The sequence below is a fragment of the Lyngbya sp. CCY1209 genome (assembly GCF_035615495.1).
In the GTDB taxonomy this organism is placed as follows: domain Bacteria; phylum Cyanobacteriota; class Cyanobacteriia; order Cyanobacteriales; family Microcoleaceae; genus Limnospira.
This window is the reverse complement of the sequence record NZ_JAJENU010000647.1, coordinates 1-57,671: the sequence shown is the minus strand read 5'-3', so window position 1 is coordinate 57,671 and position 57,671 is coordinate 1. Positions and strand designations below refer to the sequence as shown.

48 protein-coding genes (1 of these 48 running past the window's edge) are annotated in these 57,671 nt (G+C 53.7%); 24 read left to right on the top strand and 24 right to left on the bottom strand.

What is annotated here, in order from left to right; genetic code table 11:
- Together glmU and LKE08_RS26460 are read right to left on the bottom strand one after the other, a co-directional pair.
- Positions 1-296, bottom strand: partial view of a bifunctional UDP-N-acetylglucosamine diphosphorylase/glucosamine-1-phosphate N-acetyltransferase GlmU gene (gene glmU / locus LKE08_RS26465; RefSeq protein WP_324707287.1) — the start only. It extends 1,063 nt beyond the left edge of the window; 296 of the gene's 1,359 nt are visible here — the first part of the coding sequence; the start codon lies at positions 294-296; the stop codon falls past the left edge of the window.
- Positions 297-437: 141 nt separating this feature from the next.
- On the bottom strand, positions 438-1,322 hold the full coding sequence (locus tag LKE08_RS26460; protein ID WP_324707286.1) for an MnmC family methyltransferase: 885 nt from the start codon (positions 1,320-1,322) through the stop codon (positions 438-440).
- Between the two features lie 280 nt (positions 1,323-1,602).
- Here LKE08_RS26460 and LKE08_RS26455 point away from each other — a divergent pair, with 280 nt between their 5' ends.
- Complete coding sequence (locus LKE08_RS26455) at positions 1,603-2,838, top strand: hypothetical protein (RefSeq protein WP_324707285.1); 1,236 nt, start codon at positions 1,603-1,605, stop codon at positions 2,836-2,838.
- Positions 2,839-2,845: 7 nt separating this feature from the next.
- On the opposite strand, the gene LKE08_RS26450 is transcribed toward LKE08_RS26455, so the two are convergent.
- The 3 genes from LKE08_RS26450 to LKE08_RS26440 all read right to left on the bottom strand — a co-directional run bounded on the left by LKE08_RS26450 (position 2,846) and on the right by LKE08_RS26440 (position 5,784).
- A complete protein-coding gene (locus tag LKE08_RS26450) occupies positions 2,846-3,364 on the bottom strand; it encodes an ARC6/PARC6 family protein (RefSeq protein WP_324707284.1) in 519 nt (172 codons plus the stop codon).
- Between the two features lie 179 nt (positions 3,365-3,543).
- The gene (locus tag LKE08_RS26445) at positions 3,544-4,269 is read right to left on the bottom strand and encodes a Uma2 family endonuclease (protein WP_324707283.1); all 726 of its coding nucleotides are present in this window, start codon (positions 4,267-4,269) and stop codon (positions 3,544-3,546) included.
- A 189-nt stretch (positions 4,270-4,458) separates the two neighbouring features.
- Entirely contained in the window at positions 4,459-5,784 is a 1,326-nt protein-coding gene (locus tag LKE08_RS26440; RefSeq protein WP_324707282.1) for an adenylate/guanylate cyclase domain-containing protein, read from the bottom strand.
- A 92-nt stretch (positions 5,785-5,876) separates the two neighbouring features.
- Between LKE08_RS26440 and LKE08_RS26435 the strand changes: the two genes are divergently transcribed.
- The gene (locus LKE08_RS26435) at positions 5,877-7,220 is read left to right on the top strand and encodes a 16S rRNA (cytosine(967)-C(5))-methyltransferase (RefSeq protein WP_324707281.1); all 1,344 of its coding nucleotides are present in this window, start codon (positions 5,877-5,879) and stop codon (positions 7,218-7,220) included.
- Between the two features lie 84 nt (positions 7,221-7,304).
- On the opposite strand, the gene LKE08_RS26430 is transcribed toward LKE08_RS26435, so the two are convergent.
- The 8 genes from LKE08_RS26430 to pilM all read right to left on the bottom strand — a co-directional run bounded on the left by LKE08_RS26430 (position 7,305) and on the right by pilM (position 16,950).
- Positions 7,305-7,811, bottom strand: a complete 507-nt coding sequence (locus LKE08_RS26430) for a pentapeptide repeat-containing protein (protein WP_324707280.1) — start codon at positions 7,809-7,811, stop codon at positions 7,305-7,307.
- A 21-nt stretch (positions 7,812-7,832) separates the two neighbouring features.
- Entirely contained in the window at positions 7,833-9,311 is a 1,479-nt protein-coding gene (locus tag LKE08_RS26425) for an NAD(P)/FAD-dependent oxidoreductase (RefSeq protein ID WP_324707304.1), read from the bottom strand.
- A gap of 63 nt (positions 9,312-9,374) precedes the next feature.
- The gene (gene cobD / locus LKE08_RS26420; protein WP_324707279.1) at positions 9,375-10,442 is read right to left on the bottom strand and encodes a threonine-phosphate decarboxylase CobD; all 1,068 of its coding nucleotides are present in this window, start codon (positions 10,440-10,442) and stop codon (positions 9,375-9,377) included.
- A 62-nt stretch (positions 10,443-10,504) separates the two neighbouring features.
- Positions 10,505-10,780 carry an HU family DNA-binding protein gene (locus LKE08_RS26415; RefSeq protein WP_324707278.1) on the bottom strand — a complete coding sequence of 92 codons (276 nt, stop codon included), beginning with the start codon at positions 10,778-10,780 and terminating at the stop codon, positions 10,505-10,507.
- A gap of 570 nt (positions 10,781-11,350) precedes the next feature.
- Positions 11,351-13,717 carry a secretin N-terminal domain-containing protein gene (locus LKE08_RS26410; protein WP_324707277.1) on the bottom strand — a complete coding sequence of 789 codons (2,367 nt, stop codon included), beginning with the start codon at positions 13,715-13,717 and terminating at the stop codon, positions 11,351-11,353.
- A gap of 417 nt (positions 13,718-14,134) precedes the next feature.
- The gene (locus LKE08_RS26405; RefSeq protein ID WP_324707276.1) at positions 14,135-14,932 is read right to left on the bottom strand and encodes a pilus assembly protein PilO; all 798 of its coding nucleotides are present in this window, start codon (positions 14,930-14,932) and stop codon (positions 14,135-14,137) included.
- A 55-nt stretch (positions 14,933-14,987) separates the two neighbouring features.
- On the bottom strand, positions 14,988-15,797 hold the full coding sequence (locus LKE08_RS26400) for a PilN domain-containing protein (RefSeq protein WP_324707275.1): 810 nt from the start codon (positions 15,795-15,797) through the stop codon (positions 14,988-14,990).
- A gap of 58 nt (positions 15,798-15,855) precedes the next feature.
- Entirely contained in the window at positions 15,856-16,950 is a 1,095-nt protein-coding gene (pilM, locus tag LKE08_RS26395) for a type IV pilus assembly protein PilM (RefSeq protein WP_324707274.1), read from the bottom strand.
- 246 nt (positions 16,951-17,196) lie between these two features.
- Here pilM and LKE08_RS26390 point away from each other — a divergent pair, with 246 nt between their 5' ends.
- The gene (locus tag LKE08_RS26390; RefSeq protein ID WP_324707273.1) at positions 17,197-17,664 is read left to right on the top strand and encodes a tetratricopeptide repeat protein; all 468 of its coding nucleotides are present in this window, start codon (positions 17,197-17,199) and stop codon (positions 17,662-17,664) included.
- 105 nt (positions 17,665-17,769) lie between these two features.
- Here LKE08_RS26390 and LKE08_RS26385 read toward each other — a convergent pair whose 3' ends face one another.
- Together LKE08_RS26385 and LKE08_RS26380 are read right to left on the bottom strand one after the other, a co-directional pair.
- The gene (locus LKE08_RS26385) at positions 17,770-18,489 is read right to left on the bottom strand and encodes a GUN4 domain-containing protein (RefSeq protein ID WP_324707272.1); all 720 of its coding nucleotides are present in this window, start codon (positions 18,487-18,489) and stop codon (positions 17,770-17,772) included.
- A 104-nt stretch (positions 18,490-18,593) separates the two neighbouring features.
- Positions 18,594-19,091: an adenylyltransferase/cytidyltransferase family protein gene (locus LKE08_RS26380; RefSeq protein WP_324707271.1), complete on the bottom strand. Its 498-nt coding sequence runs from the start codon at positions 19,089-19,091 to the stop codon at positions 18,594-18,596.
- Positions 19,092-19,179: 88 nt separating this feature from the next.
- Here LKE08_RS26380 and LKE08_RS26375 point away from each other — a divergent pair, with 88 nt between their 5' ends.
- The 6 genes from LKE08_RS26375 (at position 19,180) to plsY (ending at position 25,903) form a co-directional block, all read left to right on the top strand.
- Entirely contained in the window at positions 19,180-19,308 is a 129-nt protein-coding gene (locus LKE08_RS26375) for a hypothetical protein (RefSeq protein WP_324707270.1), read from the top strand.
- A gap of 196 nt (positions 19,309-19,504) precedes the next feature.
- Entirely contained in the window at positions 19,505-20,350 is an 846-nt protein-coding gene (locus tag LKE08_RS26370) for an HpsJ family protein (RefSeq protein WP_324707269.1), read from the top strand.
- Positions 20,351-20,551: 201 nt separating this feature from the next.
- A complete protein-coding gene (locus tag LKE08_RS26365) occupies positions 20,552-21,445 on the top strand; it encodes a glycosyltransferase family 2 protein (protein ID WP_324707268.1) in 894 nt (297 codons plus the stop codon).
- Between the two features lie 267 nt (positions 21,446-21,712).
- A complete protein-coding gene (gene dxs / locus LKE08_RS26360; RefSeq protein WP_324707267.1) occupies positions 21,713-23,620 on the top strand; it encodes a 1-deoxy-D-xylulose-5-phosphate synthase in 1,908 nt (635 codons plus the stop codon).
- Between the two features lie 297 nt (positions 23,621-23,917).
- Entirely contained in the window at positions 23,918-24,928 is a 1,011-nt protein-coding gene (locus tag LKE08_RS26355) for a DUF3086 domain-containing protein (protein ID WP_375341468.1), read from the top strand.
- Positions 24,929-25,225: 297 nt separating this feature from the next.
- Complete coding sequence (gene plsY, locus LKE08_RS26350; RefSeq protein ID WP_324707266.1) at positions 25,226-25,903, top strand: glycerol-3-phosphate 1-O-acyltransferase PlsY; 678 nt, start codon at positions 25,226-25,228, stop codon at positions 25,901-25,903.
- Positions 25,904-26,496: 593 nt separating this feature from the next.
- Here the strand turns inward: plsY and LKE08_RS26345 are convergent.
- The 7 genes from LKE08_RS26345 to der form a co-directional block, all read right to left on the bottom strand.
- The gene (locus LKE08_RS26345) at positions 26,497-26,646 is read right to left on the bottom strand and encodes a hypothetical protein (RefSeq protein ID WP_324707265.1); all 150 of its coding nucleotides are present in this window, start codon (positions 26,644-26,646) and stop codon (positions 26,497-26,499) included.
- A gap of 310 nt (positions 26,647-26,956) precedes the next feature.
- Positions 26,957-27,760, bottom strand: a complete 804-nt coding sequence (gene proC, locus LKE08_RS26340) for a pyrroline-5-carboxylate reductase (RefSeq protein ID WP_324707264.1) — start codon at positions 27,758-27,760, stop codon at positions 26,957-26,959.
- 254 nt (positions 27,761-28,014) lie between these two features.
- Positions 28,015-28,635 (bottom strand): cell division protein SepF, encoded by a 621-nt coding sequence (locus LKE08_RS26335; RefSeq protein WP_324707263.1) that lies wholly within the window; start codon positions 28,633-28,635, stop codon positions 28,015-28,017.
- Positions 28,636-28,757: 122 nt separating this feature from the next.
- Positions 28,758-29,429: a YggS family pyridoxal phosphate-dependent enzyme gene (locus LKE08_RS26330; RefSeq protein WP_324707262.1), complete on the bottom strand. Its 672-nt coding sequence runs from the start codon at positions 29,427-29,429 to the stop codon at positions 28,758-28,760.
- Positions 29,430-29,578: 149 nt separating this feature from the next.
- Positions 29,579-29,848 carry a transcriptional coactivator PipX gene (gene pipX / locus LKE08_RS26325; RefSeq protein WP_324707261.1) on the bottom strand — a complete coding sequence of 90 codons (270 nt, stop codon included), beginning with the start codon at positions 29,846-29,848 and terminating at the stop codon, positions 29,579-29,581.
- 225 nt (positions 29,849-30,073) lie between these two features.
- Positions 30,074-30,988 carry an energy-coupling factor transporter transmembrane protein EcfT gene (locus tag LKE08_RS26320; RefSeq protein ID WP_324707260.1) on the bottom strand — a complete coding sequence of 305 codons (915 nt, stop codon included), beginning with the start codon at positions 30,986-30,988 and terminating at the stop codon, positions 30,074-30,076.
- A gap of 30 nt (positions 30,989-31,018) precedes the next feature.
- Positions 31,019-32,380, bottom strand: a complete 1,362-nt coding sequence (der, locus tag LKE08_RS26315) for a ribosome biogenesis GTPase Der (protein ID WP_324707259.1) — start codon at positions 32,378-32,380, stop codon at positions 31,019-31,021.
- A 162-nt stretch (positions 32,381-32,542) separates the two neighbouring features.
- Here der and LKE08_RS26310 point away from each other — a divergent pair, with 162 nt between their 5' ends.
- The 7 genes from LKE08_RS26310 to LKE08_RS26280 all read left to right on the top strand — a co-directional run bounded on the left by LKE08_RS26310 (position 32,543) and on the right by LKE08_RS26280 (position 38,293).
- Positions 32,543-33,772 (top strand): NupC/NupG family nucleoside CNT transporter, encoded by a 1,230-nt coding sequence (locus tag LKE08_RS26310; protein WP_324707258.1) that lies wholly within the window; start codon positions 32,543-32,545, stop codon positions 33,770-33,772.
- 137 nt (positions 33,773-33,909) lie between these two features.
- The gene (locus tag LKE08_RS26305; protein ID WP_324707257.1) at positions 33,910-34,272 is read left to right on the top strand and encodes a single-stranded DNA-binding protein; all 363 of its coding nucleotides are present in this window, start codon (positions 33,910-33,912) and stop codon (positions 34,270-34,272) included.
- A 58-nt stretch (positions 34,273-34,330) separates the two neighbouring features.
- On the top strand, positions 34,331-34,867 hold the full coding sequence (locus LKE08_RS26300) for a tetratricopeptide repeat protein (protein ID WP_324707256.1): 537 nt from the start codon (positions 34,331-34,333) through the stop codon (positions 34,865-34,867).
- A gap of 55 nt (positions 34,868-34,922) precedes the next feature.
- The gene (locus LKE08_RS26295; protein WP_324707255.1) at positions 34,923-35,870 is read left to right on the top strand and encodes a response regulator; all 948 of its coding nucleotides are present in this window, start codon (positions 34,923-34,925) and stop codon (positions 35,868-35,870) included.
- Between the two features lie 2 nt (positions 35,871-35,872).
- A complete protein-coding gene (gene ubiE / locus LKE08_RS26290; protein ID WP_324707254.1) occupies positions 35,873-36,607 on the top strand; it encodes a bifunctional demethylmenaquinone methyltransferase/2-methoxy-6-polyprenyl-1,4-benzoquinol methylase UbiE in 735 nt (244 codons plus the stop codon).
- Between the two features lie 37 nt (positions 36,608-36,644).
- Entirely contained in the window at positions 36,645-37,877 is a 1,233-nt protein-coding gene (locus tag LKE08_RS26285; protein WP_324707253.1) for a DUF445 family protein, read from the top strand.
- Between the two features lie 134 nt (positions 37,878-38,011).
- Positions 38,012-38,293, top strand: a complete 282-nt coding sequence (locus LKE08_RS26280) for a DUF3493 domain-containing protein (protein WP_324707252.1) — start codon at positions 38,012-38,014, stop codon at positions 38,291-38,293.
- 376 nt (positions 38,294-38,669) lie between these two features.
- Here the strand turns inward: LKE08_RS26280 and LKE08_RS26275 are convergent, their stop codons facing one another.
- Positions 38,670-40,355, bottom strand: coding sequence for a DUF1565 domain-containing protein (locus LKE08_RS26275; protein ID WP_324707251.1), 1,686 nt, complete (start codon positions 40,353-40,355; stop codon positions 38,670-38,672).
- Between the two features lie 3 nt (positions 40,356-40,358).
- Here LKE08_RS26275 and LKE08_RS26270 point away from each other — a divergent pair, with 3 nt between their 5' ends.
- The 8 genes from LKE08_RS26270 to LKE08_RS26235 all read left to right on the top strand — a co-directional run bounded on the left by LKE08_RS26270 (position 40,359) and on the right by LKE08_RS26235 (position 55,652).
- Positions 40,359-40,565 (top strand): hypothetical protein, encoded by a 207-nt coding sequence (locus LKE08_RS26270; protein ID WP_324707250.1) that lies wholly within the window; start codon positions 40,359-40,361, stop codon positions 40,563-40,565.
- Between the two features lie 39 nt (positions 40,566-40,604).
- The gene (locus LKE08_RS26265) at positions 40,605-40,775 is read left to right on the top strand and encodes a hypothetical protein (RefSeq protein WP_324707249.1); all 171 of its coding nucleotides are present in this window, start codon (positions 40,605-40,607) and stop codon (positions 40,773-40,775) included.
- A gap of 397 nt (positions 40,776-41,172) precedes the next feature.
- Positions 41,173-42,096, top strand: coding sequence for a calcium-binding protein (locus LKE08_RS26260; protein ID WP_324707248.1), 924 nt, complete (start codon positions 41,173-41,175; stop codon positions 42,094-42,096).
- A gap of 577 nt (positions 42,097-42,673) precedes the next feature.
- A complete protein-coding gene (locus LKE08_RS26255) occupies positions 42,674-43,708 on the top strand; it encodes a calcium-binding protein (RefSeq protein ID WP_324707247.1) in 1,035 nt (344 codons plus the stop codon).
- Between the two features lie 489 nt (positions 43,709-44,197).
- Complete coding sequence (locus LKE08_RS26250; protein WP_324707246.1) at positions 44,198-49,216, top strand: tetratricopeptide repeat protein; 5,019 nt, start codon at positions 44,198-44,200, stop codon at positions 49,214-49,216.
- Positions 49,217-49,328: 112 nt separating this feature from the next.
- Positions 49,329-53,864, top strand: a complete 4,536-nt coding sequence (locus LKE08_RS26245; protein WP_324707245.1) for a tetratricopeptide repeat protein — start codon at positions 49,329-49,331, stop codon at positions 53,862-53,864.
- 89 nt (positions 53,865-53,953) lie between these two features.
- A complete protein-coding gene (locus LKE08_RS26240) occupies positions 53,954-54,808 on the top strand; it encodes a putative capsular polysaccharide synthesis family protein (protein ID WP_324707244.1) in 855 nt (284 codons plus the stop codon).
- Positions 54,809-54,860: 52 nt separating this feature from the next.
- Complete coding sequence (locus LKE08_RS26235; RefSeq protein WP_324707243.1) at positions 54,861-55,652, top strand: class I SAM-dependent methyltransferase; 792 nt, start codon at positions 54,861-54,863, stop codon at positions 55,650-55,652.
- A 96-nt stretch (positions 55,653-55,748) separates the two neighbouring features.
- Here the strand turns inward: LKE08_RS26235 and LKE08_RS26230 are convergent, their stop codons facing one another.
- Positions 55,749-57,518, bottom strand: coding sequence for a glycosyltransferase (locus tag LKE08_RS26230; RefSeq protein WP_324707242.1), 1,770 nt, complete (start codon positions 57,516-57,518; stop codon positions 55,749-55,751).
- Between the last annotated feature and the right edge of the window lie 153 nt (positions 57,519-57,671).

The window sequence follows — 57,671 nt, the reverse complement described above, 5'->3', positions numbered from 1 at the left end:
TCCCCTGTAAAATCCTCGAGGTGGGGCAGAAGTTGCTGGATGGCGTGGCCGGTCCCCAACTGTTCCTTCTGTTCGACAAATTCGAGATCTTCCCCCGGATAGGTTTCCGTGAGGGAGTTGCGGACGCGATGGCCTTCGTAACCCACGATCACCAGCCGCCTCGACGGCCGCAAACCCCGGGCACTTTCCAAAACCCATTGGACGAGCGATCGCCCCCCTAATTCGTGTAAAACTTTGGGCAGGTCGGATTTCATGCGCGTTCCCCGCCCCGCCGCTAGAATTGCTACTGCTACCATCAAACGTTTTCGGTGTCAGTGTTCAAGTACAGATGCGAGCGATCGCACCCGTGGATTATTTCCAAAAAACCTACTAATTATATTACTCGTTCGGGTTCACTTACACAAAATTATGAATTGATAATTGTCAATTGTCAATTGTCAATTGTCAATTATTCCCCATCGCTTCCAACGGTTTTTCCATTGGGTGGTCGGCTCCAGGGCGGAGGTGGACTGTTCCTGCCGCCGCCGCTCTACAATGGATTCGGCGCGATCGCACAAATTCGGGTCGCGGTAGGGGACGGCGGCGCGGGTTTGCAGGTGTTCCCGTTCCCTCTGGGTCAGGGGGAGCAGGTCCGTCCCACCGAAATTGGCGACGGTCCCGGGGGTGCGACGGCCTCTCGGTTCGGTGGATGCGATCGCCAGTCCCCCTGCCAGGAGGGCGCTTCGGACTGCCGCCGCACAGGAATAGGTCGCCAAGCGTCCGTCGGGTGCGAGGCATTTGGCCGCCAGTCCCAAAAATTCTACCGTCCACAGTTGCGGACAGGCGGGGGGCGAAAAGGGGTCGAGACAGATGGCGTCCGCCCGGAAATTGGAATCATAAACCCGTGGCAATGTTTCCCTGGCGTCGCCGATTAATAATTGGGCATTGAAAAGGTCGATATCAAGGCGAAATTCATCCGCCAGGGTCGCCAAATATTTGGGAATGGGAAAGGGATACTCGTTTAATAACCCTTGGGCGATCGCACTTCGGGGTACTCGCGGGTCGGATTCCAACGCCACGACTTCCACCCGACAATTCGGGTTGACCTCCCAGATGGCGGATAATGCGGCGGCGGTATTGTATCCCAAACCGTAACAGATATCCAATAATTTGATCTGATTTTTTTGGGCTTTTTGGCGCAGTTGCAGGGGCTTAACAAATTTATATTCTGCCTCCTGCTTGGCTCCATAGTGGCTGTGAAAGGCCTCTCCAAATTCGGGAGAAAAAAAGGTGAATGAACCGTCTGCCGTGGGTTCGGGGGAAAAAGAATCGGGTTCGGTCATCGCTCGATTGGGGACGGGTCGTCCGGTTGGCGGGAGGTTTGATGTCGGTGTCGATCTGGAAATTAGAACAGGATCAGCCCAATTTACTCCATTGCTTTAATTATACTCCACTTCGGCCGAGTTGGAAAATTTTAATCTAATTTTCGGGTTTGAATCGGGAATGGATAAACCCGGGCGATCGCCCGGATGTTATACTGCAATTGATTGGCGGTATGACGAGTTGAAATTGCTCAATATTTTTTCATAAAGAATTGTAAATTTTGATGCAAGTGTTCTGGCTATGTCTGGCGGTAACAAGATATTAACAAAAATCGGGCGGTTTTGGGCCGGTTTGTTGGCAACGGCGATCGCCATCTTACTGTTCCAGTCCGCCGTTTTACCCAATGCGGCGCCCCCTTTTAGACGGGGCGACCAACTCGGAGAATTGTGGGGCAATTTGGAACCGCTTGAAATTGTCGAGGAAACCCTCGCGATCGACCTCCGACCTTTGGAAGTCGGCAAAGAAGCCAAAATTACGGCGACCTATTCGATTCAAAATAGAGGTCCATCCGAGTCCGTCGAATTGTTATTTATCGCCCCCAACGCCTTCAGCGATCGCACCTCCGAAACCGTTGCCACGGTGACACTCGATGACGCCCCCATTTCTTATCAAATGGTCAGAGAGTTTCCTGTGCCGGAAGAATGGCAAGTTCCATCGCAAGTTCCGGCGGCTTTTCCTTTCCCAGATCGACCCGATCAAATGTTAAGTTATAACAGCTATGACTTCCGGGGAGAGACGGGATTCAAATTTGTCGCCGAATTTCCGGAAGCACCCAGCCGGCTACAGGTTGCCTACGATATGATCCCGAGTACCCACCAGAGCGGGCGATTTTATTGGGACTATCAAATCGTTTATATTTTGGCTCCCGCGAAGGCTTGGAAAGACTTTGGAACGTTGAATGTGACGGTCAATTATCCCCCCGACTGGCACATTTCCACCACCCTGCCGATGACGGAAACAGAACCCGGTCTGTTGACCGCACAATTTGATGGAATTCCGGCGAATTATTTGGCGGTGACTTCCGTCCCTCCCGACCCTCCAGAAAAACTCGGATATATCCAACAATTGAGTGCAATTATCGGTCAGTTTGGCATCCCGATCGCGATTATAATGAGCTTATATTTTGCGTGGAGAAGTGGAGTTTTTGTGGCCCGTCTTCGTGTTCCGATTGTACTCGGAGGTTTAGTTGTCGTCTCGGCCAGTGTATTCTTTTTTGTATTAATGCCGGGAATGATAACGGACATCAGTGTTGGCTTAAAAAAAAGTTTGATAGCCCACAATAATCTCGGGGAAGCGGTCAATAATTCCTATTATAGGAACTCATTCAAATCAAATGATCGGTCTTTATATTTGTATTTTCGACGCTGGGATAACGATCCCAAAATCCTGTTGAATTTGATGGCATTCAACACGATCGCCAGCTTGGCAATTTTCATTTTCACCTATTGCCGAACTCCGCATCTGAAAAAAGGGTGATTCTATCTCACTCCAAAATCTGAGAATCGGCGATTTTCCAGAGGTTATCTCGGAATCGGAGTTGGTAGCGAACTTGCTGGGTGTTGAAGGTACTTTCGATAACTTTCCCGCCTTGATAAAAGGTGACATCTTCTGTAATTGTTACTTCAATTGTGGCGCGATCGCCCGATTCTGCAAACCGTTCCACGGACTCCAGTTTTTGCACACCGTACTCGTAATATCCATCATTTTCGAGTAAATAGTCGATCGCCTCCAGGGTGTCTGCATACAAACGACTCGTCGTCAGTGCCGCCAGGGTATCGCGATCAAACGGCGGGGCAAAAATACGACTTTTTGCCCTCAACCAATCATCAATTAAATCCGCCGCCCGTCCCAGGCTGAGGGAGGCGTTATTCTGGGCGATCGCATTCGGGGTTTGGTGAAGATTGACGGCGATTTCGGGAGACGCAGAAACCGGCGTTGCCACCATTCCCACCAGCAGGATGACAGCCAAACTCTTCGCGGGTTCCATTGGGCGATCGTTCATAAAAGTCTCGGGGACGTTGAACAAAAAATCAAGCAAGTGGACACACTTCCCCCTCCGAATTAAATTCTACAGTTCGCCGGCTGCCATGTCAACCCCCATCCCCATCAAAAATTTTTTTTTAAAGAATTAAAAATAACTTCTGAGCCCTCCCCTTGCCAAGGGGAGGGTTGGGTGGGGTTCTAATCACCATTCAAACTTTGTCCGAGTTCTCGCAAACGGGCTTCGAGTTCGCGAACCCGTTGTTCGGCGGTTTCCGCCCGTTGTCGTTCGGTTTCCATTTGTTGTTCGGCGGTTTCCGCCCGTTGTCGTTCGGTTTCCGCCCGTTGTCGTTCGGTTTCCGCCTTTTTAGCCAACTCCGTTGGCGTCAGAAAACGTTCGCCGTCGGGGCGGTAAATTGTAAATTCTCCCTCTTGCAATTCAAAGCGAATTCCCAGCCGGGGACTGGTCCAGTTTTCCGGCTGTTCGATGACATCCAACCTGCCATCGGGACTCCGCAGCCAGCCGTTAAAGTCCGGGCGATCGGGATTGAAGATATAATATTCTTCCACCCCATAATGATCGTAGAATTTCAGCTTTTTCGCCATTTCTTTGAGCGTATTTCCGGGAGATAAAATTTCAAAGACAACCTGGGGGGTGATGCCCTCTTCCTCCCATTGTTTGTAAGAACCGCGATCGCCTTTTTGCCGTCCGAAAGCAACCATCACATCGGGAGCTTGGCGGAGCTTGTTATTTCCTTCTTCTGGATACCAGAGCAAATCGCCAGCGATGAAGACATTGGGATCGTCATTGAAGATAATTTCTAGATTTTCTTTGATGACGACAATCCACCGAAATTGTTGAGTATTGTCTGACATTGGTTTTCCGTCACTGTCGGGGTAGATAACGGTTTCTTTGAGTTGAATCATAGCCGGATTTCCTCCGTAAAAACGGGACGAATGACATCCATAAAAATGACAAAAATTCGGGATCACTCCTCAATTTTATTGTAGATCATTTATTTGGTTTTGTCCAGGGAAAACCGAGGAAAATAGGGGGTTAATTTCAGTCCTATCAAACGAGTCTTAACCGGTTTAAATCGGTGCGTCGAAAAGGGTTTATCGCTTCCCTTTGAGCAGATAAGTCGTCATCTCTCCTTTGCCTTTGATTGTAATCGCGCCGCGCCTTTCAAACCGATAGCTATCTTTGAGGACTTCGTAGGTGTCTTCGGTGACTTGAATTTCGTCGGCGATGCCGTGGGATTCCATGCGGGAGGCGATATTTACGGTATCTCCCCAGAGGTCGTAAATGAACTTTTTCAACCCGATCACCCCGGCGATGACGGGGCCGGTGGCGATGCCGATGCGGATCTTAAAATCCTGGTTAGTTTTGATGTTAAAATCTCGGAGGGCGTGCTGCATATCCAAAGCCATATCCGCGATCGCCTCGGCGTAATCATCCTGGGGCAAGGGCAACCCGGAAACGACCATGTAGGCGTCGCCGATGGTCTTAATCTTCTCCAAATTGTGGCGGTCTGCCAGGGCGTCAAATTCGGAAAAAATGCCGTTGAGCAAATGCACCAACTGGCTGGGGTCGAACTTTCCGGCCAGTTCGGTAAATCCGACAATATCGGCGAACAATACCCCCGAATGGGTGAAGCTGTCGGCGATGGTGGTGCGGTCTTGTTTGAGGCGTTCGGCGATGGGGTGGGGTAAAATATTTAACAGCAGGGTTTCCGATCGCTCCTGTTCAATTTTAACCTGTTCGTAGGCCCGTTCCAAGGCGCGGCGGGATTGAAATTCGGACCGCGCCAACCGGTCGTAAAGATAAACGGATAAATTGCAAATCACACAAATCCAGAAAAAGTACAGCACCAGAAAATCCTGGGTCATCCAATCCGCCGGGAATCGCACGTCTAAATTGAAAATAATTCGACTGCCAAAATAGTAGACCAAAACCCCCAGTTGAGAAATCAGGTGTAGCGGCCACAGCACCGGGACGAGGGTGGCTTGGGAAAAGAACGTCAGGGGCCATTCGACGATCGCGGGTTGGGAAATTCCCAGCAATGTCCCGCGAATTTGGGGACTCAGCGTCACCAGCCAAGATAGCAGCAGAAAAATCAATTCCGGACGGCGGCGGCCGATCGCACTTCGCAGCAGGACGACACCAACAATGAGTCCCACTTCCACCACAATTTGGGTGATCAACCACTCAATCCGAAACTGTTGGGGGTAAAATAACAAGTTGTTAAGCTGTGAGATCGAAAAGGTCGAATAGGCGATCAGAGCCAGCCACAGGCCCAACCCCAGGCGTCGGTGCATGAAATGATGTCGCCAGGTTGGATAGTCGGCTGCCTCGATGATGTCGGGACTCCGAAACAGCGGTTTCAGCCGGCGATCGAGCCATGCACCCCAGCCGCTCTCATCCGGGAAATTTTGATTCATGATGGTCTCAACCCAAATCCTCAGAATTTAGCGGTCAAATCAACGTTTAACTATTGTCTCAGTTTTGAACACAAATCGGGTAAACTGTTATTGTGATAGATAATCCTCGCCAACTGGCTTTTTTAACTCTCCGCGATATCCAGCAGCGGGGGGCATTTGCGGATCTCGCCTTGGATGGCAAATTGCGTCGGGCGAAATTGAGCGATCGCGATCGCCGACTGGCGACGGAATTGGTCTACGGCTGCACCCGCCGAATGCGGACCCTGGACGCGCTGATCGATCGCCTCGCCAAAAAACCGGCTCGCCTGCAGCCGCCGGATGTGAGAATTATTTTACATTTGGGACTGTATCAACTCGGTTTTCTCGAACAGATTCCCCCCTCGGCGGCGGTGAATACGACGGTGGAATTGACCAAATATAACAAATTGTCGGGTTTGCGGGGATTTGTGAATGGGGTGTTGCGGCAATATTTGCGATCGGTGGAGGGTGGGAAATCGCCGGAGTCGATTTTGAAATTGCCGGACAATCCGGCGCGGCTGGGAATTGTACACAGTTTCCCGGATTGGATCGTGAAATTTTGGGTGAAGCAGTTGGGAATCGAAGAGGCGGAACAACTCTGCCAATGGTTCAACCGATCGCCGCATTTAGATTTGCGAATTAACCCTATCAAAACTGCTTTGGAAGAAGTGAAAACCGCATTTCAAGACGCGGGAATTGCCGTCAATTCCATTCCAAAATTACCCCAAGGGTTGCGGCTGTCTTCCGGCAGTGGCGCGATCCGAAATTTGCCGGGATACGCGGACGGCTGGTGGACGGTTCAGGATGCCTCCGCGCAGTTGGTGGGGTATGTCGTCGATCCGCAGCCGGGGGAAACGATAATCGACGCCTGCGCCGCACCGGGGGGAAAAACGACCCATTTGGCGGAATTGATGGGGGATAATGGCAAAATTATCGCCATCGATCGCGCCGAGTCCCGTTTGAAACCATTACAGCAGAGCGTGGAGCGGTTACAGTTGCGATCGATTCAAATTGAGGTGGGGGATGCGCGGCAGTTTTCCCAGTATGAGAATACTTGCGATCGCGTACTATTAGACGCACCGTGTTCAGGGTTAGGAACCCTGCACCGGCGATCGGATGCGCGGTGGCGGCAGACTCCGGAGAATATCGACAAACTGTCTCAATTGCAGTCGGAATTGTTGGAGCACACGAGCCGCTGGGTGAAGCCCGGAGGGGTGTTGGTGTACGCCACCTGTACCCTGCACCCGAGGGAAAATCAGGGGAATATCGAATCCTTTTTGAGCCGCCATTCCGACTGGCAAATCGAGGTGCCGGAATTGGATCTGCCGGGGGAATTGACCAAAAAGGGGGCGATCGAGATCTGGCCCCACCGCCGGGATATGGACGGATTTTTTATGGTCAAATTGCGGAGATTTTAACCACTCCAGGCACGGAGGAAACGCAGGGGAGATTGTCGTTGGGCTTTAGCCCTCCCCGGACAAAGGAGAGGGTCGAATCAACCCTCAATTCTGAACTTCCCCATCCGGCATGATCGCCCCCTGAAAATTAGCCCCCTCCAACGTCGCCCCCGTCAGATCCGCCGCATTCAAATCAGCCCCAGTAAAATCGGCATTATTTAACGTTGCGTTCGCAAAATTCGCCCCCCGCAAATAGGCATTTTTGAGGTTCGCCCCGGTCAAATTCGCGCCGGTCAGATCCGCTTGAGTCAGGGCGATCGCGCTCAAATTGGCACCGCCGAGATCCGCGCCGCCGAGGTTGGCACTGTCCAAAAGCGCCCCCTCCAAATTCGCCCTTTTCAAATTGGCATTGCTCAAATTGGCGCCGTTCAAAACCGCCCCAGCCAGGTCGGCCCCTTCAAAATTTTGGCCGCTCAAATCGCAGTCCGAACATTCCTTCGTTTCCAACACCGAACCCGCCCGATTCCCTTCCTGGGGTGGGGTGGAACAGCCGACGCCGACCAAAAGCAACGAACAGAGAGTTGCCGTCAAAACCTGCTTCCGAATTCTCACAATTACACTCCAAAACTAAGCCTAAGATCCCCACGATCGCCGCCAGTCGAACAGCATTTCGATCCAGTCGGACCGGAGCGAACGGCGGTCCCGCACCCAGGCCGCAGCCGTTTGGGGCGCGACCCCGGCCAGGGTGGGCCAGACGGCGGGGAAGTCGGCGATCGCATCCATTTTAAGGCCTTCCCGAATCGCGATCGCGGCCAAATTGATCGACTCGTCCGCCCCCGCCCCAAAAATCGAAGCCCCCAAAATCCGCCCGTCCCGGTGCCCCACCAGTTCGCAAAACCCCGTCGTTTCCCCCAATAAGTGCGCTTTGGGGACGTGCCGGAACGTCTCCCGACTCACCCGCACCCGGTCCCCGTAGCGCCGTCGCGCCTGCTTCTGGGTCAACCCCACCCGCGCCAACGGCGGGTCTGTGTGGACGACCCAGGGGATGCCGTGGTAGTTGACCCTCAGCCGGGGCCAGTAGAGGGCATTTTTGAGGGCGACGCGGGTTTCATACTCGGCGACGTGGGGGAGGGGATATCCCCCCGCGATCGCGCCGCAGGCGTAAATTCTCGGGTTCGTGGTCTGCAATTTCTCATTCAAAACCAAACGGTCCGGGAGGAGTTGCACCCCCGCCCCCTCCAGATTCAAGCCGCCGACCTGGGGCGTGCGCCCCGCCGCCAGGATAATTTCGTCCACTTCCATCGCCCGGTCCCCCGCCTGTATCCACTTGGTGTCCTCAATTTGTCTGGCCTGGGTGACGGGAGTGCGCGTCAGCACCGTCACCCCGTCGGCCTCCAACTGAGCCTGGACCAGAAACGCCGCCTCCGGGTCTTCCCGGCCGAGGATGTGGGGGCCGCGGGTGACGAGGGTGACTTGGGAACCCAGGCGGGCGAAGGTTTGGGCCAGTTCCGCCCCCGTGGGGTCGCCGCCGACGACCGCCAACCGGGCCGGAATTTGGGTCAGCTTGCCGACGGTATCGGCCGACAGGCAACCCGCCAGGGGCAACCCCTCCGCGTCGGGGAGGCGGGGCCGGGAACCCGTCGCCAGCAGGTAAGTGCGCGATCGCAACCGGCGGCCGTTGACGACGAACGACAATTTCGGCTCGGCGGTAAATTCCCCGTTGCCGAAAATCACATCCACCCCCCGGGACGCCAAAATGGCGGAGTCGTAGAGGCTTTCCATGTGGTCGGCGACGCACTCCATCCAGCGGCGGGTCTGGTCCTGGCGCACCAAAATATTGATATTTTCCGACCGGGAGCGATCGTCCTCCCCCTCCCCGGCCCGGGTGGCGGTTTCCCAACTGATGCCGTATTGCGAGATCTCCCGCATCTGGCGGGCGACCCGGGCCACCTGCAACAAAGTTTGGTGGGCGTTCGGGCCGAAAATTTGGCCGGCGACGGGGGCGGGGTGGGGTTCCACCAGGGCGACCCGGGCCCGCATTTGGGTGGCGGTGAGGGCGGCTTGGCGTCCGGCTAGGGTGCCGCCGATGATAACCACGTCGTAATCGAGCATTTTCAGCAATTAACAATTAACAATTAATAATTAATAATTACCCCGATCCATCGGTCATGGCGCTCAAGGGCAACAACGGGCCAGGGCGTCGAGCAGGCGCCGGTTTTCCGCTTCGGTGCGGACGGCGACCCGAAAATAGCGATCGCCGAGTTCGGGAAAACTCAGGCAGTCCCGGATCAGAATCCGGTGCTCCCGGAGCACTCGGGCTTGCAGTTCGGGAACCGGCCATTGTGAGTAGACTAGCAAAAAATTGGCCGCACCGGGGTACGGGTCGAGTCCCGGCAGTTCTTTCAACTCCCGGTACAGTTGGGGGCGGGCGGTTTCCAGCCAGGTGCGAGTCCGGGCCTCGAAGTCCCGATCGCCCAAAACGGCGATGCCGGCGGCGGCGGCCAGGGCGTTGACGGACCAGGGGTCGCGCCACCCTTGCCAGCGGTGCAGGCGCTCCGGGTGGGCGATGGCGTATCCCAACCGCAAACCGGGGAGGCTGTAAAATTTGGTGAGCGATCGCAAAATCACCAGGTTGGGAAAATCGGCCACCTCCCCAATTAAGCTCTGCTGCTCGGCGGGGGGCAGAAAGTCCATGAAGGCCTCGTCCACCACCACCGGGGCGAACCGCTCCAGCAGGGGCAGCAGGGAGTCCCGGGAAAACAGGTGGCCGGTGGGGTTGTGGGGGGTATTGATCAAGAGTCCGGCGGATTTCGGGGCGTCGGCGCCGAGGTCGGACAGCGGGCGGATGTCGCCGTCTTGCCAGATCGGGCGATCGACGATGCGGGCGTCGAAAGCTCTGAGCGATCGCCGGTAGTCCCCGAAAGCCGGGGTCAACAAGTAGGTGGCGGCGGTTTCCGCCAGGTCCCGCCCCGCCCAAGTCAGCAACTCCGCCGCCCCGTTTCCCGGCAAAATCCAGTCCGGGTCCGGGAGGCCGTGGAATCGGGCGAGGGCTTCCCGCAGTTCCCGATAGTCCGGCTGGGGGTAGGCCGCGATCTGCCCGATGTGGGCTTCGATCGCCGCGAGCGCCGACCGGGGCGGCCCGAGGGGGTTGATGCTGGCGGAAAAGTCCAGGATCTCCGACGGGGGACAGTTCGCGACGGACGCCGCCCAGGTCAGATTTCCGCCGTGTTTGGGTCTGCTCATCAGCATTTTCGGCGCGATCGCTCCGATGGACGGATTGAATCTATCAGAGCGCATCGCCGTCACTACTCTGCCACCTTATCTTTGAACATCTTACCGGCGGAGAAGGCCGGGACCCGGGTAGCCGGAATGTCCATCTTTTCCCCGGTCTTGGGGTTGCGCCCTTCCCGGGCCTTCCGCTCCCGGGCTTCAAAGGAGCCGAACCCCACCAGGGTGACTTTTTCCTGTCGGGAAACGGAATCCATGATGCTATCGAGGGCGGCGCTCAACACCGCGTCGGCCTGTTTTTTGGTCACGTCCGCTCTGGCGGCAACCACATCGACTAATTCACCCTTGTTCATCTGAACGATTACTCCTTTTGGTTTGCACGATTCGCCCGACACCGGACGGCGGGCGAAATATTCCTCTTCTGTCAGACTGGGGTGAAACCTCGATTGTTCGCCGGTCCTGATGCCGGAAAATCGTCGAAATGTCCCGGAGTGACAAAAGAGAGAGATAGCACTACGCAGATTGATTGGGACTCTGCCAAAAGCTGAAAAGCCCGTTTCATCAAATTTTGACTTTTGACGCTTCGCGTAGCGCCAGATTGAGGCGGGCGGAACCCGAAATCCCCCGACTGGCGGAGGTTTCACCCGGTTCTCCCCGGCCCTCTGTTTGGGGTCGCTCCGTCGGGGATGTGGCAAACGCCGGCCCGGGCTTTGGGCATATCGCCCAGAACCCCCACGGAATCTGACTTGCACTGATTTATTCTAAGGTGTGAAAGCCGGCTATGGATCGTCCGACCCCCGAATTGACCGGGATTTGGGGGGATTTTCCACTTTTCTTTAGATGTGAGGGCAAAAAAATGCCCCTCCGATTAGCGATCGGAGGAAAACGAATGATCAATTGTCAACTCTCAATTGTCAATTATCCTACCGGCCCTGGATCATCCGTTGGGCGTCGGGACTGACGTTGTACTGGTAGCCGTAGGGGGAGCGATCGGAATCGTCGAGGATGTTCGGCGTCACCAACACGACCACTTCCGCCCGCTCGTTTTCTGAGGTGGTGCTGCGGAACAGGGCGCCGATGATGGGCAAATCGCCCAACAGGGGAATCTTGCTCACGGCTTGCCGTTCCCGCTCCTGAATGATGCCGGAAAGGATTAGGGTCTGACCGTCCCGCAGGCGGACCAGGCCGGAGTCCAGACGGCGAATCAAGGTTTCCGTCGCAAAACCGCCCTGGTTGTCCGTTTCGATGCGTTCGCCCACGGCGCTGACTTCGGGGTTGATCCGCATTGACACGAACCCGTTATCATCAACTCGCTCGACGTTGACCGAAACGGTCAGACCGATATCTTCAAACGTCGGATCTCGGTTGACCTGGGGACCGGCGACGGTGTTGACCGTTTCCACGTCGATCGATTTGACGATGTTCTCCACCAAGTTCACTCTCGCCGTTTCACCTTCCTGGACGACCAAGGTGGGATCGGTGAGGATCTTGGCATTGCCACTCACGATTTGAGCTTGCAGGGTGGAGAGGAAGCGCCGGGGATACTGGAAGAAGGGGAATTGGGCAAATTCCACCGATCCCAAACCCGTCAATTCCCCGGTGTTGAGATTTCGGGTAAAAGGTGTGTACTCGGAAATGCCGACCTGGCCGGGTCGGTCGGTGACGGGCGAAACCGGTCTCAAGCCGATGCCACCGCCGGGGGCCGTCAGCGGAGTGCTGGTGGTTCCGTCGCGATCGAAGAATGGATCTGCCGAATCGAGCAAAATGCCATCGCTCGTGCGATTTTCGATGATCGGTCGAGAATTAATTCCACCCGTCGATAAATCCCGGCCCGGAGGATTGAAACCGCCAAAGTTGACGGCGGCGGCACCGCCGTCATTGACGAAGAACGTATCGTTGATACCGAAGGAGAAGCTGCTGTTCTGGGTCGCTTCGCCGGAGAGGTTGATGTCGATCACCTTGACGTTAACTGCCACCTGACGCCGGCGCAGGTCGAGTTGCATCAACAGGGCAGTTGCGATCTCAACTTTTTCGGGAGGTCCCACCAGGGTAACGGAATTCAGGCGGGGGTCGGCTGAAACTGATAACCCTCGAAGCAACAGAGGCCCTTGTCCCTCTGTTGCTCCCAGAGCGATGATTCGGGGGGTTGTTGTTTCCACAACCCGTTGCAGTAGACCCTGACCGACGACTTGAACTTGAGTTTGATCAATTTGAATTTGAGTTTCAGCCCCCTGGGTGCTTAAATAGCCAGCAGCACTCTCTGCCTGTGTCTGATTCAGCCGCAGAGTTCGCATGACTACATCTTGTGCAGATTCAGGAAGTTCGGGACCGACAAAAACGGTATTTCCAACTCGGTTCGCCTGCAGTCCCGTCAGACGGAGAACATAGTTAAAAACGTCTTGGACTGGCTCATTTTCAATATCCAGTGAGATGGTAAATTCCTCTTCCTGCTCTGAGGGCCGAAAGCGTCCTTCATCATCTTTTTCCAAATTACTGAAGGCGACATTGAGTCCGGCGACTCGCGCCAACAGGGATAAGACTTCTCTCACCGATGCGTCTCGCAACACCAGACGGGGGATGACTTCGTTGCTGTTGAGGTTGATATTGGAGACGGCGGGATTGACGTTGGAAACGGCGATATCGCCCAAGGGCGGGGCGACGGCGCGGGGTTGGAAGGGGGGAGCCGGATTAGGGTCTCGGCGCGGTTGCAGGGGCGCCTGACCGGGCTGCTGTGGGGCCAGGTTGGGGTCGGGCATGAGAATTTCTTCGCCCCCCGCCTGGTTGGGGACGGCCGGACGCCCGCCGATGTTCACATCCGGGTCCGGAACCATCACGTTGGGGGAGTCGGGAACCGGGGGGGGAGTCGCCGGAGCTTGAGCCACGGCACCCGGTGCGATCGCGATCGCAATTCCATCCGTCGCACCCTGGATAATTCTGGCGTCGGGAGATCCATTGCTTCCAGTTACGATCACCCGGACGCTGGTGGGGTCCAGTTGGCTGACCATGATCGACGAAATGCCGGGGGCCGGGTTGTTCTGCTGAAACGAACCGTTGGGCGAGTTGAGTTGGGTGTTGATAATATCGGCGACAAAATCATTCCCCCGGCGGATGACGAACACTTCCGGGCGTTCCGTCCCCTCCGTCACCAGCACCAGGTTAATTTCGCCGTTGTTCGCCTGCACCAACTGCACGTCCCGCACGACAGTAAACGCCTGGGCGGGAGCCTGGGCCAGGACGATCGCGGCGGCTCCGGCGATCGCTCCTCCACCAAATCCTAAAATCTGTTTCACATTCCCTCCTCACATTGGAAAGTGGCGGTTTTACGTTTATTTATAGATGGGTTTAAGGGTTTAAGTTAACAAATCATATTCGATGGAGCGCGATCGCAACAACTGTACACCCTACGCAATCTAAGGACGGCATTCCCGAAACCCGCCGGAACGCCTGAGCCGATGCGCTGCCCCCCACCCGACTCCCACAATTCTCGCCAGATTGAGTGATGGAAGACAGGTTAGACCATTTGACACCACCTGTCAACCGGAATTTTTACCGGGGGAAAGTGGGGCGTTGGGTAGGGGGATTTTAGATTTTAGATTCTCCTGGAGCTTCCTGGAGCCTCCTGGAGCCTCTGTGCCCCTGTGTCCAAAAAAAAGAGCGATCGCTCCTTTCAGACGCGATCGCCCCGTTATCAGGTCGATAACCGGCGATTATTTTTGTTCTTCCTCTTCCGCTTCCTGGGCGGCTTGGAGTTTGGCATCCAACTCCTCCTGACTCAGGGGGAGCAGGGCGTGCAGGTCGAAGGATGTCTCGATCCGCCGCTGGGGCTGGTCTGCGAGGGGCACGAACTGGCCCTGGCGGTATTCTCCCCGCACCTCCGGCGATCGTTCCATCAGTTCCGACTCGAAATTTCGCACCACCAACATCGGCTGCATCCGCTCCAGGGCGATCAGAAAATCCCGGGTCTGCTCGAAACTGCCCTCAAACTCGACCTCGTATTCCCGCCGTCTGAGTTTGCCGTTGACTTGCGAACCCAGGGAACCATCATCGACGATCTTCTCATATTCCCCATTTTCCAATTCCACCGGCTCGAATTTCTTAATCTGGGCTTTGAGGGCATCATCCTCGATACCCGCATTGATTTGATTGAGCTGTTCGTTCAAATCAAACATCAGGGTATTCAAAGTCGCCTCGTCAGCAAACAGGGCCGTGACGTTAGTCCGACGCTGTTTCGCTTCCTCCAGCTCCCGCTCCGCCTGCTCTCTCTTGAGCAGTTTTTCGTTTTGTTGCTCGATCTCCTGCTGCTTGGTTTGAATGTCGGCATTGAGGTTGGATCCCCGTTCCATCGCCGGGAGCACCAGTTTGAAAATGCCGGCCCCCGCCAAGAGCAATCCCACCACCGCGATCGCGATCCCGATGGTTTTGGAGGTCAACTGCAATCCGAACAAATTCGGGCCGGATACCTCCTCCTCTTCGGTTTCGGGAATGAATTCATTTGCTGCTGTCATTTGGAATAACCTCCTATGATTCGGATAACCTGACTCGCATCAGGCGGGGAAACGCTTACGGTTGAATCACGCCCTTTTCCTGCAGGGTTTCGATCCGGTTCACCAGTCCAGCGGCGTCGTTGCTTTTCAACAGGGGCAACAGTTCCGAGGCCTTCGCCGAACTGAGGGCGGTCTCGATCTCGTATTCCACCACCGGCTGCAATTCCAGGTCGGTTTGTCTGTCGCCGCCATCGACGACCAACTGGATAGGGTTGTCTTGCAGTTCAGCCGCGAGCAGTTTGGTTTTTTCTCCGTCAAAGAAAGGAGACTGATTCAGCAGGAGAATAAAATCGTTGAGCTGACCGAAAGAACTGGCGAACCCTTCGATCTTGACCGTGGCGGTATTTCGCGGCGGTGGCGGGGGGGCTTCTTCGCCCTCTTTGGCCGCGGCGGGTTCCGCGGCGGGTTCCGGTTCGGTTTGTTCGATATTGGCGATGCGGACGCCGGCAATTTGCATCAATTCAGCCACCTCCTGGCTCAGGGCAGACCAGGGTTTGATCTCGTTGAAGACTGTCGCCAGGGCGTCGGCTTCCTCGTTGGTTTGTTTGGTTTCGTTGTAGATCTGTTCGAGTTCGTTAACTTGACTGGTTTTCTCGCCCAGTTGCGCTTGTAGGGCCTCCACTTCCTTCTGAAGTTGGGCATTGCGCTGGTTGAAGACGAACCAAACTCCCCCCACCAGAGCGTTGAGAGCGATCGCGGCTCCCACTCCGATCAGGATCGGCTTTTGGTCGATCGGTTGCCCCCCGCCGCCGGGTGTGGGCTTCGGTTTCGTCGTGGGCTTGTAGTCCGGGCGATCGTTGAGAAAATTAATATCCAGGCTGTACATGGTACTATAACCTCTTGCAAGACTGTCGTGGGATGTCCGAGCGGCCGGGGCGTCCCGGTTAGCTGACCCGCAGTCCCAAACCCAAGGCCACTCCCAAACTGGCACGTTGTTCGACGGGAATTTCGCGATCGTCGGCGGAGATCCCGAGGGCTTCGATCGGATCGACTTGGGTGGCGGGCATGGCGAGACGCTGCATGAAAAACTCGTCGAGTTGTCCGATCGCAGCACCCGGACCGGCGAGGAGAAGCTGGGCAATTTCCAACCCGTCGCTCTGATTGATGTAGAAGTCAATCGAGCGGCGCAGTTCGTCGGCCAGCTCTGCTAAGACTTTAATAATGGCATTCGTCCCCGGATTGGGATCGCTCAATGCTCCCATTGTATCAGTCACGGGAAGGGTCATGGCTTGCAGCTCGCTCACGTCCCGGGAGGGGGGCAGGTTCATGGCGTTGTTGAGGGCGCTCTGCACCTGGAACAGTCCGATGGGGATGGTGCGGTTGAACTGGGGCACCCCGTTGACGACGATCGCCAATTCCGTGCTGTCGAATTCGATGTCGGCCAAAATCGCCGCCTCGTTGGAGGAAAACTGTTCGAGCTGATTTTTGAGGGTGCGAATCAGGGCGAAATTGCTGACTTCTAAAATATCCACCTGCAACCCCGCCTGCTCGAATGTGTCGAGGTAAGTATCGGTGACTTCCTTGCGGGTCGCCACCAGCAAAACCTGCACCTTTTCGATGCCGTCTTCGTCCACAAATAAGTCCAATTTCTGATAGTCAACGTCCGCTTCTTCCCGGGAAAAAGGCAGGTACAATCCTGCTTCCGCGTCCATGTAATCTTTGAGTTCTTCTTCGTTCAATTCCGCCGGAACCGCGATCAGGCGAGTCACTGCCTCCCGCCCGGGAATGGCGGTGGCGATGCGCTTAGTTTTGATATTGTTGTCGGCGAGGGTCGATTGGATGAGTTCCGACATGGTGGGCGTATCCACGATCTGACCGTCGATCACCACGTCTTCGGGGACGGGCGTGGTCGCCAAGGTGAGCAACTTTAAATTATCCCCCTTTTTGCGAAGTTCGACAATGTGAATTCGCTCCGATGCCAGTTCGATCGCCATTCCCGGCTTGCGGCCGGAAAAAATCCCTTTTAAAAAGCCAACCATAGCTGTTTTTGTGATAAGTTAAGGGAAAAACAGAACTTTTTGATGGCAAGTTCTATTGTCAACGATAACATTTCTTGGGATGGTTCGATGTCGGCGACGGGAGAAGGAGCCGGGAGTCGCGGACAAAGATGATAGAATGCGATCGGATGTGCGGTTCGTTCGATCACGGTTCCGCAGGATGATCGCCGTCGAGACTCGGTGCGATCGCCACCCGTACACCCGCCCTTGAGAGAGCAAAGTGCCATCATGGATGACTCCCACCTGCAGTTGCTTCTCGAAGATCTCAAAAGCCCCGATCCCGCCGTGCGTGACCGGGCGACCCGTCAACTCTGGCGCCTGTGGTTTGAACAAAAAGGGAGCGCCGGTTTGGAACAACTCCGCCGAGCCGAAGACTGCCTCCAAACCGGGGCCGTCTCGGACGCGGAAGCCATTTTAACGCAATTGATCCGAGATCTGCCGGATTTTGCCGAAGCCTGGAACCGCCGCGCCGTCCTCTACTACACCGCCCGCCAGTTCGCCAAGGCCCTGGGCGACTGCGAAGAAGTCGTCCGCCTCAACCCCGTCCACTTCGGCGCCCTCCACGGCATCGGACTCTGCCATGCCGCCCTGGGCAACTACCCGAAAGCGATCGCCGCCTTCCGAAGAGCCCTAGAAATCCAACCCTACTCCCTGGAAAACCAGCGCCTCATCCTCGAATGTACCGCCCGACTGTGAGGAAAGACACGAACAATCAATAGTTATTAATTTTTAACTATCAATTGTTAATTATTGCCAGACTCCAAGGCCAAAGACGAACAATCAATAATTATCAATTATCAATTATTTCCACGCCGGATGGTTGAACAGCGCCTCGATCACCCGCCGGCCTCGCAGTTGGTTGGACAGGGGCAGGTGGCCGGCGGGCGCCTCCAGATTCCAGGTGAACCCGTCGGGGTAGCGAGTCCAGGTACGGCCGCTGCGCCAGCCAATTTTAGGCCAGAATTTGTCCCAATTTTTGCCCGTCCCCAGCCAAATTTGGCGCTGCACCGAATAGCCGAATTGCCCGAGGGAGTGGATCCGCCAGAGGGTGTCTAGGGTTTGCAAGTCAGTCGTCGGAAAGCGCTCGACTTCGGAAAAATAGAGCCAGTTCCGTTGCCGGGATCTCGGGCCAGCCAGTTCGCACAGCTTTTCCAGGGTGAGGCGGTCGGCGGTCTGGAAATTTTCCCGGACGAGTTCCTGTTGGACGGGAAAATAGTCCACCGCCGAGTCCGAGTCGAGGGGGACGACCCCTTTGGGGAAGTGGTCTTGCAGAAATGCCGTGGTTTTGGGGGAATTGGCGGTATAGAGACTTTTGTAAGCTTCCCCTTCGACGGGGGTGGGGGGGTGCGATTTCCGGGAGAGCAAAAATTCCATCAACAGGTCCGAACCCTCCTCCCCGGCCGTCGCCAGGGCTGCGATCGCCTGTAGCTGCGTCTTCTCAGAATCGGAGTCGAGTTGGGAACGGAGTGCGTCGAGATCGGGCGACAAATCCCGTTCGGAGGGAGCGATCGAATCAGTCATAGGAGGGGTTGGAGTTGGGCGATCCAGGATTACAGCAGTTTTTGACGTTCCATCATTGTACAGGGGCATCCGACAGAATTCTACAGGGTAGGGGGTGGGGAATTTTAGATTTGAGATTTCCCGAGGATGCGATCGACCAGGCCGCTGGTGGAACTGGGGATCTCGACGGTCACGAACACGATGCGACCCCCGCAGGCTTGCACGGTGGGGGTTTCGGGCAGGGTTGACCGGGTGTAGTCGCCCCCCTTGACGTAGATATCCGGTTGGAGGGTTTCGATGAGGCGGTCGGCGGTGCGATCGCCGAAAATTACCACCCCGTCCACGGGTTTGAGGGCGGCCAGCACCTCAGCCCGCTGCCATTCCGGCACGATGGGGCGGGGGGGGTAGCCCGGTCGGGGGGGTTTGATGGCGCGGACGGAGCGATCGCTGTTGAGTCCCACCACCAGCGATCGCCCCAGGGATTTGGCTTGGGTGAGGTAGCGGACGTGTCCGGCGTGGATGAGGTCGAAACAGCCGTTGGTGAGCACCAGGGGCCGCCACCGTTCCGGGTGGCGGGCGATCGCCTCGGCTATAGATTGAAGGGAATAGAGATCGTCGGGCATGGTTGGGATCGGTTTGGGGGCGGGGATATTCGGGGGTCGCGCCCCATCTTGTAACGTTTGTTTATGCGATGGTCGAGAATGGCGTCCGGTGGCATACCTTGGAGAAAGGGAGCGATCGCGATCGCGATCGCGATCGACCGGAAGGCCGACACCCAAACATTACACCGGGGGAACCTACCGACCCGCCTTCAATGGACTCAAAATTAACCTATGTTAGTGTAGCCGTAGGTCGGTCGCCACTCCAAGTCAAAGATCAAATGTCCAAACTCGCCCGGTTCCTGGGTCTTTTTTGCGGTGCTTCCTCGAAGTTGGACGGTGTGCGAACGGCTGGCCGAGTTAACCGGCCGATCCGATGGCAGCTCGAACTCATCTCGCCCCTGTTGCGAACACACAATTAGATCACCGAAAGTCCCATGACATCAACAACAAACCGTCAGTTTTCCTTCAAAGCCTCCTGGAGTCTCAAAATCGTCGGGGCTATACTCATTATTTCGGCCCTGGTTGATTATCTGGTGTTGTTATTCCCCCTCAATCTGACCGATCGCAACTGGCTGATCCAGACGGCCAGCAGCCTGGTTGATCGGGGGGTGGTCCCCCTGGTGGGGATGGCGCTGATTTTGATCGGGTATTGGATGGACAGCGTCCTGGCCGGCGCCGGCAAGTCCGGGAAATCTCCCGTCGCCGACCTGCGGTTTTGGGTCGCCATCCTCGCCAGCTTGCTGGGGTTAATGTACCTGTTGCTGTTTCCGCTGCACCTCAACAACACCCGTCTGGCGCGGCGGGATGCCCTGGCTCAAATCAACCAGCAGGCGACCCAGGCCGAAACGGAATTGGAGACCCAGTTGGGCAGCGCCCAATTTCAACAGCAGGTGGAACAGCGCAAAACCCAACTCCGCACCCAACTCGGCAGCCTCCTGCAAAACGAAGACCAGTTGAACCAGGCGATCGAAGAAGGAAACGTCCCCCAGCCAATTCAAGACCTTCTGGAACAGGCGAAGACCGATCCTGGCGTCCTCGACGATTTTTTGGAACAGCAGGCCGATTCCCTCCCCACCCAGTTGCTCACCCAAATTCGCGAACGCAAGGCGCAACTCGAACAGCAGGCGAGACGGCAGTCGCTCAAATCCAGCCTCCAGACCGGAATCAACAGCTTGCTGCTGGCGATCGGTTATATCACCGTGGGTTGGACGGGTTTGAAAGGGTTGGGCCTGACGAATAAGAGCCGCCGCAAGCCGTCGTCTCCGTCGTCGGCGAGTTGATCCCCGAGGCAGTGCGGACGCCGGCGATCGCGAACGGGACACTTCCGATCCCCGGAGGCGGGGCATCTACCGCCGGCGCGAACCCGAAGCGAGCCGTCGGACATCCCGGATCTCCAGAGTTCCGGTCTCCACCTCCGGGGATAGCCCCCCGCGCGAAACACTGCCTTTTTTTCCCACACCTGCATCACTGATCGCGATACGATGTTTTCAATTTATATCTTGACTTACAACGACGAGATCGACATTGCGGCCTGCATCGAGTCGGCCCTCCAATGCGACGATATCATTGTGGTGGACTCCTTCAGCAGCGATCGCACCGTCGAGATCGCCGAACGCTACCCCGTGCGGGTCCTCCGACACGAGTTTGAAAGCCACGGCCGCCAGCGCACCTGGATGCTGCGGAACGTCCCCGCCAAACATGAATGGGTCTACATCCTCGAATCCGACGAGCGCATGACCCCGGAACTGTTCGCCGAGTGCGATCGCGCCAAGGACAACACCGACGGCAACATCGGCTTCTACGTCGCCGAACGGGTCATGTTCATGGGCCGCTGGATTCGCCGCAGCACCCAATACCCCCGCTACCAGATGCGCCTGTTCCACAAGGAGAAAGTCTGGTTCGACGACTACGGCCACACCGAGCGGGAAGTCTGCGAAGGCCCCACCGGCTTCCTGAAAGAAACCTACCCCCACTACACCTCCAGCAAGGGTATGAGTCGCTGGCTCGACAAGCACAACCGCTACTCCACCGACGAAGCCTATGAAACCGTCAGGCAGTTGCGATCGGGGACGGTGGACTGGAAGAACTTGTTTTTCGGGAAGACGGAAGTCGAACGGCGGCACGCCCTCAAAGATCTGTCCCTGCGGATGCCGTTTCGCCCCCTGATCCGGTTTTTGTATATGTACATCCTGCTCGGCGGCTTCCTCGACGGCTCCGCTGGCTTCGCCTGGTGTACCCTGCAAGCCTTCTACGAGTACCTGATCTTGATCAAAGTTTGGGAGATCGAGAATCTGCCCGCCCCGAAACTCGATCCGGATGGCGAACCCAAGGGGGCGATCGCAGAGGCGACCCCGGCCGACCTCCCCCAATTTTGAGAATCGGGCCGTCCCACAGGGTGCATTTGTAACAAATTTAATCAAGAAACGCTACGAAATATATCGGATTGCAAAGAATCGATCGATTCCCTTTACCCTGATGTCCCTTCATTTCGGGGTCATTTAATCCCGGGGTGCGGCGGACTCCGGGATGTTTGCGTACCCCATCCCCTGCTACCATGTCATCTGTGTTGATGCTCGGACCGATCGACAGCTCCGGCGTGATGGTCTCCAATGTCAATTATGGTTAGCGCGGGTATTTGAAGTATGCATCTGAGTGAAATTACTCATCCAAATCAACTCCACGGTTTGTCTGTCCACGAACTGCAAGAAATTGCCCGACAAATCCGCGAGAAACATTTAGAAACGGTCGCCGCCACGGGGGGACACCTGGGGCCCGGACTGGGCGTGGTGGAACTCACCCTGGGACTCTACCAGACCCTCGACCTGGATCGGGACAAGGTGATCTGGGACGTGGGACACCAGGCCTACCCCCACAAAATGGTGACGGGCCGCTACAACAATTTCGGCACCCTGCGCCAGAAAGACGGCGTGGCGGGCTACCTGAAACGCTGCGAGAGCCGTTTCGACCATTTCGGCGCCGGACACGCCTCCACGAGCATCTCCGCCGCCCTGGGGATGGCGATGGCCCGGGATATGCGGGGCGAAAACTTCAAGGTCGCGGCCGTCATCGGTGACGGTGCAATGACCGGGGGCATGGCTCTGGAAGCCATCAACCACGCCGGCCACCTGCCCCACACCAATATGATGGTGGTCCTCAACGACAACGAGATGTCCATCTCCCCCAACGTCGGCGCCATCCCCCGCTACCTCAATAAAATGCGCCTGAGCCCCCCCGTGCAGTTCCTGAAAGATAACCTGCGGGAACAGTTCAAACAAATTCCCTTCGTCGGCGAGACGTTGAGTCCCGACATGGAGCGCCTCAAAGATGGGATGAAACGTCTGGCGGTGTCGAAAGTCGGGGCGGTGATCGAAGAGTTGGGCTTCACCTACCTCGGCCCGGTGGACGGCCATAATTTGGAGGAGTTGATCGACACCTTCCAGCAGGCCCACGAAATCAAAGGCCCGGTGATGGTCCACGTCTCCACCACCAAGGGCAAGGGTTACGCGATCGCCGAAAAAGATCAGGTCGGCTACCACGCCCAGTCCCCCTTCAACCTCGCCACCGGCAAGGCGATCCCCTCCAACAAACCCAAGCCCCCCGGCTATTCCAAAGTCTTCGCCCAAACCCTGATCAAACTCGCCGAAGACAACCCCAAAATTTTGGGCATCACCGCCGCGATGGCGACGGGGACCGGTCTGGACAAACTTCAGGCCAAACTCCCCCAACAGTACATCGACGTCGGCATCGCCGAACAGCACGCCGTCACCCTCGCCGCCGGACTCGCCTGCGAGGGGATGCGCCCCGTGGTGGCGATCTACTCCACCTTTTTGCAGCGGGCTTACGACCAAATCATCCACGACGTCTGCATCCAAAAGCTGCCCGTGTTCTTCTGTCTCGACCGGGCCGGGATCGTCGGCGCCGACGGCCCCACCCACCAGGGGATGTACGATATCGCCTACCTGCGCTGCCTGCCCAACATGACCATCATGGCGCCGAAGGACGAGGCGGAATTGCAGCGAATGATGGTGACGGGCATCAACCACACCGACGGCCCGATCGCCATGCGCTATCCCCGGGGATCGGGGTTGGGCGTCCCCCTCATGGAAGAGGGCTGGGAACCCCTGCCCATCGGCAAGGGCGAAATCCTCCGCCACGGGGAAGACCTGCTACTGCTGGGGTACGGTTCGATGGTCGCCTCGGCGATGCAGGTGGCCGAAATTCTCGGCGAACACGGCATCGAATCCACGGTGGTCAACGCCCGGTTCGTCAAGCCCCTGGATACGGAACTGATCCTGCCCCTGGCGCGGCAGATCGGCAAGGTCGCCACCCTGGAGGAGGGCTGCGTCATGGGCGGCTTCGGGTCTGCGGTGGCCGAAGCCCTGATGGATCACCAGGTTCTGGTGCCACTGAAGCGGTTCGGCGTCCCCGACAAACTGGTAGACCACGCCAAGCCGGACGAGTCGAAGGCGGATCTGGGCCTGACCAGTTCCCAAATTTCCGAACAGATCCGGGAGGCGTTCTTCAGCAAGCAACCCTCTCCCGTGAGTTGATCGGCGCTACGGAAAGGGGGCGCGATCGCTCCCCCTTTCGAGTTCCCGCTGCCCCACTAAAATAGAATTGGACGCACTCGAGTCCGGATCTCGAACATTCGCCGAGGCGAAGACTACGAATTGATTTGTAGTTGTCGCTTTGGCGATCGTTCGTTGTGCGGGTACTTTTCGATTTCGCGTCCCGGCACTACTCTATTGTGAATTGCGATCGCGATCGCATCGACCGTTAGCCCAACACAGAAGTCAACCTTGTCCATGAATTCAGACGACATCCCAACCCCAGACCGAGACGAACCATTGAATCCCCCGACCGAATCATCACCCCTCGAGTCCGGCGACAATCTCGACGGCCAAGCCGACGAACTGCGACAGGAGATCGCCCGACTCCGGGCGACCAAAGCCAAACTTCAGCAAGAACAGAGCGACCTCTCCCAATCCATCGGCAATTTGGTGTCCGAAACCCTCGGCGAGTTGGAACGGCGACGCCAAGCCCTGCAAGTGGAAGTGGAAAAACTCGAACGCCGCCGCGATCGCATCCAAAAGGAGATGCGGACCACCTTCGCCGGCGTCTCCCAGGATTTGGCGATCCGGGTGCAGGGCTTCAAAGATTACCTCGTCGGCAGCCTCCAAGATCTCGCCGCTACGGCCGAACAGCTCGATTTGATCCCAGAAGCTCAGGACACCCCGGCTCCATCGAGTTCCCCCGCCGCCCCGGTGTCCCCGGAGGAGTCTCCGGACGAGTCCCCCGCGCCCCAATTTACCCCATCGGCTTTTCAAGAACAGACCCAGCAAATCCGCCGTATTATTGACCAATATCGCACGATGCCGGACTATTACGGCCCCCCCTGGCAGTTGCGACGCACCTTTGAACCCATCCACGCCAAACAGGTTTCCAACTGGTTTTTCACCCAAGGGGGACGGGGGGCGATGCGGACGATGGGCTCCCGCCTGCAAAATATTCTGGTGGCCTCGGCGACCGTCTCGGTGCTCAGAACCCTCTACGACGATCGCCTGCGGACGCTGGTTTTGGCAAACAGTCCCGAGCGGCTCGGAGAGTGGCGGCGGGGACTGCAAGATTGTCTGGGCATCGACCGCCGCGACTTCGGCCCCGATCGCGGGGTGGGATTGTTTGAAGACCCGGAATTGTTGGCCCAAAAGGCGGAGCGGTTGACCGGCGGCGGCTGGCTCCCGTTCATCATCATCGACGACGCGGAGGAAAAAATTAGCCTTTCCTTACTTCAGTTTCCCCTCTGGCTGGCCTTCGCTCCCGACCCCCAGGCGGCTCAATCTGCGGCGGACAAATTTTAGTTTTTGGTGAACGGTTGACGGCGGCGGTCGCCGGCGATTTCTCCCCTCCGATCCATCCGGGTCCGGGGGAGATCGTCTAAACTGGGATCGGTGTGGGACTTTGAAGATCGGCGCGGGGATCGAGGAGTTGAGATGAACAGGTCAGAACCTCCCCCGATCGCATCCCCCCACGGGCGATCGCATCCGGCCCGGGAATTATCTTTACAAAAAACGACTTGACAATCGGCTGAATGAGGCCCGATGTTGGATTTAGGATGCGAATCCGATGATCGAACTTTTAAAGGGAATGGGTTAAACATGATTGAGTGGTTCGTCTTGAATGGAGGGCTCTTGGCCGCCGCCTACCTGCTGGGATCGATCCCCACCGGGTACGCCATCGGCCGCTGGTTTTACGGGATCGATATTCGGGAACAGGGATCGGGCTCGACGGGGGCCACCAACGTCCTGAGAACCTGCGGCAAGGGGCCGGCCCTCGCCGTCCTGTTGGTGGATATCTTGAAAGGGGCCGCGGCGATCGCGATGATTTTCGCCGCCTACTCCCTCCCCGCCACCCGCCAGATCGCCCTGGAAGCCGGGATTCAAAATCCCGACGCCCTCGCCTACTGGGTGGCGACTCTTTCCGGCTTGGCGGCGGTGGTGGGCCACACCACATCGCTGTGGATCGGTTTCAAGGGGGGCAAGTCCGTCGCCACCAGTTTGGGGATTTTGTTCGCTCTCAATTGGGTGCTGGCTTTGGCGACGCTAACCGTTTTTGCGGTGGTTTTGGCGAGTTTTCGGATCGTCTCTTTGGGTTCGATCGCCGGCGCGATCGCCATTTCGGCCCTGATGATCGTCACCGGACAACCCCTCCCCTACCAACTGTTCGCCGTGGCGGCGGGTGCCTACGTCATCTGGCGTCACCGCACCAATATCGAGCGGTTGTTGCAGGGGAAAGAACCCCGCATCGGTCAGAAATTGTCGGTGGAAACCCAGTAAAGGCGCGATCGCACTTTGATCGGAAATCGGCATCTCGACTGATTCTCTCAACTCGGACGGCGAATGCTTTTTCTCTGTGTCCTTCGTTCTGATACCGACCAATTCCCACGCCGCAGAGTCGGGGAGTGTCCAATCCTCCCCCATGCGTGGGCGCGGGAGTCGAGAGTCGGGAGTCGGGAGTCGGGAGTCGGGAGTCGGGAGTCGGGAGTCGGGACAACCAAAGCCCTTTCAGAGTTTTCGGGCTTTCTTGGATTCGTTCATACGCGATCGCCATACTGGCGATCTTTTTGTTGTTTAAAAAATAAAAAAATGTTAAAAATTTCGTCGTTTTTGGGAAGAAAGCTTGATTTTTGACTTGACTTCCCGTATTATTTTATATAATTGGAATAGTGACGAAAATAAAATTTGTGCAACCACTCCATTATTCGCAACTTTGTCAAGATTTTACCGCCGATCGCGCCCCCCTGTCAACCCTTCCGCGCCACAAACTTTACAATTCTTATTAAAACGATTTCACCACTTCTCTAAAATTTCGTTCCGCCCCGATCTCATCCCGCCGCGCCTGCTCCCAAAAATCGTACAAATACCGTTTTTCAATCCGGGGAAAAGTCGGGGAGCGATCGCAAAATCGACTGGGGAATGGCATCAGCCAACAGCGGAAATTGACGGACTCCCGATGCCGAATCGGAAATGACAGCGCGGGAGTCTCGCAGCCGGAGCGGATTCTTGACGCGATCGCTCACTGCTATGTTTTTGTTTTGAAAAAATTAAAAAAATATTAAAAATTTCGACTTTTTTTTGAGGGGGGTTGATTTTGGGCTTGACTTCCGGTATTATTTTAGATAATGGGAGTGGTGATTGAAATAAAATTTTTGCGACCACCCCATTATTAAGAACCTTGTCAATATCATACCGCCAGCCGTCGCCCCCTGTCAACCCCTCTTCGCCGAAAAATTTACAATTCTTATTAAAACGATTTCACAAATCGTACAAATACCGTGGGGAAGAGGAACAATTAATTATCAATTATCCATTGTCAATTATCAATTCAATTTAACTTCCCAATTCCCGGGAGCGATCGCGCGCCGCCCGCACCGCCTCAATTAAAGCCGAGCGAAAACCCGCCGCCTCCAATTGAGCGATTCCGGCGATCGTCGTGCCCCCCGGACTGGTGACGCGATCCTTGAGTTCGGCCGGGTGCAGTTCCGTTTCCCGCAGCAGTTGGGCCGTGCCCCAGACGGTACTCAAAGCCAACTTAGCCGCGATCGCCCGAGGCAGTCCCGCCGCCACCCCACCGTCCGTCAGGGCCTCGACCATCACGGCGACGTATCCGGGACCCGAACCCGATAAACCCGTCACCGCATCCATCAAATATTCCGGGACTTCCACCACGTCCCCCACCGCCGACAGAATTTCCGTGGCCCGCTCGACGTGGACGGCTTCCGCCCGTTTTCCGGAGGCCAGGGCGCTCATCCCCGCCCCCACCGTTGCGGGGGTATTGGGCATCACCCGAATCACGGGGCGATCGGGGACAGCCCCCTGCAACGTTTCCAGGGTCGTCCCGGCCAAAATTGACAAGACCAGCGTCTCCGGCGGCACCGCGGCCAAATCCGAAGCGATCGCGCCGAAGATCTGGGGCTTCACGGCCAGCAACACCACCTCAGAAGCCCCTGCAGCCTCGCGATTCTCGGAGGTGAGAGCCACGCCATACTGTTGAGAAAGGGACTCCCGCCGAGCCGGCGAGGGGTCGCTGACGATGACTTCCGAGGGCTGGTACACCTGTCGCGCCAGGAGGCGAGACAGCAGCGCCTCTGCCATCACCCCGCCGCCGATCGCCCCAAATTTAAACCCTGTCATAAATCTTTTCTAAATCGCATTGAACACTCATCGATCAGGAGGAGTGAGGAGTCACAAGTCAGAAGTGAAGAATTTCTCACTTCTGGTATGGAGTGTGGGGAAAGTGAAAAGTGAAATGTTACCTATTCCCTATTTCCTATTCCCTATTCCCTATTCCCTATTCCCTATTCCCTATTGAGCAACCGTGACCGTTTTTGACTCGTACCGCTGAGGGGCTCGCGGCCACCGGTTGCCGAGGTTCCAATTGAAAACAACTACTGGATAGCCTGGATTTTCTCCGGTTGCCAGACGGAACTCGCCGTCGGAGCCATGCGGGGACGGACGCCCGGAACTTCGTTGGCCACGCCGGATTGGGTTCTGACCTGAACGCAACTGGGCGTAAACAGGAAGATGCTCTCCCCGATGCGCTCTTGGTGGCCGTCGAGGGCATAGGTGCCGCCGGCGACAAAATCCACGGCCCGCTGGGCTTGGTCGGGGTCCATCATCGTCAGATTCAAAACGACGGACTTGCGCTCTTTGAGGGCGCGGATGGCGGCGGGCATTTCTTCAAAGGTGCGCGGCTCCATCACCATCACCTCGGAAATCCCGTTGAGCGCTCCTGGCATTCCAATCACGTTATTATTCATTCCGGTTGAACCCACTCCTACTGACTCAGGTGTAAGATTGCTGCCGCCGACGGTGCCGACGGTTCTTTCCCGCCCGCGGCGGGGGCTGCGGCGTTCCTCCTCGGCGACGAGGGGGGCCGCCTGCGGTTGGGGGGCTTGCTGGTACATGGTCTGGTACTGGTCCCCTTCCATTTCATCGTATTCGTAGTCGTACTCAACGGATTCGTTGAGTCCCACGAAATCCCGAAGTTTGCCAAACAGTGTATTCACGGTGTACTCTCCATCGAAACTCCGAACCCCGACCGAACTCTCCTCACGGGTTAGCCCGGAGGGGTTTACTATTCTGAGTTTTTCTGTACTCGGTCATCTTGACAGAAAAAATACGCTCTCGTCTATATCTTTCTCTTACCAAATATACTCTGTCCGGGCCGGATCAGAGTCGCACCCGCTTCTACGGCGAGTAAATAGTCGGCCGACATTCCCATCGACAATTCCCGCATTTGGATGTGATCCCAATTTTGCGACCGGATGCGATCGGCCAATTCTCGGGTGGCCTCGAACACCGATCGCGTCTCGGTTTCGTCCAATCCCTGGGGGGGGATTGTCATCAGACCTTGAATTTTTAGGGCCGTGCAGGCGTCCAATTTCGGCAGGTCGGCCATCAATTCGGGGACAGTCCAACCGTATTTGTTGGGGTCTGGCAAGATTTTCACCTGAAAACAGACGTGCGGCGATCGCGACTGTTCCCGGGCTAGGCGATCAAGCCGCTTGGCGAGTTTCAAACTGTCCACCGAATGAATCCAATCAAAATTGGCGATCGCCCGCGCCGCTTTGTTACTCTGGACGTGGCCGATCAGGTGCCAGGTGATATCCGTGAGATCTCGCAATTGTTCCTGTTTAGCCTCCGCCTCCTGAACCCGATTTTCTCCGAAATCCCGCACCCCGGCGGCGTAGGCGACTCGAATTGCATCGGCGGACACCGTTTTGGTCACGGCGACGAGTCGCACGGAGGGGGGGATGGAAGCGCGAATATTGGCAATTTGTTCGGCGATCGAATCACTCATATCGAAAATCTGTCTGGGGTGGCGTCCGGCATCTCACTAAAAGTCAAAAATTGACGGGAGGGAGAAGCGGTTTGAGAGATTTAGGTCGGACTTGAGAGGACTTGCGGGGCATTTCCAACCGCGATCGCGCACTGATACCAGATCAACGGTTACTGAAACGTGCGGTGGTGGATGGATTGCAGTTTTCGGAGGGCCTCCTCCTGGCCCGTGCGTCGCAACATCCGCAGGCGAATTTCCACCAACAATCTGGCATCCGAGCGACTGATGGGTTCAAACTTCAATCCGGCGGGCGATTGGGTCACTAAAAAAAAGAGGCGCTGGGCGTAAAGGGTCGTAAATAACTCTTGATTATCTTCAACCGGGCAAACTTTGAAAAGTAAGCCGAAGTTGGGATGGTTCATGTAAGTTTCAGTTGTCATTCAACCTCAAAGTCAGCAAATAATCGCTTCAATCAGCTTAATGCAAGGGTCGGCATTGTCGAAAACTGGAGCAGTTGAATGGCGGGAATCCCGCGATCGCCGCATCGCAGAACGCCGGAGACCCGAAACCGCGATCGGTTTCGCGTCGAAGATCCGCCGATATATCTTGACATTCTCCCGGCAACTTTTCAAGTCTGACAAAAGAGAAAGATTTTTCCCGATGCCTCAAGGTTCCCAGCCCCAAATCAAGCGCAATCCCCAAAACAGCGTCAGGCCCGCCAGCGCGATCCAATCCCGCCAGCGGATGCGGAGCTGATGCCACTCGACCCGGTGTCGGTTCGGACTGGTGAACCCCCGCACCTTCATGGCGTTGGAAATTTGCTCGGCCCTCAACAGTAAATTCTCCAGCAGTCGTTCCGCCACCAACAGCCAAATTTGGGTCGCCCGCCGCAGGCCCAATTTTTTCCAATCGATCGCCCGAGTCCGTACCGACCGATACAAATTCTGAATTTCCTCCAATACCAGCGGAAAAAATCGCAGCGAGAGAGTAAGTGTCAGGGCAATTTCCGTCACCGGAATTTTCAGCCACCGCAGCGGCTTCATCAAACTTTCCAATCCCGCCGCAATTTCCTCTGAAGCCGTCGTCAGCAAATACAGATTGGTGCTGTAAACCAAAGTAAACAGCAGCGTACTGATCCGCAACCCCAAATCCAAGGAATAGCGAGTAACGGTCAGGGGACCCTGAACTATGAGGACGTAGCGGTAGGGCGTCGGTTGGGGTAGCGGTGCGGCGTTCTCGGCAGTTTCCCCCAGAGAAAACGCGATCTCGTCCGGCGGCAGGCGGGGTTGGTGTTCCACCGTCAAGCCGTCGGGGAGGATGCAACTGATCGCGAACAGCAACCCGCAGAACATCAGCAGCCAACCCATCTGCCGTTTCCAAACCCGCAGGGGAATTCGCGCCGTCAGCGTAATCAGGATCAGCAGGCCCACCAACCCCAGGCGCCAGAGGGAACTGGCCAGCAGGGGGGCGAGTAAAAAACTCATCAGCCAGACCAACTTGATCCGGGCGTCGAGGCGGTGCAGCCAGGTGATCGGCTGTTCCAGATACAGGCCGATGGGGAGCGATCGCAATAAATCCATAGAAAGATCAGTTCGTCTTCAATTCTCGATTCAGACCCGCGTGGCCCGGTTGGCCGAACCCCGCTCCACTTCCCGCATCGCCTTGCCCCGCCACATCAGCCGGATCGGCGTCCCGGAAAATCCCAGTTGTTGCCGGAACTGGCCTTCCATGTAGCGACGGTAATTGTCCCCGAACCGCTTGGGATCGTTGACAAATAAAACGATCGTCGGCGGTCGGGAACTGACCTGGGTGCCGTAGTAAATTTTTCCCTGGCGTCCCTGGCGGTTCGTGGGGGGGGAGTGCCAGCGTACCGCCTCTTCGATCACTTCGTTGATCACCGCCGTGGACACCCGACGCCGGTGTTCTTGGGCCGCCTGGTCTGTCAGGGCCAAAATTTTGTTCACCCGCTGTCCGGTTTTGGCGCTGACAAATATCATGGACGCCCAGTCGAGGAAATACAACCGCGATCGCAACACCTTCTCAAAATCCAAAATGGTATAAGTATCCTTCTCGATCGCATCCCATTTATTCACCACGATCACACAGGCCCGCCCGTCGTCGGAAATCCGCCCCGCCAGCTTCTGATCCTGGTCCGTCACCCCCTCCTCGGCATCGATGACGAACAACACCACATCCGCCCGACGGATCGCCTTGAACGCCCGGTTGATCCCGAAAAACTCCGCCCCATACTCGACGTGCTTTTTCCGGCGAATTCCCGCCGTATCGATCAAACGGTAAATCTGGCCGTTGCGTTCCACCACCGTATCGATCGCGTCCCGAGTCGTGCCGGAAATGGGGCTGACGATCGCCCGTTCCTGCCCCAAAAACGCATTCAACAGGCTGGATTTGCCCACGTTCGGCCGTCCCACGATCGCCACCCGCAACTCCTCCTCGTCGGAGACCTCGTCGGCGGGGGGCAGGTGTTCCATCAGGGCGTCGAGCAGTTCCCCCGTCCCGCTGCCGTGGATGCTGGAAATCGGAAACGGATTTCCCAACCCCAACTCCCAAAACTGCGCCGCCTGGGTGATGCCGAGGGTGGGAGATTCGCACTTGTTCACCGCCAGCAACACCGGGACCTGGTGTCCCCGCAGCCAACTGGCGATCGCTTCGTCCCCCCCCGTCGGCCCGGTCTGTCCGTCCACGACGAAAATCGCTGTCGTCGCCTCCGCCAAGGCCATCAAAGCCTGTTCGCGGATCAGCGGCAGGAACTCCGTTTCGTCGTCGAACACCAGCCCCCCCGTATCCACCACCACGAACTCCCGATCCTGCCAAAATGCGGGGCGGTAGGTGCGATCGCGGGTGATCCCCGGTTCGTCGTGAACGATCGCGTCCTGGGTAGCCGTGAGACGGTTGACTAAGGTAGACTTCCCCACATTGGGGCGTCCGATAATGGCAACAATGGGTCGAGACATGGAACTGTAGCCCGGTGCGGGCTCCGATAGTGCTAATGTTCTATCTTATCGCTTGCCGGCTTCCGAGTGGGGAGTCGGGAGTCGGGAGTCGGGAATGGGAAGAGGGCGAATCCCATCCACCCCAATTTTTCACTTTTCACTTTTCATTTTTCACTTTCTTACATGGAACGGGTAATTTCGGCGATCGGACTCGTGGTTTTCGTGGGATTGGCTTATCTCTTTTCCGTCGATCGCAAGGCGGTGCGGTGGCGTCCGGTGCTGTGGGGGATCGCCCTGCAAATTTTCTTGGCGATTTTTATATTAAAAATTCCCCTCGGACTGGCCATATTTAAAGCCCTCGGCGATATGGTTACCCAATTCCTAAATTTTTCTGATGCCGGGGCGCAATTCTTATTCGGCGAGGGATTCGAGGAACATTTCATCGCCTTCAAAGTCCTGCCAACTATCATCTTTTTTTCCTCCTTTATAACGATACTGTATCACTACGGAATTTTGCAGAAGGTGGTGGAATGGGTGGCGGTGGTGATGGTGCGGACGATGAAAACTTCCGGTTCGGAAACCCTCTCCTGTTCCGCCAATATTTTCGTCGGCCAGACCGAAGCCCCGCTGTTGATCAAACCCTACATTTCTACGATGACGCGATCGGAACTCCACGCGGTCATGACCGGGGGATTCGCCACCGTCGCCGGGGGCGTTTTGGCCGCTTATATCTCCTTCGGAGTCCCCGCCGAACACCTGATCGCCGCCTCGGTGATGTCTGCCCCCGCCGCCCTCGCCATTTCCAAAGTCTTTTATCCGGAAACCGAAGTTTCCCCCACGGCGGGACAGGTGAAAATCGAAGTCAAACCCACCTCGGCAAATGCGATCGACGCGGCGGCGATCGGCGCGTCGGAGGGGATGAAACTCGCCTTGAATGTGGCGGCGATGCTGATCGCGTTTTTGGGATTATTGGCGTTGGTCAATGGCATTTTGGGATGGGTCGGAACCGGAATCGGGGTGACGCAATTGTCATTAGAATGGATTTTTTCGTTCGTCTTCGCCCCCGTCGCTTGGCTGATGGGCGTGCCGTGGGAGGACTGTCGCCAGGTCGGTATATTACTCGGAAAAAAGACATTTTTAAATGAATTTATCGCCTATTTAGATCTGCAACGACTGATCGAAAATTCCACTTCTCCGGAAGCCGGCCCGACCCTCTCCCCGAGGGCGATTTTGATCTCCACCTACGCTTTGTGCGGCTTTTCCAACATCGGATCGATCGCCGTCCAAATTGGCGGCATCTCCGGCATGGCACCGGAACGGCAACCCGACCTGGCCCGACTGGGCGTCCCGGCGATGGTGGCGGGTTCCCTGGCCTGCTTCATGACCGCCTGCGTGGCCGGGATGTTAAGTTGATTTGGGGACATCTGAAATCTAAAATTAGGGCGCAAGCCAGGGGCCCCTACAATTCACACACTCCCAACTCTGCTTTTGATACAATAAACGGTGCGATCGCCCGTAAAATTGGGATTGAGACAGATTGGAGGTATCAGATGAGTTTGAATGTGGTGACGCTCGTGGGACGGGTGGGCAGCGATCCGGACGTGAAATATTTTGAGTCGGGGACGGTGAAATGTCGGTTGAGTTTAGCCGTCGATCGCCGGAGTCGCAACAGCGATAAACCCGACTGGTTCAATCTGGAGATGTGGGGCAAGACGGCTGAAATTGCCTCCAATTACGTCCGCAAGGGACGTTTGGTCGGGGTGAAAGGGCAATTGAAAATTGATACTTGGTCCGATCGCAATACCGGGGCGGAACGTTCGAGTCCGGTGATTGTCGTCGATGACCTGCAAATGTTGGGATCGCGTCGGGACAATGAAGCGGGTGATGTCCCCGACAATTACGATGAATTTTAGTGCGATTCATCTAATCCGCACCTATGCATGAAACGTTGTACGCCAAATATTCAGTCTCGTGAGTTCACCAGAATTAGATCGGATCTTGACCGAATTCCAATCCGGAAAAATTGCATTCGAGCAAGGGCGATACCGCCAGTCGGTACGACATTTGGAAACGGCCCGCGATCGCGTGGAAACGGCTTCCCGGCTGGGGGGGGAGGTGCAACTTTGGCTGGCGACGGCCTACGACGCGGCGGGCGATCGGCAAGATGCGATCGCCCTGTGCCGCTCCCTGAAGTTCCACCCGAGTTGGGAAACCCGAAAACAGTCCCGCCGCCTCCTGGAAATTCTGGAGGCCCCCAAACTCAGCCCGGACTCGGAAGGACTCGTCGAAATTCCCGACCTGAGCGATATCGACACCGACGGCAAGAACTTTGCGGTGGCCAGCGCCAAGTCGGGGGGCGCTTCGACATCCCGCTCCCAAACCCAAAAAATGGAAGAGGAACCGCTCGATCTGAGCCAAGTGAACACCAAGGACAATCAATTTCTGTGGGTTGCCCTCATTGCCCTCGGACTGGCCGTGAGCAGTTTATTCCTATTCGCTTCGGGCTGAAGTGAGAACGGTTCGGGTGTGGCAAAGGATGAATCGCTCATAATATATAAATAGTATGGAATTTGATAATCCAGACCTCGAAACGATAAAGCGCCAGTTGATGAGTAGCAAACGACCCAAAAAACCGAAAATGCTGGTGGTAGATGACGAGCCAGACAATCTGGATTTGCTTTACCGCACATTTCGGCGCGATTTTAGCGTTTTTAAAGCTGAGAGTGGAAAGCGAGCCCTGGAGATCTTGGCGGCGGAGGGGGAGGTGGCGGTGATCATCTCCGACCAGCGGATGCCCGAAATGAAGGGGACGGAGTTTCTCAGCAAAACCGTGCCGCAGTTCCCGAATACGGTTCGGATCATTTTGACGGGGTTCACCGACATCGAAGACTTGGTGGACGCGATCAATTCCGGCCAGGTCTACAAGTACATCACGAAGCCCTGGGACCCGAACGAACTGAAAACCGTCGTCCAGCGGGCTGCGGAAACTTACGAACTCCTCAAGCAGCGGACTGAGGAACTGCAGCGGGCCCAAAAGCAAACCCGACTGCTGGCGACCATCATGGATCTGGCGCTGAAGGCGGAGGCGTTGGAAGAGACGTTGAGGGCGATCGCGAGTTCCGTCGGAGAAGATCTGGGGGCCGATGCGGTGGTTCTGCAACCGATGGTGGCGGACAACCCGGACTCCCCCGCCGCCGGATACGGCATCGTCACGGACGCCGACACTTGGCTGAAGGACGATCCCCTGGTCGGAGAAGCGATCGCCGCCCGCACCCTACAGTGCGAAGTCAACATTCCAGCCAACTCCGACCTGGCCGAGTGCGATCGCTACAAAACCGCCGACATCCAGGCCCACCTCTGTTCCCCCATCCTCGACCGCGAGGGGATCGTGGGCCTGCTGTCTCTTCAGTGGCAAAAACCCTGCCAACTGTCCCCGGACGACCTGGATACAGTTCACCTCGTCACCCAGGAAATGGCGCTGGTGTTCTCTCACCTGCACCGACTCCAATAATTATGGTTCAAGACAAGGGAGAAATCGAAGTCGGAAACTCCGAACAGGTCCGGGATCTGTTCGACCGCATCGCCCCGGTTTATGATCGCATGAACGACTGGCTGAGTCTGGGTTCTCACCGGATCTGGAAACAAATGGCCGTCAAGTGGAGCGGCGCGAGTTCCGGCGATCGGGGTTTGGATCTGTGCTGCGGCAGCGGCGACCTGACGCGACTGTTGGCCCAGGCGATCGGCCGTTCCGGAGAGGCGGTCGGGGTGGACTTTTCCGGCCGACTGCTGGCCGTGGCCCGCGATCGCAAACCCCCCTTCACCATCCCCACAGCCCCCATCACCTGGGTGGAGGCGGACGTCCTCGACCTGCCCTTCCCCGACGACAGCTTCGACTGCGCCACGATGGGTTACGGCCTGCGAAATGTGGCGGACATCCCCCGCAGCCTCGCCGAACTCCGCCGCGTCCTCAAACCCGGCGCCGCCGCGGCCATTTTGGACTTCCACCGCCCCGGACAAACTGGATGGCAGCAGTTCCAACGGTGGTATCTCGATGACGTCGTCGTCCCCGTCGCCCGCTCCTTCGGATTCCGAGACGAGTACGCCTACCTCAACCCCAGCTTGGAAAAATTCCCCACCGGTCCCGAACAGGTCGCGATCGCCCGAAACGCCGGTTTCCCCGAGGCTAAACACTATACCATCGCGGGCGGTATGATGGGAGTATTGGTCGTCACCAAATCCCGTCCGTAGCGCGATCGCCGCGCCGCAGGTCTCTGAGAGAAAATACATGGTCAATTGGTCAGACGTGTCGATTTTGATCGTCCCCCCAGTGTTGGGGGGTATCATCGGCTACTTCACCAACGACCTGGCGATCAAAATGCTGTTCCGCCCCTACAAAGCGGTCAAAATCGCGGGACGGCGACTCCCCTTCACCCCGGGTCTCATCCCCCGCAACCAAGAACGTCTGGCGCAGCGGGTGTCCGACACGATCCTGCAGTCCCTCCTCACCCCGGAAGAACTGCAAAACATCGCCCGCCGCCTGTTGAAAACCGAACGCATCGAAGCGACCATCCTCTGGTTGCTGCAACTCGCCCTGGCCCAGGTCAAAGCTGATACGGAACAAAAAACCGCCAAAATTCTAGCCGGCATCCTGCGGGACTTTCTGGGGGAGTCCCTGCCTCGGGTGTTGCGGGTGCTGGCCCGCCGGGAAGATTTTTTGGAACCCCAACTCAACCAAATCTTCGATCGCGTCATGTTGGAGTTTCAACTCGGCGACCGACAGGCGCGACAACTCTCGGACTGGCTCTTAGATCGGGTGATTCCCCCGGAAGTGCTGCGGCAGGCCTTGATCGACTTCCTCACCGACCGCAACATTTCCATCATCGACGAAGGATTTCGGGAGCAAACCACGGGCACCTATTGGGTGGTCGCCAACCTGTTCGGCCTGCGGAGTACCCTCACCCGCCTGCGGACCTTTTGCCTGGACGAGAAGGAAGAAACCAACCGGCGTCTGGCGCAATTGTTGACCTCCCTCGGCGCCCGGGAACGCTTGCAAGAATGGTTGCAAAATCTGTCCGGAGCCAATTTGCCCCTCTCGACGGTGCGGGAGTTGCGGAAAACCATGCGGGATACGGTGCGGGACTACCTCCAGACCCAGGGCATCGACCTGATCCAGGGGTTGACCCAATCTATCGACTGGGAAAGGGTGTCGGCGTTGATTTTGAAGCGTCTCCAGAATTCCCCGGTCCTCAGCGATTCCCTGGGAATGGTCAGCCGGGAGTTGGCGTTGGTGTTGGAACGCTATCTGGAGAAGGATCTGGAGAATCTCGTCGCCAAGGCGATTCCGATTGTCAACTTAGATCGGGTGATTGTCGAACGGATAATGAGTACCTCCCCGCAACAGTTGGAGGTGGCGGTGAACGGGATCGTCAAAAGCGAGTTGCAGGCGATCGTCAATTTGGGCGGCTTCCTCGGCGTCATCGTCGGGTCGCTGCAGACGGTGATTTTGCTGCTGCGCTGAGAATTGAGAATTGAGAATTGATAATTGATAACTGATAACTGATAACTGATAAATTCCCGATTCCCGACTCCCGATTCCCGACTCCCGACGTCATACAATAGCTAAATCTACCCAGCTTAAATTGCATTACAGTTATGTCCGATCCCAAACGCGATCGCCGCAATCCCAAAAATCTCGACCCCGAAATTTACAAGCGCCTCCGGGCCGAAGCCAAGGCGCCTTACCGGGGTTTACGAAAATTTATATACATTTCTTTCGGGGCTTCGGGCTTCATCGGGGCCGTCGTGTTCCTCTCCAAACTGATCGCCGGCCGGGATGTCGCCTCCGCCCTCCCCAATTTTGCCCTCCAGGTGGGCATCGTGGCCCTGATGATCTGGCTGTTTCGCCTGGAGTCGCGATCGCCCCCGTCCGATTAACATAACTTCACATCGCTAGACAAACCTAAACATCTCGCAAAGAAACGAAAATAAAGAAAATATTACGAAACATCGGGTGATGTCATGATCCCTGCAACAATACAGTACAAGGATCAATTGGGGTCAGCCAAATAAAGACCCTAACGATAAATGCCCATTTACCTTCAATTGGGGTCAGCCGAATAAAGACCCTAACCATAATCAAACCCACCCCACTGCCAGCTCCCCGATCTCGGAGAGCTGGTTAGTGGCATTGATTCGGATCGGGTCTGGGCTTCGGTCAGGCAACGGTCAAGCAACGGTCAAGCCGAGGAAGAACACAGATAGGATTTGACTCCCCTGCCTCCTCCGCCTCCCCTGGCTCCCCACTCCCCAACTACGGGACGCTCACCAGGTACGGGGAGGCGATCGCTTCCGCCTCCCCCGCGTTGACCAGGGCTTGGTAGACGAAGGCCGCGACTTCGGCCCGGGTCGCGAGGCGGTTGGGGTTCAACCGATCCGGGTCAGGATAGTTCACCACCAGATTTTGGGCGGTCGCCCCCGCCACGGCGGGCCCGGCCCAATTGGGAATCTCGCCGGCATCTTGGTAGAGGGACAAAACGTCCACATTGTCCGAGCGGTAGCCGAGGCCCTGGGCCAGACCGACGATCCCCTGAATGCGGGTGATGGGTTCGCCGGGGCGAAACTGGCCGTCGGGGTATCCGGACAGGAACCCGGCCCGGTAGGCGGTTTGAATCGCTTCGTATCCCCAAAAGTCGCCGGAAACGTCGGCGAATTCCCCCGGCGGTTGCTGGGGGGCGGGGGAAAAGGCGTTGCGGACGATCGCGGCAAATTGGACGCGGGTCACGGGTTCGTCCGGGCGGAAGGAACCGTCCTCAAATCCGGACATGATGCCCCGGGCGACCAGCGCTTCGATGTAAGATTGCGCCCAATGTCCCCGCAGGTCGGAAATGGCGCCGAGTTCGATGCCCACGTCCGGGGGTTCGACTGCCGCCGCCACGAATTCCACCGGGCCGGAAATGCGAGATTCGTCGATTTCGTTGCCGATCGCCGAAATGGTGTACCCTCGGGTGGCGTTGTAGAGGTCGTAGCGATCGTTGTTGCGGATCACGTTGCCCCCGGGATCGTCCGGTGTCCCCAGGTCAGGTTGGGCCTGGGCGATCGCGACGATGCCATCCCGGCTGTTGTTTTCGATCAGGTTATTTCGCAATATCGGCTGCGCGGCGTGGGACACCACCACCCCGTCCCGGTTTTCCACGATCCGGTTTTTGACGATTTGGGGCGAGGCTTCGTCATTGACGGAAATGCCGAAGCCGGTATTTTGGAACAAGTTGCCTTGAATCACCCCCCGGCCCGATCGCGCCACGGAGATCCCGTTGCCCGCATTTTGGGAAAAAAGATTGTCGAGAATTTGGGGGTCTCCCTCGGCGCTGATAAAAATGCCGTCCCGCTGGCTGTTGACGAAGGTGGAATTGGTGATGGTGGGGTGGGAATTTTCCACCCACAGCGCCGTCCCCCGGGTGTTGGGGTTGGTGAGGGTGACGCCGACAATTTGGCTGTCGCCGAGGGTGCGGATGCCGACATTTTGGCGGGCGAAGGTGGGGCTGACGTAATTGCCCCCGCCGACGATCGCCACGGTCTGGCCGTTGGTGGCCGCGTCCCCCCGGAGCGTCACCCCCGGCTTGAGGGTGATGGGGAAGGCTTCCCCCGTCTCCTGGCTGTAGGTGCCCGGTGCCAACTGGATCACGGTGCCGGGGGTCGCCTTTTGTAGGGCGTAGGTGATGCTGCGAAACGGACCCGCTTCGGAGCCCGTGGAACCGGCGCTGTCGATGCCCCGGGCGGGATCGACGTGGAGGATTTGGGCCGCGGCGGGTTGTTGGGAAATTCGGGTGGGGGGAAGGGTTGCGGGTGTCCCATCTCCTCCGTTTTCTGCGACTCGTCCCGCCGCGATCGCCGATGCGGTCGGGAGAAGGGGGGCGATCGGCCCGAGGGCGAGGGGCGCGATCAGGAGGCCGATGCCCAGCCGCCGCCATGTTGGAAATCGAAACGGGGATGGGCTCAATTGATGACTCAGAAAAACCCGATGTGTGAGAAAATGCCGATCTGTCATGGAGGTTGTTGGTCGTGGATGTTGGGATGCAAGCACTCGGAGGTGGCCGGGGATCGGAAATGGGGCGGGGAGGATATCCCGCCACCCGTGAGAATTTTAGCCGATCCGGGGCGATCGCTCAACGGTCTGGAGATCCAGATCCCCGATGATACGGAGGTTTGAAAGGGTTGTCAGGGTGCCCTCGCCGCTCCGAGAAAAATTTTGGAACCTTTCCCCCACGGCTTGCGTCTTCCTAAAAAAGCCGGAGATCTGTCCGCGCGATCGATGATCCAATTTCCAAAATTGCCCAATTGGTACGCCGAGACGGATCTTTTGAACGGCCAGTTCCAGCCCGAGGGGAAATTGGCCCCCTCCGAAATGGAGAGTTTGTAACGCTTGATATATCAAGTGTTGGGGGAGTGTTGAGTTGAAAGTGTTCGAGCTATTGCCAGGGTTCGGCACGATCTGTTAAGCTAATGATGATTTTTTGATTCATCTTGAATTTTGGAGGAATTCTCTAGAAGCATTAGCGATCGGTAATGCCAGCCAAAACCCTAGGTCTAAGTTTCACAAACTCTCCGGATCTTAACCTCAATTGATGAGGCACAAATAGTTCGGGGTGTTGCCCATATTGTTTCGGATAAATAAAGTGAGAATTGGCTTGTAGATCGATAAAGTTCAGCACAATTTAGCCAAAATCACTCACAAACCTACCACATATCCAGACTCCTATTGTAGAATCCCAATTGTCGAAAATTGTTCAATTGTCCAATACTCGTGAGGAGCACTCATGTCAAATATAGCCGATATTAATCCACAGGTAGCCGACGTTGTCATCGGCCCAGGTGTGAATGGAGCCGTTACGATCCGACCCCTCGCGTCCGGTCAAAGTATAAGAATTCAGCCCGGTGTTAATGCAGCGCTCAACCCCGATGGAACTCCTGCGGAATCAAGCGCAGGTGCTTCCATAGTCGTCGGTAGCTCAGATGCAGATACCATCGTTGCGGGTGATAACCCCAGTATGATCATCTACGGCGATGACATAACAGGCGGGGGGAACGACTCCCTCGTTGGCGGTACGGGTGACAACGAGATCTACGGCAACCAAGGTAACGATACCATCTATGGCTTAGACGGTAACGATCTACTCTACGGCGGTCAGGGCAACGACCTCCTGTACGGCGGAGATGGAGCCGATCTGATGGGGGGCGACAAGGGTAACGACACCTTAGCTGGTGGTGCCGGCAATGATATCATGCGCGGTAACGAAGGCGATGATGTCCTTCAAGGCGGCGAAGGAGACGACATTCTCTACGGGGAACAAGACAACGACCTTCTCCAAGGTGGCGACGGCAACGACATCATGTATGGCGGTCAAGGCAGCGACAGCGTCCAAGGCGGAGCCGGTAACGACTTCATCGCCGGGGACAAAGGCAGCGACGTCATGACCGGTGGCGCTGGGTCTGATACCTTTGCCTTCACTTCCACCCCCGATGGCGATATCGTTACCGACTTCGTGGCCGGTGAAGATTCCATTGCCCTCAGCATCGCCGCCGGGTATAACACGAGGAATTTTACAGTCATCACTGGGGCACCGACTGGCTCTGGATTGGAATACAACGAAACCACTGGCCAACTGTACTTCGACGGGGATCTCGTGGCTACCTTCGCGGGAAATCCGACTATCGATGGCGGCGATTTCGAGCTGTTCTAGAGTTTAACGGATCGCGATCGGAATTTTATTCAAGTGATTTTCAGTTGGGAGCCACAATGATCAGCTCCCCAAAACTCATCGAACATTATTTGAAATGTAGGGTTAGTGATAACCCTGCATTTTTTTTATGCTGATTGTAAACACACGATCGCTCATTGCTATGAGATCAGATGCGGTTATCCCCTCCTAAACCTCCCCAATCATCTGAATATGATTTGAGCGACAAGAAAAGGGAATTGATTCCCAAGCGGTTTGGATATCCAACCCGTTTTGTTCCGAGCATTCAACTGGATTTGATATAACACGCCGGACGGGTGAGAATGATCGATGTTCTGTCCGGATGAGTGGCTTTGTGGCTGGAGTAAAGAAGTAGTTTGTGCAGTAATCTGGTGTCGGACGACTGCACAATTGCGAACCATCAGATTTGAGACAGGGTGAGAAGATCCAGCTAACCATTAGAGTCTGTTGCGATATCCCTTCACCTACCCCCCATTTCAAGAGTGGGAATCAATGTCATTAAGGTGCCGATCGCCCGATCAATCATGAGTTGCTCTTTGTATTAGGAAAGTCCTCCACCATGTCACAAATTATTGAAACCCCTCAAATCGAAGAGCTCTCCGACGGAAGTTTGATCTTCCGGGGAGCCACGGAACAGCCGAATATCTTTGCCGGCGGACCGGGCAATGACAATCTCACCGGCGGGAACAATAACGACGAATTCGCCGGGGGCTTGGGAAATGATACCACCGCGGGCGGCGAGGGTGACGACTTTCTTCAAGGCAACCAAGGCGAAGATCTCATCGATGGCGGACCCGGCCAAGACACCGCCCACGGCGGCCAGGACAACGACACCGTTGACGGCGGAGACGGCGATGATGAAGTCTTCGGAGACAAAGGCGACGATATCGTCAGTGGCGGTTCCGGCCAAGATGAAGTTTACGGCGGCGAAGGGAACGATGCCGTTTACGGCGGAGACGATGATGACTTCGTTCAGGGGAACCAGGGCGAGGATTTCGTCGATGGCGGTTCCGGAGACGATCGCGTTTATGGGGGTCAGGGTAATGATATCGTCCTGGGGGGGGAAGGAAATGATCAGGTTTTCGGCGATAAGGGAGATGACAGCGTTAGTGGTGGCGGTGGGAATGACCTGATTCTGGCCGGTCGGGGAGATGATACGGCAGATGGTGGCTCCGGTAACGATACGATTTACGGAGGCCAGGAGAACGATACCGTTTTGGGGGGTGAAGGAGATGATATTCTCCACGGCGATAAAGGAAGTGATGTTCTGACGGGAGGAATTGGAGCCGACACATTCGCCTTCTCTTATTTTGGGGAAGAAAACGCCGATACCCTCACCGACTTCGACCCCGACGAAGATACCATCCAACTGTCAGATTCGATCTTCGGTGCGTTGGGTGGCAGTTTAGATTCCGGAGAATTTGCTTCGGTCGGGAACTTTATTCCCGGTCAGACCCCGACTCAGGGAGCCAACTTGATCTACGACCCGAACAGCGGTCAGTTTTACTATATCGATGAATCGGGAAGTATTTCTCGAATCGCCCAGTTGGGAACGGGTCTGAATTTAAGTGATGATGATTTTGAAATTATTTAATTGGTTTTAATTCAAACCTGACCCGGGGAACCGGATCGCATTGATTCAAACTATTCTGGCAGACATGATATAGCAGTGTGAAGTCATCATGAAACATATCTAGCCCCCAAACCCCCAATTCTGGGGGCTTTGACCGGATCGAATTTTCGCGAATCATTTCACACTGCTATATAGCAATGATCGAAGAGCGTGGTTACAGTTGGGTAAAGAGGACTGACCTCGAAACCCCGATTCTTGGAAATTTCCAAATCGACGAATTGGGAAATATTTCCCGATTCGCCCAGTTGGGAACGAATTTGAATTTAAGTGACGATGACTTTGAAATCATCTGGCTTCAAGTTGAGATGGCAGATTGGCTCGTTCACCTTTATTCATCCCCCTCGCCCCCCCCTTTGTAAGGGGGGAGAATTGGGGGGGGAGAATTCATTCAAAGTCCCCCTTTCCAAGCAGGGCTGTTTCATTCTCGGTTAAAAATTGTCGAGGGTATTGATGTCAAGTTACCCGGAGTCCAAAGTCAAATTTCCAGTAGCCGACAGGTGGGCGGCGATGGGTTCGATCTGCGAGAAAAATGGGCAATTTGAAGAGGCGGTATCCCTGTACCGACAGGCACTTTCTAGGGCATCCGATCGCCCGGAACTTCGGTATCATTTGGGGTGGCTGTACTATAAGCTCGGCAACTTGACAGAAGCGATTGCTCAATATCGGCGCGCGATCGCACAGAATTCAAACCTTCCCAAGATACATTACAATTTGGGGGTTGCGCTCCAAGATTGTGGCGAAATTGACGCAGCGATGCGGAGTTATCGAAAGGCGATCGAGGTTGATCCGCTCGATGTCGATGCTCACAATAATTTAGGGGGATTGCTAGTCCGAGAACAACGATTAGAGGAAGCGGTAAAAATTTTGGAAATTGCCATTTCTAAATTTCCGGGAGAAGCGGTTCTCTATCTCAACCTTGGGCAAGCGTTTTTGGAGCGACAAGAAGCCCAAAAAGCGGTCTTCACATGGCGACGTGCGATCGGCATTGAACCCGAGAATATGGCGGGTTATTATCACCTGGGTCGGGCCTGGCAGCACCTGGGAAAACATCGGCTGGCGGCGGAATGTTTTGAACGGGTTTTGCAACTTAAACCGGATTTCCAACTCGCCCGCTATCATCGCAGTTATAGCCTGATAGAAATGGGTCGGTTGCGGGAGGCGATCGCCGGCCTTAAAGCGGCGATCGCGACGGACAATCCGTGGGTCGAACATTATTGCAACCGGGCGAAAATGTTGACCGGAAAAGATGAGTTGGAACGGTCTAAACAAGCTTGTGCAGATTTCCTTACTGCGCTAAAAAGTCGAGAAAAACTGACAAAAACTTTAGAGTTTTTTGCCAAAATTCACCTTTATATGGGTGATGTAATGGTGGAATATGGGGAACCCAAGAAAGGTGAGTCGCACTATCACAAAGCGCTCTTGGTTCATCCCGATTCGAGTACAATTTATCTCCGTTTGGGATACTGTCTCAGCCAACAGGGAAGAGACAATGCGGCTCGCTTTGTTTATCAAATTGCCGGGATAAAATATCGAGAATTTGTCAGATCTTCCGAGGCAAAAATTGAACCGGCAACCGGCCGAATCGAGGCTCCAAAAAGTTCCTCCACCCCCCCCTGCGACGGTTTGAACTGCCGTCCCTGTCTGGAGGGAATTCTAAAATCCTTCGAGCCCCGCCACCTCGGAGCGCAAATTTATCGATTAAATCCCCGTGCAAAACCCATTCAAACGTCGCCGAAATGCGAAGCAAAAGTCTTCAAAAATGGGCGGATTTGGGTCGTCCCCCAAAAGAACGATTGGATGGTTTGCAACGCGATCGCGGTGTGGGATGGGGGCAATCGCTTCGTCCCCGAATTGTCGCGTAATTATCCGGGTCAATTACCCAACTGTCAAAATTCTAACCCCCACAAAAATTTGAGAATTGAGGAACTTCCGCAGCCGGAGTTCGTCGCGGGGACGGTGGCTGTTTTGTCGGGGTTGTCGGGGAACGTCTACTTTCACTGGATGGTTGATATTTTGCCTCGATTTGACATCCTCCGTCGCCGGGGGTATACTGTGCGAAGTATCGACCGATTTTTGATCAACAGTTATCAAGCTCCCTTTCAAAAGGAAACCCTTTTGAAATTGGGAATTCCTTTGGAAAAAATCATCGAAAGCGATCGCCATCCCCACATCCGGGCGGAACGGCTGCTCGTTCCCTCCTTTCCCGATGCGTTGGGGTGGCCGTCGCCGCAGGCTTTAGCTTTTCATCGCCGTCAATTTTTATCGACGAGTTGCCGGGGTAATTTTCAGTTTCCCACCCGAATTTATATCAGCCGAAATCAGTCGAGTTATCGCCAAGTTGTCAATGAAAATGAAGCGATCGCCTGTCTGAAAAAATACGGGTTCGTTCCGGTCGCCTTGGAAGCTTTGAGCGTCGAACGACAGGCTTTCTTATTTGCCAACGCCGAAGCGATCGTCGCCCCCCACGGCAGCGGGCTGACGAACCTGATGTTTTGCCGTCCGGGGACGACGGTTATCGAACTGGTATCGCCCCACTACATCCGCCATTATTACTGGGTCATCAGTCAGCAATTGGGCTTGCATCACTATTACATCAAGGGCGAGGCTTTTGACTGCTATCCCATCCGACAACTGATGTATCCCAATCCATTGATGGAAGATGTTCTGATTTCCATAAAATCTCTTGAAAAAATGATGAATATTGCCGGTATCCAAAAAAATACAATGGTGTCTTTCACACAGTTACCGACCAATCGCCCTGCCCCAGCTACGGGCACGAGTCGCAGTCCGTCCCGGGATGGGAACGAGTCAACTGCGACGATTGAAACGGGAAGTGATCGCCCCATCCCAACCTTCGATCCTCCCAGCCATTCGCCCCCGAAAAACGTCGCTCCTCCGGCGGGTGGCTTGTTGGTTTCGAGCGAAGATTTGGAGGTCTATTTCCGAGGGGCAGAAACCCTGTATCATCAGGGACAATACGAGCAGGTAGTCCAAGCCTGTCAGCGGGCGATCGCGATCCGCCAGGATGCCCGAACTTACAAGTTGTTGGGCAACGCCCGACAGGCTCAGGGACAAGTTGAAGAGGCGAAACGGTGGTATGCCAAAGCCATCCAATTGCAGCCCGATTTCGCCGACGTTTTCAGCAATTTGGGAACCATTTACGCCCACCAAAAACAGTGGCAAGAGGCGATCGCCTGCTACCAAAAAGCGATCGCCCTACAGCCGAAATTGGGCGCCGCCTACCGCAACCTCGCCCGGGCTTGGACGCAGTTGGGACAAATGGAAGAAGCGACGGAATGTTGGTATCACGCCTATTCTTTGGACGGGGAACAGGTGTCTGCAGACGATCACCTCGATCTGGCGACCAATTTGATGGAAATGGGGCTGGTGACGCGGGCGATTTCCTCCTACTGCCGTGCGATCGAATCCGACCCCAATTCAGACGAGGCTTATCACCATTTGGGTGAGGCGATGAAACGCCAGCAATACTCGGGTCGGGACGCTTCTGACTATCAAGAAAATCTGACGTTACGGGCGATCGGGGCGGTGCGTAATCGACCTTCAAAACCGAGAATGCGATCGGCTAATCGGCATCATTTAAAAACATCAAAATCGCAAAATAATCGAGGATTTTTCGGAATATTTAACCGCATTTTTTCTGGTTTTGGAGGGGATTCAGACTTAAAATCAGCAGCTCCAGAAGTTCCCATTCAACAGACGTCTGCAACTGTTCCGCCTCCCCAACCTCAGCCCGAGGACAGGTATCAACAACTATCTGATATTTGGATCGGAGAAGAAGCGGAAAATACTGCCGTCACCCTTCAAATTTCCGAACAATTGGGAGTTGAAGATTATTTGCAACGGGCGGAATTGGCTGCTAAATTGGGAAATCTGCCCGAGGCGGCGGCGGACTGTCGGCGAGCCTTGGAGTTGCAGCCTGACATAGCCGAAGCCTATAAAATTCTGGGGCAAATTGAACAGGCTCAGGTGCATCGCGCAGTCGCCCAAAGTTATTACGAAAAGGCGATAGCTTTGGGGCTAGAAGATGGGGAAGTTTATCTTAATTTGGGCAGTTTGTACGCCTATCAAAAGCAGTGGCATCAGTCAATTCAATTCTATCATAAGGCGTTGGATTTTCACCCCAAATCCGCACTGATTTATTGGAATTTGGCGAAAGTGTGGCGGCAGTTGAACCGAGAAGAGGAGGTGGCGGGTTGTCTGTACGAAGCCTATTCCCTGGAACCGGATAAAGTGAAAGCCACCGAACATTTTGTCTTGGGAAATGCTTTGTTAAAACAGGGACAGATTACCCAGGCGATCGCCTGTTACCATCGGGCGATCGAGCGGGATGAAAACTTGAATCAAGCCCGTCAAAAACTGGCAGAAGCGGAACGGCGGCAAAAGGGAAATCTGGTTTTATATCCCGTGAATTTAGAACGGAATGGAAAGGGAAATCAACCCATCCGCAGCGAGGATATGTTGGCGACTGCACCCCTCAAAGCGAATGAAACCGATCGCGTCAAAACTTATATCGATCAGGCGGAATCTCATTTAAAACAGAAAGAATTTGATCGCGCGGTCGCAGCCTGTGAGGAAGCCGTTGCGATCGCTCCAAATGAGGCTCAAATTTACAAGATTTGGGGCAATGCGTTGCAAGGTTCGGGCGATGCGGTGGCGGCGCGGGAGAAGTACGAACGGGCGATCGAGTTGAACCCGGATTTTGCCGAAGTTCATGTCAATTTGGGCAGTCTCTACGGCCGCGAGGGGCGCTGGGATGTGGCGATCAAACATTACCAGCGGGCGATCGAACTGAAGCCGAATTTGGCTTCGGCACACCGCAATTTGGCGCGAATTTGGAAGCGCTTGGGCAAGGTGGAAGCCTGGGCGGAATGCTGGAACCGGGCGCGGGAATTGGAACCGGGCGGGGGTTCGGTGGCGGAGGATATCGCCCTGGGAAATGCTTGGGCGAAATCGGGTAATTTGGAAGCGGCGATCGGCTGTTACGGTCGTGCGATTCAAGCCGATCCGTCCCGAACTGAAATCTATGATAATCTGGGGGAAATGCTGCTGTCAAGGGGTCGCTGGCAGGATGCGATCGCGGTTTATCAAAAAGGAATTGAAAACCATCCGGGTCAGCCGGAGTTTTACGGTAAGTTAGGTCAGGCATTGGCTGAACTGCAACGGTGGGACGACGCACTTTTGGTCTACCGCAAGGCGGTGAAGCTGAATCCCGATTTGGCTTGGGTTCATCACGATCTGGCGGATCTGGTATTCGAGCAAGGCCAAACCGAGGAGGCTATTTCCCACTATCAAAAAGTGGTGGAATTGGAACCCGAGAATTGGGAAGCTCACCACAGTTTGGGAGATGCCTACCAGCAGCGGGAGATGCTCGATGAGGCCGTCAAAGCCTACGAGCGGGCGAGTGCCTTGGCGGAAAAGCACCGCCAACAGGAGAGTCGGCCAGCTTGAAAAATAATCGCCAAGTCTCCGGATAGTTATCCGCGCGATCGTATAGAAGAGTAAGTCGGCTCAGAGATTCAATTTTATCCATCCCTTAAGATTGATTAGGAACGGTTAAACAATGGCTTCAGGACGTTCGACAAATCAGGTGATTCCACTTTTCCCAGAGGGCTATTTGCAAGCGTTGAATGCGGGCAAAGAACTGGCCGAACAAGAGAAATGGGAGCAGGCGATCGCCTGTTATCGGGATGCGATCGAATTGAATCCGAATGGGGCTGATGTTTACCACTGTTTGGGGGATGCGGCGGTCAAATTGAGCCGGGTTCAGGAAGCGATCGCGGCTTACCAAAAAGCGGTGGAGTTGAAGCCGGATTGGGGGGAAGTTTATCAAAAGTTGGCGCAGCTTTTGCGGGATAAAAATTATCGGTGTGAGGAGATTTCATCCCCCCGTCGTCGGCTTCGTAAAACGGCGATCGACCCGGCTTTACCCCACTATAATTTGGGATCGGCTCTGGCGAAACAGGAGGATTTTGCGGGGGCGGTTGAGGCTTACAAAAAGGCGATCGCGGTTAACCCGAATTTGGCGAGGGCTCACCACGGTTTGGGGGAGGCGTTGAGCCGCCTGGAACGCTGGGAGGAGGCGGCGGAGGCTTACCGGAGTGCGATCGGTTTGGAACCGGATTTTTCTTGGTCCCACAACAGTTTGGGTGACGCACTTTCCCGGCTGGAGAGGTGGGAGGAGGCGGTGGAAGCTTACCGGAGTGCGATCGGTTTGAACCCGGATTTTGTGTGGTCTCACTACAATTTGGGGGATGCGTTATCCAAGTTGGAGAAGTGGGAGGAGGCGATCGAGGCATATCAAGATACAATTAGTTTAAAAGGAGATCTTGCTTTATCCCATCATAATTTGGGAGATGCGCTTTCAAAATTGGAGAAGTGGGAAGAGGCGGTTGAAGCGTATCAACGTGCAATCGAAATTGACACGAAACATCATGATGAGTTATATCAAAAAATTGGAGAATCCCTCGCAATAATTGATCGGACAAGCGAGGCGATTCATTTTTATAAAAAATCAATAGACATCAATCCGAACTCATTATGGGTTTACGTGAAACTAGCCGATGCTTTTACGATACTTGGGGAATGGTCAGAGGCAATAAAATACTACAAAAAAGCGATCGATATTGAACCTGATATTCACGCTGCAATCTACAATAGATTGGCTGATGCACTACAGGCAGAAAAGACGACTGACACGGCGATCAAACCAGAGATTATTGTCGCTCCATCGGTAGAAAAATACCCCGAACAATGGCCTTATATTGCTCACAAAAATTTTCAGTGGCCGATAACTTTACCCGACGGCAGTCCGTGGCCAAAAATATCTATCGTTACACCTTCTTACAATCAAGGAAAATTTATTGAAGAAACCATTCTTTCTGTCGCAAATCAAAACTATCCGAACATCGAATATATATTAATCGATGGGGGTTCGACGGATGAAACGATGAGTGTAGTCGATCGCTATCGAGAACATTTTAGTTACGTCGTCAGTGAACCCGATAACGGGCAAAGTAATGCTCTCAATAAAGGATTAAATCGCGCCACCGGAGACATATTAACATGGATAAATAGCGACGATCGCCTCGCCCCCGGTGCTCTTTACGCAATGGCTTTGGCATTTCACACCAGTAAAGCAGATATCGTCGCTGGGATCTGTCAAATATTTGAAAATGATAGACAAGTTGGCGAACATATCACATCTTGCCCCAACGGTGTCTTACCCTTAAAAGACATCTTAGATATCGAAAACAGTTGGCTGAGTGGAAAATTTTTCTATCAGCCAGAGGTTATGTTTAGTCGGAAAATATGGGAAAAATCTGGTAGTTCGATCAACGAGTCTTTGTATTATAGTATGGATTATGAGTTGTGGGCGAGATTTGCTGCCTGCGGAGCTCATATTCATGTTATCGGTACTCCGATCGCTCAATATCGGATGCACCCCGAACAGAAAACTAGCACTACTGACAAATATACTCCCGAACTGACTAAAGCGCGAGACGCCCTGCGAGTGCAATTAAATTGTCCTGCGCCACAGGCAAAAGCCATTGAACCCAAGCGAAATAGTCTAAGAGTGGTATTTTTTAATGATATTGGCTTCTTGGGAGGAGCGGGCATCGCTCACAAGCGTATAGCTCAAGCATTTACTTTGGCGGGACATCAAGTAATTCCCATTGCAGCTAGAGCGGAATGGTCTTTTGCTCCAGCAGACATATCAGTAACGGATGTCTATAACTTAATTGCCAGCGTAGAACCCGATTTAGTAGTCGTGGGAAACGTTCATAATATCAAGCAAAACATTGAAATTTTGGAGATGTTAACCTCCAAATTTTCAACTATTTTTGTCATGCACGATCGCTGGTTGCTAACGGGTCGATGTGCTTACAATGGTAGTTGCGAAAAATACATGACTTCATGCGATCGGGGTTGTCCGACTCAACAAGAATATCCCAGTTTACTCGGCGACGAAATAGCTGATGCTTTCGATAAAAAACATCGGATTTTAAAAGAATCTGATAATTTGATCGTAGTGGGCAATAGTAACTCTACAATTAACTGGGCTCGCTATGCCATTCTCAACCATTTATCTCGCCAGCAATTTCTAAGTTTAGACGGTCGATTTCACGGCATTTATTACGGTCTAGATTTAAACGTTTTTTATCCACACGACAAATCTTTGTGTCGTCAAAAGTTAGGCTTGCCGCCGGATAAATTTATTATTATTAGTGGCTGTCAGTCCATGAAAGATCGGCGGAAAGGAACTCAAGATTTGATCGAAGCATTACAGATTGCTGCTTTAGATAATGCGATGCTTGTGGGGTTTGGTTACGGTCTCGATTCTGAAGGTAAATTCGAGCTTTATCAAGCGGGTTTTATTAACGATCCTTCTGTTTTGGCTCTTTATTATAGCGCCGCCGATTTATTTGTCGGACCCAGTTTAGAAGAGGCGTTCGGTCAGACATTTATCGAGGCTGCTGCCTGCGGTACTCCTGCCGTTGGTTATCGAGTTGGAGGGGTACAAGAAGCGATCGCCGATGGAATTTCAGGTCGTTTAGTGGACACGAAAAATCCCGAAGCTTTAGCACAAATGATTACAGAATTGTATTCCGATCGCGATCAATTATCGAGATTAACTGCTACCGCTCCAATTTATGTTGCGAACACTTTTTCTTTGCAAGCCAGCTATTTAAAATTTGTGGCCGCCCTTCAAGAAGTAAACTGGTTGGAAAAATTGCAACTAAATCCTGCCACAAAATTCGGCGTTAAAAAACCAAAAATTGCCGAACCTATTTATATCGATAAAACTGCTAAAAAATCTTTGGTTCGAGATATTTGGCAGGGTCAAGAGCTAGAATTTGCTATTTTGCGAGGTTTCGACCACTTAGAAAAGCCCAACCAAGATATCGGAGTTTTGAGTTCTAGTCGATGGGCAATTTGGCCGGAAAGTCGGTTTGTAATTACGGCTGATAAAGCGAAGCAAGGAAGGCTCACAATTTCCGGTCGAAATGTTTGTGAAGGACAGATTATTGAAGTGTATTTAGAGGACGAATTATTATTAAAAGAGTCGGCATCAAGTACGGACATTAGTCAGCCTAATACTTTTACTACTTTTGTTGACTTGCAGCCCGGTTCTAATTACTTTACATTGAAAACTGAGAAGTATTTGATAGATGGAGCTAACAGAGATTTAGCTTTTTTGATCGAAAGTATTGCCTTTGAAGAAGGTGGAATTTCAAATCATTTTGAAGGCGGTGCAAAAGAAAAAGTAGATCAAGATATTTTCATGGACGGCCGCTTGAATGGTTGGGGTTGGTTTCCTTCGGAGTTTTTTGGCGATAAACCCGTGCGTTGGATGGAAAAAAAGGGAGGAATTATTGCCGAAGTTACCGTCGAAAATGCAGCTAAAATACAAGTTAATGTTTTGGCCGCTGTTGGCTCCGAATTTTTGGCCAACTTGACAGTAAAAATCAACGATCGCTCCATTGAAGGCGAGGTTAAACAACAGTCAGAAGGGTTATGGATTTTTGAAGGAATTATTCCGACTGGTACGATAGTGCTAGGGGAAACTTGTTTGATAATGCTGGAGACATCGGGGGTTCACCGGTTGGGAGAAAATGACCCAAGGCTGGCAAGTTTGCTGGTAGAAAAAGTAATTTTTAAACCTTTTGAGGAGAAAAAAATATTTAAAAAGAAAGAAATTTTGATGGACGAGCAATTGCAGGGTGACGGTTGGTTTTCGGCGGAATTTTATCAAGGAAAGTTTGTTCGGTGGATGAAAAAAAACAGCACGATTATTACTGAAATTTTCGCCATAAAATCTCTTCAAATTAAAATTGAAGGTTTGTTAGCTACGAATCCGGATTTTGTCGAAGGAATGAGGGTTAAAGTAGGCGATGTGGGGATTAAAAATACGACAATTCAACAAAAAAGCGATGGTTCATGGACGTTTGATGGCGAGATTCCTGCTGGAACGATTAATCCGGACGAACCTTGCGTTATTGATATCGAGTCGCCGGGGGTTGAGGAATTATCTCCCAACGATTCAAGGACTGCCAGCCTATTAATTACGCAAATCATCCTGAAAGCTGCGGATTAGGCAAGAATATTCAGAGTATTGGAGCTAAATTAATTAGTTCTTTTTTCTGCGATTCGTAAACAAATTATTGACCAATTAGGTACTAAGTTATGTCGTTCTCATCCAAGTTTGTTGAAAATAATCTCTCCGTCGAAGAACTAAAGCAGAATTTTACAGAAATGGATCGACATTACCCTATTGCCATTTACCAAATGGGTAAAGTAGGATCTGCAACTATACTGCACTCGCTTCAAGAACTGAACTTGCCAAACCCAGTTTTTCACGTTCATCTTTTGTCTGCTCAAAACTTGGAGATTTCAACTGCCAGTTTCATTTCCCGAAATCTACCTTTAACATTGCAATTAAAACACGGTAAAATCTTAAGAGATTATCTAGATAGCAGAGAAAATGCTTCTTTAAAAGTGATAACTGCCGTTCGTGAACCAATTGGTCAGCTAATTTCATCGGTCTTTCAAAACTTAAAAGTTGATTTTACTCAATTTATAGATGCAGATGAGAACTTGAAAGTCAAAGAAATCAAAGATTATATTTACAATTTAATTTGTCAATACGATGTTCGCGATCCTGGAAAAAATTGCAACTGGTTCGACCGAGAGTTTAAACAGGCTCTTGATATTGATGTATATCAATATCAATTTGACCCAAAATTAGCTTATACAGCATTCTCAAAAAACAATCTAGACATTCTAGTTCTTCGATTGGAAAGCAGTCAAAATTGGAGTGAAATTTTAACAAATTTTTTGAATTTAGAAAAACCGCTAAAAATCATCAAAACAAATACCTCTGATGACAAAAACTATGGAGATTCGTATAAAGATATATTGTCAAGCTTAAAGTTTCCAGTTTCCGTTTTAGATCGGATCTATTCGTCTAAATATTGTCAGCACTTTTATACGAAAGAGGAGATCGAACAGTTCGTCAATAAATGGAAGATGAAAACTTGATTTTAAACCCTTACAACGTCAGTTCGATAAGAAAAAAAAGGAGAATTTAAGAATGGTTACTATTACCTCGTCAAACTATTTACCAATTTACCTAGAAAAAGCTGCTAACAGTCCCGCTGGAGGCGGTCTAAATACGCAATCTGCAGCTATATGGGATTTGTTACTAAAACATCAACAGACCAATTTAGGTGTCTCGGGAAACATCGGTGAAATTGGTGTTTGGTATGGCTTTGCAAGTGGACTATCTGCCACTCATTTGCAGGCTGACGAGCAACTTTTTCTGATAGATAAATATCTGAGAAAACAAGAAGTTGCAGACAATATAGCTAAGACCAGTGGCAAAAAAATTGAAGCTATAAACTGGATTCAAGCGGATTCTATTTCTGTAAGAAAAAAGGAAAAACTCAAAGACTATTTTGACTCTTTCCGTTGGTTTCATGTCGATGGCGAACATTCTTACGACGGAGTTATGAGCGATTTAGAACTTGCTTTGCAATGCGTTCATCAAGGAGGCATCATTGTCATTGATGATTTTTTCAACATCAGTAGTGCATCAATTACACAAGCAGTTTTTCACTTTTTAGATCGTTACAAACACTTGGTTTGTATGTTTTGTTGCGGTTATAATAAGGCGTATTTGTCATCTCCTAAATTTTTAAAACATTACAGGGATGCGGTTTACTACAACATCATAGATATCTTGGAAGGCCTTGATGTTAAAGTAATGCTGGCTCAAAATGGATGGAGTACGGAGTTTGATTACATTAGCGTAGTGGCACGAAATCAGAATTATAAGTTACAAAAAATAGGTCAATACTGTAAAGATTTGGAAGCTTTTGGTTGATCAAATTGCAAGCATTTTAGATTTGCAAATTCAGTAAAACTCCTGGATTTTTTTGAAAAAATCCGGGGTTTTTGTCATGAAAGTAAAACCTCCCACCTATCTACCTTCCGCAATATCGAAATACTTTAACAATAAATCCAAAGCCGATCGCTCCCCAAGCTCCTCCCCAGAGGACTCGGCAAATTTCTTAAACCTCTGCACCCAACTGACAGCAGTCTGTTGCGTTTGGTAAGGGGAATAGGAAAGCGATCGCCCCAAATACTCCGCCATCCTTTCTTTCTCCCCAGCCTCATACATCAACCACCCCAACCATACCATAACGTGATAGCGAGCCCGCGACTCCAACTCCCGCATCCATTCGGGTACAAGCGATCGCTCAAAAAAACAATTCACCACTGACTCTATATCTGATGCCATCGCCACCACATTTTCCCAATCCTCCCTTTCGCGATCGCAATGACAAGTCGCTTCCGGCAACCACGCCACTTTACTCCCCCTTAACAATACCATCCGCAATACAACCTCTATATTCGCCGCCACCGGATGCAATCGAGGATCGAATCCGCCAAACATTTCCAAGCGATCGCGCCGAAACATGATCGCACTTTCCCTCAACGGTTGCCACAACTGCCAAAACTTCCAAATATGTATATCTTCTAAATCTGGCAGCAATTTCCAAGGTTCTAACTCGAGCACCGTTTCTCCCTCCCCTCTCTGCCAACCGCTGAGTAATACATCCACAGTTGACGAGCGATCGTCAAAGTAAGAAACTTGCTTATTTAACATCCCCGGTAGCAGACAGCAGTCACCTTTCAAGAAAACAATAAACTCACCTTTTGCAATTTCAATGGCACGATTCTTCGTCACTAATTCGTTTTCTTTTTCGCGAAAAACTTTGCTAATTTTTGGGAAATGAAGTCGATCAATGATGTGTTTTTCTTTTGCCCGATCTGTGGCGATTAAAAGAAACTCTACTTCTATGGATTCTCGACTTAAAATATCGTTGATTTTTTGAACGATCCGCTCATCGAGATCGAAGATTACAACGCTAACTCGTGGTAAACGACTCAAATGAAAGGGTTTTGTTTGATAATTTGAAATTCCAATACTTCCCGATTTTTCAACTTTCCCAATTACTTTATTCCGTTCGGCTTCTTTTCCGAAATAAGCTTCTGTTTTGCTGCCACGAACGTGAGTATAACTGTGGTTTTGATGCAATGCAAAAATTGTTTGACTGCCATCTATAACTGGATAGCTTTTTTCTAATGCTCGATTAACCATCCAATTGTCCCAATATCCTCTACCAATCGCAAATTCCGGCATCTCTGAAAACAGATGTTTGGGAAAAACAAAATAATCTTTCGCTGTCTCTGAAGCCAGAATTCCCCGATCCCAGATCAGCTTTTTCAATTTTTTTTCTAAATTCAAATCTCGAAAGTCAATGGCTGTTTTAAGATCGATATTCCAGCGCCTCCCGATCAATAAAAATTCTGAAAAATTTGTTGCAACCTGTTGCACTGTTGTGGAAAAATCTTGAGTTAAAATTATATCAGAATTGACGTAAGCCAAAATTTTATTACTGGCTATTTTTTTTGTTTTTGCAAAAACATCATCAAGCATAGGAGTTCCCAAATGATTACATTTGATGCTCGATAGATGAATGATATTAAATTCGTCAGCAATTCTTTTTGTGCCATTTTCATCACCCAGTAAAATTATTTCCGGCTTAGGTTTTAGCAAACTCCAGCTTAAAATCGCATTTCTTTGAATGATGCCAATGTCACCATGAAATGACTTTGGCACTGCAAAAATTGTGATATTAGAAGTTGATTTTATTTGTGTTGTGATATAAACTTTTGAAGACATTTTTCTGAAAATCTGTGGAATTGAGATGATAACGCAAAATCCGACCGATCGCCCCTCCCCCCTAACCCATGCTAACCTAGAAACCACACGACACTGAGAATCCGTTCGACCCGACCCCATGAGCAACACCCTTTACGAACAGGATTTCTATAG

Coding starts and splice junctions, on each gene's coding strand:
- LKE08_RS26460 (WP_324707286.1), bottom strand. CDS start 1,322: ATGACCGAACCCGATTCTTTTTCCCCCGAACCCACGGCAGACGGTTCA.
- LKE08_RS26455 (WP_324707285.1), top strand. CDS start 1,603: ATGTCTGGCGGTAACAAGATATTAACAAAAATCGGGCGGTTTTGGGCC.
- LKE08_RS26450 (WP_324707284.1), bottom strand. CDS start 3,364: ATGAACGATCGCCCAATGGAACCCGCGAAGAGTTTGGCTGTCATCCTG.
- LKE08_RS26445 (WP_324707283.1), bottom strand. CDS start 4,269: ATGATTCAACTCAAAGAAACCGTTATCTACCCCGACAGTGACGGAAAA.
- LKE08_RS26440 (WP_324707282.1), bottom strand. CDS start 5,784: ATGAATCAAAATTTCCCGGATGAGAGCGGCTGGGGTGCATGGCTCGAT.
- LKE08_RS26425 (WP_324707304.1), bottom strand. CDS start 9,311: ATGCTCGATTACGACGTGGTTATCATCGGCGGCACCCTAGCCGGACGC.
- cobD (WP_324707279.1), bottom strand. CDS start 10,442: ATGAGCAGACCCAAACACGGCGGAAATCTGACCTGGGCGGCGTCCGTC.
- LKE08_RS26415 (WP_324707278.1), bottom strand. CDS start 10,780: ATGAACAAGGGTGAATTAGTCGATGTGGTTGCCGCCAGAGCGGACGTG.
- LKE08_RS26405 (WP_324707276.1), bottom strand. CDS start 14,932: ATGACAGCAGCAAATGAATTCATTCCCGAAACCGAAGAGGAGGAGGTA.
- LKE08_RS26400 (WP_324707275.1), bottom strand. CDS start 15,797: ATGTACAGCCTGGATATTAATTTTCTCAACGATCGCCCGGACTACAAG.
- pilM (WP_324707274.1), bottom strand. CDS start 16,950: ATGGTTGGCTTTTTAAAAGGGATTTTTTCCGGCCGCAAGCCGGGAATG.
- LKE08_RS26390 (WP_324707273.1), top strand. CDS start 17,197: ATGGATGACTCCCACCTGCAGTTGCTTCTCGAAGATCTCAAAAGCCCC.
- LKE08_RS26385 (WP_324707272.1), bottom strand. CDS start 18,489: ATGACTGATTCGATCGCTCCCTCCGAACGGGATTTGTCGCCCGATCTC.
- LKE08_RS26380 (WP_324707271.1), bottom strand. CDS start 19,091: ATGCCCGACGATCTCTATTCCCTTCAATCTATAGCCGAGGCGATCGCC.
- LKE08_RS26370 (WP_324707269.1), top strand. CDS start 19,505: ATGACATCAACAACAAACCGTCAGTTTTCCTTCAAAGCCTCCTGGAGT.
- LKE08_RS26365 (WP_324707268.1), top strand. CDS start 20,552: ATGTTTTCAATTTATATCTTGACTTACAACGACGAGATCGACATTGCG.
- dxs (WP_324707267.1), top strand. CDS start 21,713: ATGCATCTGAGTGAAATTACTCATCCAAATCAACTCCACGGTTTGTCT.
- plsY (WP_324707266.1), top strand. CDS start 25,226: ATGATTGAGTGGTTCGTCTTGAATGGAGGGCTCTTGGCCGCCGCCTAC.
- proC (WP_324707264.1), bottom strand. CDS start 27,760: ATGACAGGGTTTAAATTTGGGGCGATCGGCGGCGGGGTGATGGCAGAG.
- LKE08_RS26330 (WP_324707262.1), bottom strand. CDS start 29,429: ATGAGTGATTCGATCGCCGAACAAATTGCCAATATTCGCGCTTCCATC.
- pipX (WP_324707261.1), bottom strand. CDS start 29,848: ATGACAACTGAAACTTACATGAACCATCCCAACTTCGGCTTACTTTTC.
- LKE08_RS26320 (WP_324707260.1), bottom strand. CDS start 30,988: ATGGATTTATTGCGATCGCTCCCCATCGGCCTGTATCTGGAACAGCCG.
- der (WP_324707259.1), bottom strand. CDS start 32,380: ATGTCTCGACCCATTGTTGCCATTATCGGACGCCCCAATGTGGGGAAG.
- LKE08_RS26310 (WP_324707258.1), top strand. CDS start 32,543: ATGGAACGGGTAATTTCGGCGATCGGACTCGTGGTTTTCGTGGGATTG.
- LKE08_RS26305 (WP_324707257.1), top strand. CDS start 33,910: ATGAGTTTGAATGTGGTGACGCTCGTGGGACGGGTGGGCAGCGATCCG.
- LKE08_RS26295 (WP_324707255.1), top strand. CDS start 34,923: ATGGAATTTGATAATCCAGACCTCGAAACGATAAAGCGCCAGTTGATG.
- ubiE (WP_324707254.1), top strand. CDS start 35,873: ATGGTTCAAGACAAGGGAGAAATCGAAGTCGGAAACTCCGAACAGGTC.
- LKE08_RS26285 (WP_324707253.1), top strand. CDS start 36,645: ATGGTCAATTGGTCAGACGTGTCGATTTTGATCGTCCCCCCAGTGTTG.
- LKE08_RS26280 (WP_324707252.1), top strand. CDS start 38,012: ATGTCCGATCCCAAACGCGATCGCCGCAATCCCAAAAATCTCGACCCC.
- LKE08_RS26270 (WP_324707250.1), top strand. CDS start 40,359: ATGACTCAGAAAAACCCGATGTGTGAGAAAATGCCGATCTGTCATGGA.
- LKE08_RS26260 (WP_324707248.1), top strand. CDS start 41,173: ATGTCAAATATAGCCGATATTAATCCACAGGTAGCCGACGTTGTCATC.
- LKE08_RS26255 (WP_324707247.1), top strand. CDS start 42,674: ATGTCACAAATTATTGAAACCCCTCAAATCGAAGAGCTCTCCGACGGA.
- LKE08_RS26250 (WP_324707246.1), top strand. CDS start 44,198: ATGTCAAGTTACCCGGAGTCCAAAGTCAAATTTCCAGTAGCCGACAGG.
- LKE08_RS26245 (WP_324707245.1), top strand. CDS start 49,329: ATGGCTTCAGGACGTTCGACAAATCAGGTGATTCCACTTTTCCCAGAG.
- LKE08_RS26240 (WP_324707244.1), top strand. CDS start 53,954: ATGTCGTTCTCATCCAAGTTTGTTGAAAATAATCTCTCCGTCGAAGAA.
- LKE08_RS26235 (WP_324707243.1), top strand. CDS start 54,861: ATGGTTACTATTACCTCGTCAAACTATTTACCAATTTACCTAGAAAAA.
- LKE08_RS26230 (WP_324707242.1), bottom strand. CDS start 57,518: ATGTCTTCAAAAGTTTATATCACAACACAAATAAAATCAACTTCTAAT.